The following is a 57671-nucleotide window of genomic DNA, read 5'->3' as shown; positions in this document are numbered from 1 at the left end:
CTGCGATAATGAGAGGAGTTTTCGCTTCGTCAATTAATACGCTATCAACTTCATCAATAATCGCATAATGAAACGGGCGTTGGACACGATCGGCGACACTGTATGCCATATGATCGCGCAAATAGTCGAAGCCAAACTCATTGCCGACACCGTATGTAATGTCGGCTTGATATGCGGCTTGTTTTTCTTCAGGTGACATGTGTGGCAAGTTTAGGCCGACAGTGAGCCCTAAAAACTCATGAATTTTTCCGATTAAATCACGGTCGCGTTTTGCTAAATAGTCGTTTACGGTAATGACGTGCACTCCTTTTCCTTCAAGTGCGCGCAAATAACTTGGGGCGGAAGCGACGAGCGTTTTTCCTTCCCCTGTTGCCATCTCCGCAATATTTCCTTCCGCAAGCACAAGCCCACCAATGAGCTGAACGTCAAAATGGCGCATGCCAAGCACGCGTTTTGACGCTTCACGAACAGTCGCAAACGCTTCAACTTGTATATCAAATACGGTTTCTCCATTTTGTAGACGACGTTTGAACTCCTCTGTTTTTGCTTTTAATTGTTCATCCGTCATTTTTTCAAACTCTGGTTCAAGCGCATTCATGCGTGCCACCGTTTTATAATAGTTTTTTAGTTTCCGTTCATCGCTGTTTACGAACTTTTTTATGTAAGATAACATCGGAACCTTCTCCTTCGTTGTAAATCAAATCGTTTCAACGTACAGTATACCATTGTTCCCAAAATGTTTCACGACCCGGAAAATATTTCTTTACTTTTTTGTGCTTGGGTGATATTGTAAGATTGTTAGAAAAAATTATCAAAATATGAAACTTTTTTGTCTTTTTTTCGTTTTAGTAGGTGTATTTGCTTTTGAGGGCGAACATGTATGTTACATTCTTTTGAAGGAGGACTTTTATGAAAAAATGGAAGAAGACCGCATTATCTGTTAGCTTGGCTTCCGCACTGATCGTGCCAACAGTCGCTCAAGCGTCGACGGAACCGCCAATAGCGCAATGGAAAAAACAAGTGACAAAAGGGCAAACGTCTCTTGCTTACAAACGGTTTGACGAGGCGCAAGACCAAGTGAGCACCGACACGCTGATTGTCAAGTACAGCGAGAAAATTCCGGCTGCTGTTCATCGCAGTTTAGGAGCGACATTAAAGCAGTCGTTTCCGCAATTAGGCTATGATGTCGTCACCGTGCAAAAAGGAAAAGAGATGCAGCAAGTGATAAAAAATTACGCAAAATTAAAAGCTGTCAAACGTGTGACACCAAGTTTTACATACAAACGGCTCGGTTCAGCTGATCCGAAAGCAGATCATATGTATTTATTATCGCTTTTAAACATCGATAAGGCGTTAAAACTTGCTGGGAAGTCTAGTGTGACGGTTGCTGTCATCGACACAGGAATGGACACGAAACATCCTGAGTTCAAAGGGCGTCTCCTTCCAGCTTACAACGCGATCAATCCCGCAGGGGCGCCGATCAAAGATGTGCACGGAACGCATGTTGCTGGCATTATCGGTGCGAACGCCAACAACGGTGTTGGAGCGCACGGCGTCAACCCAAACGTCAACATTTTGCCAATTGACGTATTTGGTGGGGGATGGGGGGCAAGCGATTATACGATTGCCCAAGGCATTTTATATGCGATTGAAAAAGGGGCAAAAGTCATTAACATGAGCCTTGGCGGCTATTTTAGCTCCCCAATTTTAGAAGAAGCCGTTCAAAAAGCGATTGACGCAGGGATTACGGTCGTTGCAGCAGCAGGAAACGAAGCGACAGATATGTACTCCATCCCAGCTTCATACGAAGGCGTCATTAGCGTCGGGGCGACCGACAGCAAAAATAAACTTGCTGAGTTTTCAAACTACGGTCCGTCTGTAGACATTGTGGCACCGGGTGTGGACGTGTACAGCCCAATTTATGACTACACGAAAGGATCTTCGTTTGCCGAGTTAAGTGGAACGTCAATGGCTTCGCCAGTTGTGGCAGGCGTTGCGTCACTTCTTTTATCGAAATATCCGAATTTAAAGCCGTATCAAGTCGAATGGATATTAGAACGTACGGCGACAGATTTAGGGGAAAAAGGATACGATTTAACGTACGGCAACGGTTTAGTCAATCCAGTGGCAGCATTGCAATATAACATCAAAAACGTGCCGCAAAAAGAAAAGTGGAACGATGAAACGATTTTAGCGAAAGCGCCAGTCATTGATGCGAAAGAACCGTACGTGAAAACAGGTTCGTTCACAAAGCCAGAGGAAATGCATTGGGTGAAGGTGAACGTTCAACAAGGTGAAAGCGTGCAAGCGTTGCTCGAAGGAGCCCAATCATACGACTATAAGCTCGTATTCCGTTTTTACCCAGAAGGAAAAACAGCGTCTGACAAGCCGATTCAAGTGAATGATGGTCGTGCAGGCGAAATGGAAGCGAAACTATTTACGGCAAAACAATCAGGCGTGCTTGCGATCGGCGTCACAGATGCGAACGGCAACTACAGCTTGCAAGGAAAGTCAACATATACGTTAGCCGTACAGTCGTTTACAGAACTTGCGGACGATGGGATCACAAAAGAAAATCCAGCTATTATTGAACAGTTGCCGTTTGTTGCAGAAAACTTAACGTTTGTTCCTGAAAAAGATGCAACGGAAAGCGACCGTGACTATTTCCTTTTTACCGTAACAGAGCCAACGACGGTGAAGTTTACATTGTCGCCTGTTCCAGGGATCGATTCATCATTAAACATTTATTTCGCTGATGAGCTATATCGCCCTGTTAATCCAGACGCGAAATATAAAGAAATCACATTCCCGACTGCATATGGAAACAATAATGGCATAAGTAAAGGAGAAACGCTCACGTTTGAGGCGCAGCCGGGCGTGCCATATGTCGTTGAAGCTTCCAGCGAACCAATGGGCGGATTTTATCCAATGATGTTTGATATGGCGATGTCAAGCAATCAAGTAAAACAGTTAACGGGTTCAGCAATTCCATATGAGCTTCGTGCAGAAGTCGTGACGCTTCCAGCTGATGAAGACAACTTCCCAGCACGTGAGCCGATGCAATCGGAGAATGGGGCTGTGGAACAAGCTGAAAAAATAAAAGAACAAATGCGCAAACCGAACGACATCGCTGTCATTATCGATGATGGAAGTTGGAGTTATTTCGATAAAGAACAAGTACGACAAATTAAAGAAAATGCCCGTCCTTACAATATTGGGGACAAAACAGAAGCGTTCATTCAATTTAGTGGGGATCAAGACTTTTACCGATTTACTGTCCCGACAACGGCAGTGTACGAGTTTTCGTTTGCGACACCTGAAGATATGATGCCTTCAGCTACATTATTTGAATACGATGAGAAAAAAGACGACCTCGTACATGTAGACAGTTTTTTGCCGTTTGATTGGATGACAGGCAAAAAACAAACAGATTGGACGCTCATTTTGGAAGAAGGAAAAACGTATTACATGTCGGTGCAAAACGACTATTATCAACCGGTCGCTGAACCGTACAGCATTGCGTCGAAAAAATTAATCGATGTACCGAAAGATAAAAATGAGAAAAATAACGAGCCAATTCAGGCAACGGTTGTGAACGTCAATGAAACGAAAACAGGAAACTTCGTACTTCCGAACGATGTCGATTACTACTACTATAAACATCGCCAAGCGACCGAACTGTTGACGCTTTTTGCACAGCCAAGTAAGCCAAATGCGTCGCTGCCGAAACGATTGCGCGGCACATTAGTTCCGATTATCTCCGTCGTTGAAGATACGAACGGCAATATGACGATTGACGAAGACGAATACGGCAAAGCTGTCACGTTTTTCCCGAGTGGATGGAGCCCGTTATATGACGTACACGGATCGTTCCGCGCGAAGAAAAATGTCGGATATTTCTTTGTTGCTAACTCATTTATGTTTGATGGACTATCGCTTCAGTCTTACAACTTTGGTATTCAATCGTTCAACAAAAAAGATGAAGACGCATCGTCTGTCTTGAAAAACAACGTACCATCGAAGCCACTTTCTCTTTATAAAAAAGGAAATACGTATGAAGCAACGGGATACATGAACATCGTTGACTATGGAGATAAAGACGCGTACAAATTTGTCGTTGAAAAAGACGGTGCATTTACATTAAAGCTCGAAGTACCGGGCACGATGGATGGCGTCATGTCCATTTTCGATGCAAAAGGACGCCTCATCCAAACGTACGACTATTACGGTGACGGCGATGCAGAAATCGGTACGCTTTCGTTGAAAAAAGGAACGTACTATATCGTCATCGAAGAATCGCTCGCTCGTCCAAATGCTAAGCCATACACGCTCTCTATTACAAAGAAATAGATGAAAGGAAGGTTGCCTGCAGGCAACCTTTCTCTTTTTCTATACGCATCGTGCAACCGATCGTGTTAAAATAAATATAGATTCATAGACAACGAGGTGAATCACATGCGATTCATATGGCTTACGTTCTTTTTTTTATTGTTTTTTCAACATCCAGTTCATGCTAATGTCGTTGATTTAACAAATAAAGCAAAAGCGCAAGCGTACGAAGATTATTATCCGCTTATTGCGCGCTATAAAGGAACGAGTGGAGTGACGTTTGAAAGTTACAGCACATATTGGAACGAAACGAAGCTTGCCGAACTTGAGAAAGAGCTTCTAAAAAACAAACATGGTGTCGAGCTTTCCTTGTTAGGAAGTGTAAAAATTTTTCCTGATTACCCCGCAGGACGAAACGTGCTTGGACAATATTTTGCGCAATATCAACTTAGCCCAAAGCTTGCTTTATTGCCAAATCGGTACATTCACTTATACGGTGGAAACGAATGGACGACGGTTGAGGAGATGGCGACGACGTTAGCGCACGAGTATGGGCATCATTTCACTTATTATTATTTGTTAAATAAAGAACAGCGCCGACCGAACGAATGGCTACAGTCGCAGTATGCCGCTGCGCGCCAGTTGTTTCGCTATCCGTCCGTTCATGCTGACGGGAGTGGAAAATATGAATGGTATATGCCTGAAATATTAGCTGAAGATTATGTGCAGCTATTTGGGTCACCGAATGCGCTAAAAGGGCATATGCAAATGAACGCCCAACTTCCGACGCCATTTGAGCTTCAAGCGCTTCAAACGTATTGGAAAAATTATATTGGTGCTCCGTACGAGCCGCTACCTCCGCTTTCATTACTGCTGACAAACTATACGGTAAAAAATAACGTGTATTCGCTAAAGCTTTACACATATGCCGATACAACAGCATACTTGAACGCACAAGATGGACAAGGGCGCTATGCTTCTGTTTATATCGGGAGTGTGCCAAAAGGGATAAACGAAACGACATATGATGGAGCAAAGCTGAATAATCAAGTTTCTTGGCTATTTCGCTCAACGATTGTCGATACGGCATTATTTCGTGTCGTTCAGCCGACAACAAAAGGATTTAATCGCGGTTCAGCGACGTTGCGTGTATCGTATGGAGCGATCGATTCGCTTCTTTCTACCCCTCCACTTTTTCCAGACGTCGTCGGGGAGGAGTTGCAAGAAGCTGCACGGCTGTTATATGAGCGCGGGATTATCTCAGGATTCCCGGACGGAACGTATCGCCCGAACGAACGAATATCTCGCCGTCATGCTGCCCTTATGCTTATTCGCGATTTAAAGTTGACGCTGCCTGAAGGGTATGTCATCAAGGCGAAAGATGTCAAACCGACGGATCCGTGGTATAAAGAGATGGCGATTGCTGAGGCATATGGATTGCTGACCGGATATAACGGAAAGCTATATCCGAACGATTATATGACCCGCGCCCAAATGGCAACGATTTTAACGAGAGTGTATGCTGATGTGTACGAACAACCGACAACGAATCAATCGTTTTTCGATGTGCCTCCTTCTCATTGGGCATATCGGGCGATCGATACGCTTTTTTACAACGGCATTACGATCAACAATCCGTATCGTCCGAACGACGTCGTGACGCGCGGACAGTTTGCCCTTTTTTTAAAACGGACGCTTGATAAAAAATAGCGAGGAAGGCTTGTCCTTCCTCGCTATTTTGCGTTCATCGCACGGTAGAAAAACACCGCAAATTGTGCGCGTGTGACCGTTTCTTTCGGACGGAACGTTCCGTCTTCGTACCCGTTCGCGATGCCCGATGCAACGAGCTTTTCAATCGCATCATATGCCGCGTCCGTTTCTTTGACGTCAGTAAATGGGACATCTGCTCCGCGCTTTAACTTCCATGCCTCCGCAAACCACATGGCAAGCTGTTCCCGCGTCAACGGTTCATCCGGTTGAAATGACTTGTCGTTTTTACTCACGATATTTTCTTTCACAAGCGCGTTGATTGCGCCAACCGCCCAATGATCGCTCGGTACGTCTGTAAACGTTTCTTTGCGATTGTTCATATCGAAATTGAAATATGTAGCAATCACTCCTGCCGCTTCTGCACGCGTCATCGTTTCATCTGGCTTAAAGTAGCTTTTTGCATATCCGAGCACAATTTCTTTTTTGCCTAACGTTTCAATTTCTTTATTTGCCCAAAAATCGTTTCCGACATCTTGAAATTTCCCTGCGTCCTGTGCGTATGCAAGTACGCGTCTTGCTCCTATGTATCGTTTCTTATAATAGGAATCATCTAACGACGTGACGATAATTCCTTTGGATGAACTGGCATGAATAAATTGGTTGTCGCCAATATAAATCCCGGCATGCGACGGACCTTTTTTATACGTCTCAAAAAAGACGAGATCCCCTATGCGCAAGTCTTCTTTTTTCACCGCACTTCCTTGCTTATACTGCTCCGCTGTCGTGCGCGCTAACGTGACGCCTAGTCCACTCATTACATGTCTCGTAAATCCGGAACAGTCAAATCCTTTTTCTGAACTCCCCCCGAATTGATACGGCACCCCGACATATTTTTTCGCAAGTGGAACGAGCCGATCATAGCTATCGCTTGCATAGGCGAAGGAAGGGAAGAGGAAAAATAAAAGCAATGCTGAAACGAACCGTCTCACAACATACACCTCACTTCGCTATTGTTCTTGCAATTTCGACATTTTCACACTATTCCAAGTGTATCATAAATAGGAGAATGGTAATTTTACAGTTATGTAACAAAAGTTTTTGTCAAAAGTTACGCTTATAGGTATTGAAAAAAGTCGAACATTCGGTAAAATGGTGAATAGGTGGAAGACTACATGTGAAAAAGTTTTGTTATTCCAACAAAGAAAAACTGTTCAAAAAATGGTTGACACGATGTATGGAAAAAATTATAATGTAGTTTGTAGTCGTTCACTCGCTAAGTTTAAGAGTTTGATAGAGAAAACATACATATCTCTTAAATTTAGCTGAACTTAAATAGAAATAGAAACAAAAGGAGGAAATATGTCGATGGCTTACCAACCAAAGTCTTATCGCAAATTTTTAGCTGGTACAGTTTCTGCGGCAGTTGTTGCTTCAGCGATCGCACCAGTAGCAAGCGCGGCTTCTTTCACAGACGTAGCAGGAAGCGTGCATGCAGATGACATCGCTACATTAGTAGCAAAAGGGTACATTAAAGGATATGCAGACGGTACATTCAAACCAAACAAATCATTAACACGTGGTGAAGCTGCAATCATCTTCTCACGCATTTTAAAAGATGCAGGCGTAAAAGCTCCTGAGCAAGGTGCAGGCTTCCCAGACGTTCCAGCAGGAAACGCTGAATTAGCAGAAGCAGTTGCGATCGTGAAAGCTGCAGGTGTCATGGGTGGAGACGAGAAGGGTAACTTCAACCCGAACGCAACAATCACTCGCGAGCAAATGGCGAAAGTTGTTGTTGAAGCGTTCAAATTAACAAAACCTGCAAACCACACAACAAAAGTAACTGACCTTGACAAAGCAGGCGCATGGGCGCGTGAATACATCCAAACATTAGAAGCAAACGGCGTAACGAAAAACACAGAATTCATGCCAAAACAAAGCGTCACACGCGGTCAATTCGCTTCATTCGTCGTTCGTGCGATGGAAGTGAAAAAAGAAGTTTCAGCAGCAGACATCGCAGCTGTAAAACTTGTTGACGAAAAAACATTAGAAGTAACATTCAACGGCGAATTGAAAGAAGTGAAAAAAGAAGACTTCGCCATCCAAGGCGTTGAAATCGAATCTGTATCAATTAAAGCTGCTGCAGCAGCTGAAGCGAAAACAACAGTTGTTGTGATCAAAACAAAAACAGCATTACAAGAAGGCAAATCTTACAGCGTATCTTACAAAGGTCAAACAACTGACAAAGCGAAAGTTGATGTTCCAGTTGTAACGCCGAAAGTTGAAAGTGTAAGTGCGATTAACGCTAAACAAATTGAAGTTAAGTTTAACAAGGCTGTTGATAAGTCTACAATTTTCTCTAACGTAACGGCCGGAACTCTTAATACTGGTGTAATTACGGTAAAACGTACAGTAAACGATACAGATACTAACAAAAACGTAGATACGACTTCTGATACAGTTACTGCTTCTTTAAGTGAAGACGGAAAAACATTAACATTAACGCTTGATGTTACTAGTTCTAAATATTTTGAAGGAACTTATGCTGTAACAGTTTCTGATGCTGTTAAGACTACTGAAGGTAAAGCAATTACAGCTTATGCTGGCACATTTACTGTAAAAGACCAAACTGCACCAACAGTTAAAGAAGTAGTTTATAATACAATTACTAATGAGGTAGAAGTAACATTTGCTGAGCCAGTTACACGAGTGCCAGACGTTGTACGTTTAAATGGAGAACCTGTATCTGGTGTGGTATTTGTATCAAATACTAACCAAACAAAAGTTAAATTTACTAAGCCATCTTCTGTGGCTGCAGGCTCTACAGCTTCTATCTATGTAGCTGGAACAACTGATGCTGCATCAAATATTCTAAGCCCATATAATGGTAATGTAACATTTACTAACGATGCATCTGCATTGCAAGTAACATCTGTTACACAAATTAGCTCTAACAAAGTGAAAGTAGTATTCAACAAATCTCTTGCTAGTAACGATGCTACTATTGATGGTGCCCTAACTGCAATTATTGATGGCACAGTAGTGGCTGCAGGCGATGTAACAGCTGCTCTTGATACAACTGATACTTCTAATAAAACTGTTATTGTAACATTTAGCGGGTCATATACTGCACCTAACTATTTCTATGGTAGCTCAGCAACTTCAAAAGCTGTAACATTAACATTTGCTAATGATGTAATTACAGATGTATTCGGTAAGAAACTTGCTGCTACAACTCAAAGCATTACTATGACTAAAGATGCTACTGGTCCGCAAGTAGTTTCAGCGAAAATTGCTTCTAACGGTGTAGACATCGAAGTAACATTTGATGAAGAAATTGCTAATACTGGTGACACAGCTAAAATTGTATTACGTAAAGATGGAGTTGCGATGAATACAGCTGCTTCTGCAGTTCGCAAAGGAGCTACTGGAGATGACGCTAAAGTCCTTGTAATTACTCCAAATACTGCAGACCTTGTTTCAGGTAAATTACCAGCTGGAACATATACAGTTCGTTTAGAAGCTGGTGCAATTGCAGATGCTCATACTAATAATAATGCTGTAGCTACTACAACAGTTTCTAAGGCTGCTACTACAACTGATTTAACTGCTACAATCGCTACTCAAGCAGGTCAACGCAACATCTTTGAAGTTACATTCAGTGAAGATGTTACTACAAGCTCAGCACTAAATCTTGCTAACTATAAGTTAGATGGAGCTGCTTTACCAAGTGGAACCGATATCTACTTCAAAAATGGTGCAGCCAACAGAACAGTAGTTATCGAATTACCACAAGGTTCAATTAACTTTGGCGCAGTTGGCACAGGAGCAAATGCGGTTTTAGCAGTTAGTGGTGTTCAAACATCTTCTGGTAAGACGGTAATTCCAACATCTGGAACTGTATTGGTGGAAGATAACACACCAGCTACGTTACAAAGTGCAACATTAGTAGGAAGCAACGTCCTTAAACTTACATTTAATGAGAATATTAGCGCTTCATTTGCTGATGTCGCTGATATCTTAGATGATATCCAAATCTCTAATGGCACTACTACATTTACGGCTGGCAATGCTACACATACTGCATCTGTATCTGGAAAAGATTTAGTTATTACTATAAATCCAGGAACATCTAACTGGTCTACAGTAACATCTTCTCCTACAGTAACAGTGAAAACTCTTACTGGTGGTGACGGAGATATCAAAGACGTTAACGGTGTAACTGTTAAGGGCGATGTTTCTGTAACATTAACAAAATAATATTGCACCTTTTGAAGAGTGACCATTAAATATGGTCACTCTTTTTAGCTATAGGTATCTATCATAGCGAAAGGTCCTTTGGAGAGAAATCTCTGCGGGGCTTTTCTTTTTGTCCATATCTGTATCGAGCTTGATTTCAAATATATATTATGATTTTGAACCTAAAGTCATAAAGCCTCAATTCCTTTCGGGGAATTGAGGCTATTTCTATTTTAGGAGGGAAACAAGATGAGCAAGTATCAAACCATCAACCGCCAGCAGCTAGAGTTGCTGGAAAGAGAGGTGTCTGCCAAGCAGCGAGCGAAGCGCGTCAACATTGTCAGCCTGAAGCTCGTTCGTGAATCTAGCGTGCTGTACAAGGAGCGGCAAATCAAATCGCCAGAGGATGCATACAAGCTACTGAAGCCGTTTCTTGTGGAAGCCGACCGGGGTAGGGTGCCTGTGCATTGCGATCCCAAAAGTAGACAATATAAAATCGGTTAACCCGAAGGAATCAGAGCGAAACAGTTCTGATTCCTTTCCTTTTCTCGTCTTTTTTCAGTGTCTCAGAACTCCCTGAAACTGTCAAGGAGAGCACTTGACAGCCCCATGGAGTTCTGAGGAGAGGTAGGTAAGACGAGAAGGAGGAAATATAGGGGATGCGTGCCTGTCACGCCCCGAAGTTTGTCGAAGATTGGTAGAGACAGAGAGTCATTGAGTGGCTCTCTGTTTCTTTTTTCGCATCAAACATGATTTGAAACATATATTATACTTTTGAACGCCTTCATTCCGCTTTGGAATGGGGGCGATTTTTATTTTAGGAGGGAGTCGGATGCAACCAGCAAAGCGCATCAACATTGTCAGTGTAAAGCTCGTTCGGGAGGGGAGTGTGTTGTACAAAGAGCGACGTGTTCAGTCGCCGGCGGATGTGGATAAGTTGCTGATATCGAAATGTTCGCTATACTTGCGAAATTTGTCGAAAGATATCTTTGAATATATGGAAGGATTTTCTCATTTTCTGTCGAATCGCTTGTTCGAAGTGAGGTTTGTGGAAGAAAGGAATGGTTTCATTGGCTAAAAATACAGGAGAAAATTACAGAATTGGCGCTGTGAAGAATCGTTCTCAAGTGTACAATCCAAAGACTGATTCATGGGTGAAACGTGGCGAAGATGGTCGTTTTATGGACGTGAAAACGTCAAGTAACACTCCGTTCAAGGGTGTAAGAAAAGAGAAATAAAAAATTTTTCATTTCCGAACCTCGCTCTTATTAGTTAAGTAAGTGAAATCATTTGGTTACGGAAGGAGGGAGAGAAGTGATTTTTGGTTCAATAAACGTAAAAAGAAACGCAAAATTTAAAATAAAGTTAAGTGGAGATGGGCAATATTATTTTGTTTTGGTAGCTCCTAACAATGAGATTATTGCCACTAGTGAAACATATGTAACTAAGCAGAAATGCAAAGAAGGAATTGAAGCTGTGAAAAAATATGCCGCAGATGCGGATGTGGAAGACGAGACTGCATAGAAGATGGTGGGTTATTGAAAAGAGAGAATGTATAGCACTCATTAATATGTTACAAAAAATAGATATTGGAATGGGGGGATGTAATTTGTTCGCTAGAATTGATAAAGCGATATTTTATACGATAGTTGGCGCGTATATTATTTCTTTTTTCATTTTATTTTTTCATTATCAGGCTACTCCCAATTTAAAAGAGGAGACTATTCGAAATTTTATTCATACAATAGTTAATGCCAGTGTAACAGCATCAGTTGGATTTGCAAGTATAATAGTAGCTATAGTAGTAGCACTGAAGGAAAAAAGTCAGTTTGGGAGTGAACAGAAAAAGCAATTAGTTACATTAATTAGAGGGTTTTTTTATTATGTAATTTTTAATTTGATGCTATTAGTACTTTCTTATTTTGAAAAGATGATTCATGAAGGTCTAATCATTATTTTTTTTGTTCTTATTTTAAGTATAATTGCGTTAATATGTTTCTTGAAGGAATCAATGTTTTTGATTACTAAAGTATTAAATATTCAAAGATGAGAAGTAACTATTCACCTAGGTGCTGGAGATCGTATGCCTGTCACGCCCCGAAGATTGATAGAAACAGAGAGCCGTTCATGGCCCGCTGTTTCTTTTCCGCATAAAAACGTAGATGAAGAAATACCTTTTCAAATCTATAGAAATAAAAGATTCCAAGCAGTTGAAAAATTTGACTACGTTATTTTTTGTCAATCACCGAGTTATATGCCTAAAAATGCTGAGCATATGTTAGACGTTACAAAAGAGTATATTTTGAAAATATAATTTTAAATTATTTGGAGGAGATTATATGGAATATACATTTTTTATAGATGAGAGTGGTAATACAGGTACAGATTGGTTAAATAAAGACCAGCCTTTTTTTGTATATGGTGGCTGGTTAATTCCAAACGAAAAGATAGATAATGTAAATGCTTATATTAGTGAGTTTATTAAAAAAGAACAAAGCGGAGAATTAAAATCCAATAAAATTTTAAAAAGAAATGATGGTTATAAAATTATTAATGAAATTTTTAATTCAATGGTATGTAAATTTTCTGCTTTACCGATATTTGTGGTTGTTGATAAAGAGTTTATGGTTGCAGCAAAAATAGTAGAAACATTTTTCGATTGTGCCTATAACCCAAATGTAAATGAATATTTAACACATCCATTTGAATTAAAAAAAGCTTTAGCTAATTGTATTTTTGAATCTAAAGATACTTTGTTTCAATTCTCTGAATTAATAAAGAATGGAACAATCAATATTAAAGAACTTAGAAATATTTCGCATCAATTGATTAAATCCTTTGAGCGTAGTAATCATATGGAAGTTGCTAATTCTTTGAAAGATTTAAGTGACGAAAATTTATTAAGTATGATTGATGAGTTTGAAACTGTAACTGATACAGGAAGGATGAAGAATAGAATTGCTTTAACTCAAACAATGTTACTAGAAATGCTTAGAAATATAGAGATACTATTAAATAATAGAGGTGCAACTGTAAAGATAATTCACGACAAACTTCGTGGGTATTCTACAATTTTTAATGAGATTCAAGCTATTTTTTTCAGAAAAGAACAACCTTTTGTTTATAAAAATGAATACAAAATATGGTTGAGCAATTTTCCACATATTGATTCAATTGAGGAGATAAATTCTAAATCTTCTCCGTGTATTCAAGCCTCTGATATGTTGTGTGGATTCATTGCAAAAGCTTTTCAAGCCATGAATTCAATGAAAAGTTTAAATAAAGTTGAAAAAGAAATTATAAAAAAATTAGTTTGTATACATGATGAATTTGTAAAAGAAAAAGTGAAAGTATGGAACTGGTATGCACCATATAACTTTGATAGAAAGTTTATAATGTCGATTAATCCTAACTCTAAAGTATATGTAACTGACTATCATAAAATAATAGAAGATGATTTTCCTAATGCTATAAAATAACAAGACGATCAATTGAGGCGTAGACACAAATAGAATATATAGATGTTATAGAGAAATCATAACTATTCAGTTTACTCTATGAGGTGGCTGAATAGTTACGTATAGGTACCACCCACTGTCCAAATATTCCAGTTCCCAGCCCGCTGCATTGAATCATAATCATGGTATTATGTCAAGAAAATAGACACATAGAATGGAGAAACATTTTAACTCCTACTACCGCACTTCGTTTGGTGGCCTGTTGATAAGGGGAATGGTTGGTAAACCCTTCCCCTTATCAACAGGATTAAGGTTGGGTAGGGTGCCTGTCACCCGTCGAAGATTGTCGAAGGTTGATAGAAACAGAGAGTCATTGAGTGGCTCTCTGTTTCTTTTTTCGCATCAACAAGTATTTGGTTACGTGCCTGTGTACTGTGGGATGCGTGCTTGTCACGCCCCGAGCATCGTGTATACTGGGTAAGGTTGGGGATTTTAGTAAATGCGGCGTTGGTTTTCGTGGTGGACAATCATCCGCTGACCGACCCGACAATGTCACAACAGGACATTGAGGTGATGAGGAGGATTGTGGAGGAAGGGAGAACAGACGTTGTAAACTCGTTATTTAATATCCTTGACAATCCTTACATGAAATGTTATAGTAAGATTAATCAAGGAGGTGAGAAAATGAAAAATGATTTGTTTGCTTCTGCCACTATTACTGGAAAGCGACAGATTACAATACCAAAAGAAGTAAGCGATTATTTGGATCTTAAAATTGGTGATAAGGTCATTTTTAGAGAGAAAAATGGTTCTATTTTATTTGAAAAAGATGTTTATTCAGTTAATCCTGAGTTAAGTATCGATAGTTTTTTCAAAATGAACTTTATTATCCCTTTTACAAAACTTAGTGACTTATTGGTATTGAATAGAAGAGATCTGATAATGGAAATTTTCAATATGGCAAATGAAATATTAACAAGAGGTGGTAAAGTCATATTACAAAGGCAATATGTTAATGCGCCACCAGCGGTAATGAAAGTATACGATGAAGTAGAAGAATTTAATGAGTTTGCCGATAAGTTTCTTTCGTCTTGACTTGAGTAGCGTGCCAGTCATGTCCCGAAGATTGTCGAAGATTGATAGAGACAGAGAGTCGTTGAGTGGCTCTCTGTTTCTTTTTTTTCGCATTAAACATGATTTGAAACATATATTATACTTTTGAATGCCTTCATTCCCTTCAAGGAATGGGGCGATTTTTGTTTTAGGAGGGAGTCGAATGCAACCAGCAAAGCGTGTGAACATTGTAAGCTTGAAGCTCATTCGGGAAGGGAGTGTGTTGTACAGGGAGCGGCGTGTTCAGTCGCCATAAGATGCGTATAAGTTGCTAGTGTGGAAATTTTCGCTATGATGCCTGCGAAATTTGTCGAAAAATACTGTTGAATATATGGAAGGATTTTCTCGTTTTCTGTCGAATCGCTTGTTCGAAGTGAGGTTTGGGGAAGAAAGGAATGGTTTCGTTGGCTAAGAATACAGGAGAAAATTACAGAATTGGCGCTGTGAAGAATCGTTCTCAAGTGTACAATCCAAAGACTGATTCATGGGTGAAACGTGGCGAAGATGGTCGTTTTATGGACGTGAAAACGTCAAGTAACACTCCGTTCAAGGGTGTAAGAAAAGAGAAATAAAAAATTTTTCATTTCCGAACCTCGCTCTTATTAGTTAAGTAAGTGAAATCATTTGGTTACGGAAGGAGGGAGAGAAGTGATTTTTGGTTCAATAAACGTAAAAAGAAACGCAAAATTTAAAATAAAGTTAAGTGGAGATGGGCAATATTATTTTGTTTTGGTAGCTCCTAACAATGAGATTATTGCCACTAGTGAAACATATGTAACTAAGCAGAAATGCAAAGAAGGAATTGAAGCTGTGAAAAAATATGCCGCAGATGCGGATGTGGAAGACGAGACTGCATAGAAGATCGCAGATGACTAAAAAAGAAACGATGCTTAGTGCTATGAAAAGAGGGGATGAAAAGTGTCCAATAATAATCATCTTTATAAAATGACAGTAGTAAGGGACGTTATTCAAGGAATAAATACTCCAACAGTTTATCAAATTGTAGAGCAAATAATGTCGAAGAATAGCAATAGACTAATGAAAAAGGAAGATATAGATAGAGAAGTTGCTTTAAAAATGGGATATCATGTAGATGCTTCTATAAGTAATGCAGTCAGTGGTGTATTGAAAAGTATGGAGAAACAAGGGAAAGTGAGTCATCCGAAACACGGCTACTGGCAATCATGCCTGCTGTGTTCTGATTCAGATTGATACCTAAAGTAGCGAATCACAGTGATGGATCTTTGGGCTATGTGCCTGTCACGCCCCGAAGATTGTCGAAGATTGACAGACACAGAGAGTTGTTGAGTGGCTCTCTGTTTTTCATTCCCAAAGCAGGAACACCACCATTTTTATCGAAAATACACAACAAAACTGAAAGCGAGGTGCATATATGGCCATTGATCATGATCGGTTGTTTAAAGAGTTGATTATGACGTTTTTTGAAGAGTTTCTTCTTCTCTTTTTCCCGGATGTGCATGAGTATATCGACTTTCAGCATGTGGCGTTTTTATCGGAGGAACTGTTTACCGATGTGACGGCAGGGGAAAAGTATCGCGTGGATTTGCTTGTTGAGACGAAGTTGAAAGGGGAGGATAGCCTCATTATCGTCCATATCGAAAATCAAAGCTATGTGCAGCCATCGTTTCCTGATCGGATGTTTATTTACTTTAGCCGCTTGTTTGAGAAATACCGAAAGCGAATGTTGCCAATTGCCGTATTTAGCTATGATTCTCTCCGACATGAACCTTCATCGTTTACGCTCCAATTTCCTTTTTTCGATGTGCTTCATTTTCGATTTTTAACGGTGGAGTTGCGCAACCAAAACTGGCGTGATTACATTCGCCATGACAACCCAATCGCCGCTGCGTTGTTAAGCAAAATGGGGTATACTGAAAATGAACGGGTAGAGTTAAAAAAGCAGTTTTTACGAATGATTGTGCGCATGGAATTAGACGAAGCAAAGCAGCGATTATTAATCGGCTTTTTTGAAACATATGTGAAGCTGTCGGATGCGGAAGAACAACAGTTGCGAAACGAGGTGAATGAAATGGAAACAAAAGAAAAAGAACAAGTGTTGGAATTAATGATTTCGTATGAGAAGAAAGAGAAACGAAATATTGCGAAAAGAATGTTAGACAAAGGATATGATGTGCACACCATTCACGAATTAACGGAACTTCCTGTAGAGGAGATTGAGGAGTTAAAGGAACGGTGCTAGTGCACTGCGATATAAATTCAGTTAATGTGAAGGAATCAGAGTGATAGAACTCTGGTTCCTTTCCTTTTCTCGTCTTTTTTCAGTGTCTCAGAACCCTGTGAAACTGTCAAGGAAAGCACTTGACAGCTCCACGGAGTTCTGAGGAGAGGTAGGTAAGACGAGAAGGAGGAAATGCAGCCCACCTGCGCTCATTTTTAACTAGCCTTTGCATATTGAGTCGGTATTTGATAATGAAGAACACCTTGTATACGTTGGTGGTTATAATAGCGAATGGTATTATGTCAAGAAAATAGACACATAGAATAGAGAAACATTTTAACTCCTACTACCGCACTTCGTTTGGTGCCTCTTGATAAGGAGAACGGTTGATAAACCCTCCCCTTATCAAGAGGATTAAGAAACCGCCATATCGCGACTTCATTCAGAGAAGGATTGTTTTTTGCCGTGTTGATGCAGCTTCTCATATGCTATCGGAGACATGTACTTGTTAGCGGAATGAATTCGCTAAGAGTTATAAAAACACTCAATATATTCAAAAATCCGATGTTTGGCCTCTTCCCTTGTTGTCTTGTTGTAAAGGTCTCGTGGAAAATCAGTTCCTTTTTGATGATGCTGTGAAACGATTCCGCACATGCGTTATCATAACCGTTTCCTTTTCGACTCATGCTGGTTTGCATTCCATGCTGTCGTAAAATGGCTTGATACTCGTTCGATGCATATTGGCTCCTTTGATCTGAATGGTGAATCAGACCTGGTTGAGGCTTTCTCTGGTTGATGGCTCGGTTTAATGCTTTGATCACTAACTCTTTTGTCATTCGTTCGGAAAGATACTAGCCAACGATTTTACGAGAAAACAAATCCATGACCGAAGCGAAATACAGCCAGCCTTCTTTCGTCCAAATATAGGTGATATCCGCCACCCATACTTTGTTCGGCTTATCCACTTCAAACTGCTGATGTAATAAGTTGGGATACACAGGCAAATGATGCTTCGAATTCGTGGTGGCCTTATATTTTTTCTCCGTTTTGGAACGAATGTCATCGTCTTTCATGATTCTTGCGACGGTTTTCTGAGAGACCTTCACTCCTTGTTTCTGAAGGATTTTTGTGATTTTTGGACTGCCATACGTTTCTCTTGACTCGATATGAATCTTTTTGATTTGTTTTTTCAACGTTTCGCGTCTTTCGACCGACCCGACGCTGTCAAGGGAAGACATTGACGTGACGAGAAGGCTTGTTGAGGCAGGGAGAATTGTGGGAATTGGATTGTTGGATCATGTCATTGTTTGTCGGGGAGAGATTCGTGTCGTTGAAGGAAAAAGAGTATGTGTAAGAGGAGAAGACGATGCTCGACTGGTTTATTGTGAAAATGAAACGCTAATTTGGTGTGGAAGTCAGGCAGGAGGATGTTGGGTATGAAGCGTCATTTGACTACAAGAAGGTCGATGCGTTGCTTATTTCTCCGAGCACATCAAGAAGCTGAAGAATCCGCTGTTGTTGGAACCGTTCCTATATGTAGCGAGAAGTGAACTCGGCAATCAAACATTGATGAAACATATAATATGTCAAAAGGAATTTTCGTGCTATCGTGTACAGTTAAATGGTATAATATGTTTAAGAAGTTCCATTTTCGTTGAAAGGAGCGAAAGTCATGGATTTCGTGAGAGTCATAAAAAACAGCAATGATTTAGAAAAAATTATAGATATACCTGAGAAATTAAGAAACAGGAAAGTAGAAGTCATTGTCCTTCCCTATACAGATAAAGAAGAGGTAGAACAAGTGGGAAAAAAAAGCTTGAGGGGGGCGTTGTCAAAATATAAAAATGAGTTTTTGCGAGCTCGAGAAAGCGATGCTTGGTCTAAAGCCGTGGTGGATAAATATGAAAATCGTTGATACAAACATTATCCTAAGATATTTGCTTAATGATCATGATGATTTGTCAGCGAAAGCTGCAACGATTATCGAAAATAACAAGGTATTATTGCTGAATGAGGTAGTAGTTGAAGTCGTTTATGTTCTGGAAAAAGTGTACAAAGTAAAAAACGACGAGATATGTGATACTCTTTTAGAACTGTTTAAATACGATAATATTGATGTCGATGATATCGACATACTAGAAGAAGCGCTCATTTTGTTTGTAAAAAGACGGATGGACTTTGTTGATGCTCTTTTATACGCCTATAATAAAGTGAAGGGGTACCAAGTATATACTTTTGATAAGAAGCTAAACAGCATAATTGAGGAATAGGATATAAGCGCAAGGCTGGATAGAAGCAACGCATTCAATGTGAGTGTGTTGCTTTTTGATTTGGTGAAATTTATACTCTACAAACCGGGATAAAACATCAGTTTTTTGGATTTTCTATTTTATTAGTTCATCACCACAATATGTAATTTTCCTGTACAAAGATGTGCAAAAATCATTGATTTACTGATTTTTCCTCACAAACGTAAATACGGTATGTTCAGAAAAAAAATCAAGTACAACTTTTGGTGATGAACCCTTTTAATGGTTGGTCTTTCTTAGATTCTTTTTTCTTCTTACTCTTTGTTTTCAAGTATTTATAGTAACCCGATTTTGAAATCTGTAGTTTTTTACATATTTTAACGACTGGATATTTTGTTTTGAGCTCGTCTACTACTTTGAACTTCGCTGTCTTCCCTCCCTTTTCAAGATTTGCAGATACTTTTTTAAAATTTCATTCTCCATCTCTAGTTCTCGTATGATGAAATCCTTGTCCATTTCAGGATGATTTCTAACTTTTCGTTTTAGTCCTACTTCCCCATACATTTCAGATTCTTATTTTGCGCAATTCAGCTTAGTGTTCATCGGAATGCTAACATTGACTGTTACCGTCGGCGTCTATATAAACAAAAAGAAATAACCGTCCCCCCTCGACCAAAGGTGTGAAACGGTTATTTCTCTTTAGCTATTACACATCTAAAGGTCAGCCGCTCTTCTTGCGGCATGTAGTTGCCTGCTGAGTGTTCACCGCACTCAGCTTTTTTTATTTTATGAAGTATCTGCTTATATTATACAAATGATATAGCTAGTTTGACAAGTTGTGCCTGTCGCCCGTATGAGCAAAATGTTTGTGGGAGGAAGTGAAGTCCTCGTTTATATGGTTCAAGGGGATAAAAGAAGGGGGATGAGCAAAAAAGATGAAAAAAGGACTCTCTTCCTGTATTGTGATAGTGCAACCAAATCACCAAGGAGGTCAGAGAGTCCTGTGCAACAGTTTATCACAAGTGGACAAACATGAAAAGAGTTAGGAGCAGAATTGTTTTCGATGTTACAAAAAAATATGGAGACATGCTTCAACAGGTATTGGAATGGCTAGATGAAGAGCTAGCCAAGCAACGAGATGAAAAGCGTTATTACTTAAAAGATAAACGAACGGTACAGATGCAGACGTTATTTGGGGAGGTGGAGGTTCGACGCAATTCCTATTTGGATCGAGAAGAAGGCGTGTATACGTGCTTATTAGATGCGTTCCTCGGGTTCGATGGGGCAAAAGGAGTAAGTCCGTCCATTATTGGAGGAAACCGCCATCGAATTAGCTGTGACGGATCCTTCGTATTTCCAAGCGGCCGAAGCGCTAAAAAAGATAGTAGGCTATGCGGTGATGAGCCATGAAATGATTCGCCAACTTGTTTTACAAGCAACGGTGGAGACCCATCGCCCGATGGGAAGTGCAGAGGGAACGATGCACGTGTTTGCGAAGCGCGTAAAAGCTGGACGGAGTTGGTATGAAGAAGGGATTCGAACGTTTTTACATGTGATGGTAGCTGTGAAAGACGGGTTAACGATTCAGACGTGGAGAGGAGAGGTGGTCGTCGAGGAAGAGAGAGACAGAGCGATCTACACTCGTGAAAAAGGTAGTCAAGAATGCAGGAACAGTGGAGTTGGCATTAGGTAATATTTTTCATCTCCAGCAATCATGTGGAACGCCTATATATGAAGCGTTGAAAGGGATTTAAAAAAGCAAAAAAGCAGGAGGAGAGGGTTAGGGAATTATTACAAAAATCAGGTTGATAAAATCATATATATCCATTCATTTGAGATAGAAAAAATCTCCCACAAACTCTTGACTCAATCCTACAGTAATATCACAGTTGAAAAATAAAAGGAGTTTATGTATAATAAAAGCAAGTAAATTTGTGTATAATTAAATTCAGTCAAAGCTTTCAGAGGATGGAACAGGCAGCCATCGCCCTTGTTGGAGATGCGGGAGTGCCACCCCGCCTAAAGCTTTGCCGATATGGTGGAGCCATAGCTTGTCACGTGCTATGGCTTCTTATCCTTTTTTGTATTCGATTAATGCCCCTTTTTTTACGTACTTTTTTACCTTTTCATCGGACATGATAAAAAGAGATCGAACATAGAAAACGCCATTCTTGCTAGCTCTGACCGCTACTAAAACATAGTCCTTTTTATTTTCAAAATCGAATACTTTGATATATTGAATTGATCTGTTTTGAGGATGTTTGGCTATATAGTCAGGATCAGATAAAATATTTGATAAATATTTAAAATACTTTTCAAAGTGGTTCGGATGTTTATTTTTCATGTGTTCGATGTTCGTTTTACTAAGCACGATGGGCATGTTTTCTGGCATGCTTAAACATAGCTTTCGGATGACTTGTTCATTTATTACGCCAACTTTTTGCGGCTTCATGACAATTCCCTCCTATTCTAGAAAGAAAAAAAGTTATGTATGGGGGATGAATCACTTATTTGCTTTGGAGGTTTCTATGCAATCGCCAAACTCGCTGTTCGCGATGGTAGAAAGATATTTTCCGTAAAGCATATTTATTTCTCTTCTCATGTGTGAATGGTGTCAAATAAGTGAATCATGTTTTCGTTCCCCCATCCAGAAAACTTTTTTAATGGAATTTTGACTGTTTTTTAAAACCACTTTATTATTTCTCAAATGATTGAATATGTCGCTGTAAACTTGAGATGACCTCTTTAATTTGTGCGATTAGGCGTAAATCTTCTTGGCTAACATCCAAGATGTCAATCTCATTGGCTGTTTGACGCAGTTCTTTAATGGTATTATTCAAGATTGCAACGCATTTGTCGTGCAGAGTTCCTTTTTGTGTATCATAATCTTTATGATGAGCATCTTGATCTCTTATATCGTTTATACGGTAAACCCCTCTTCTAACGGATTCAATTTTTTTTCTTTGAGTCAAGTCATATAAACTTCCGGCAAATGTTCCTTCTGTGAAATCCCCATGACTAGCTCGTTTCATCACATATTCTTTAATCTCCTCTCTTGAATGTTCTTGACCATCAGCTAGAAACTCAAGCACATAAAATTTAATTTCTTCAGATTTGGAAGCGAACTTCATGAAGAAACCCCTCCTTTATTTATTTTGAAGAAACCCCTCCTTTATTTATTTTATTATAATCAAAACAAGAAGTCAATATGAACAAAAGAACGAAAAAAATATTTATATATTACACAAAGAATAATAATAATGATTAAAATAAGGGGAATTTAAATATGATAATTAGTGACCGTGCATACACTTTAAAACAGTAATGTACGAGCATTTCGGGACTATGCTTCTCCTAAATTACCATGTACGAAAGGAAATGAAGAAATAATCAACGAATAAACGTATTTTTCGTTATGGGGATGGAGATATGAGGAATGTTTTCTATATACGTAATTAGTAAAGTGATGTTGAAAAGTGACCAAAATACATAGAAAATACCCTAAGCTTTTAAAGTTTGTCGAATAGGTTTCATCGAGAGGGAATCTGCTCAAAACTAAGAGCATTTTTAGGCCAATTTGTTATAGAGTAAAATAAGGTTGGAGGAATAAAAAATAAGATTTGTGAGGAAACGATTTCTTTTGTTCGCTTGACGAGCGATTTTGTGATAGCGCGCAATCGAATAAGGACACGACCGAGCCTCCAACCGTTGTTGTTCGTCTTTTCTTTTGAACACACAACGAGCATGTTGGAGCGATTAGTAGACAACCTTAAGAACCTTAAGTCATTGCTTTCACATTCCCTTACGATTTGACGCTTGTCTCCCGTCAATTTCTCTCGGTATTGGCGCAATAAACGATAGACGTGGTAGTGATCCATCAAATCAGCTGTGTGGTGGAAAGGGAAAAGTAATGTTTTGTTATACACAAACCAGTCGTGCATTTGGTCATGGTGTGATGCTATTTGTTTGTTTACACAGATGATCTAAAGAAATCCCATTTCCCTCGCTTTACATACAGCATGCTTGCCGTTCTTCGCACTTAGCTTTTTTAAAATCCGACTTACGTGGTTTTTCACTGTTTGCACAGATATCACTAAATGATTAGCGATTTCTTGTTGGGTATATCCTTGGTCGATCAGTTTTAAAATAGCAATTTCTGTTTTTGTCAGGGGACATGTTATTTGTTCCCTTTTTTTTAACTTGCAAAATTCTTTTCTTATTTTATGTGCAATCGTTGGACGTATAGGAGAGCGATTTTTATACGCAGCACGAATAGCGTCTATGATTTCGTAAAATTCTGATTTGATGACATAGTCGATTGCTCCTGCCATGTAAGCCTGGAAAATGATCGCATCTTCATCTGAAGAAGTGAGCATAATGACTTTTATCTCTTTTTTCATTTCTAATAGTTGAGCAGTTAATTGGATGCCGTCACAGTCATCTTCTAAAAAAATATCCATCAACACAACGTCAACATTTTTTTTATGAATGACTGTCAATGCCTCTTCACTACAAGTCGCTACACCGATAATCTCAATGCCTTGATAACGATTCAATTCTTCTGAAATAATTTGAATCCAATCTTGATCATCTTCGACAAGCAATACGTGAATGTTACTCATCTTTGTTCCTCCATTTACTTCAAAAAAGAGCACTTTGGGAATTTAAGTGAAAATGTTGTACCACATTTTGTACTCTCTACGTCAATAAACCCACCATGCTGCTGAACGACATAGCAACAATACGCTAGTCCAATTCCATAGTTTTGACTTTTGTTTCGTTTCGTCGTGAAAAACGGTTCAAAAATATGTGGCAACGTTTGTTTGTCTATGCCTGTTCCTGTATCAGAAATTTGTATGATATGATAGCGAAAGCTTTCTTGAAAATGGATTCTAATGGCTCCCCCATTTGGCATCGCTTCGATTGCATTTAATATCATATTCACAAATACTTCTTTGAATTGTTGCTTATCACAATAAAGGATAATAGTCGAGTCATAATTCGTTTCGATTTGAATTTGATTAAGCATGTGACGAATTGATGAAATGCTCTCCTCCATAACTTCTTCCATGTTTTCACGTTTCTTCTCGGACGAACGAAAGGTGATTTTTGATTGGAATTTGGACAGTGTAGCTTGTAAATGTTGAACAACCTCCTGTATATTTTGAATGTTTGAAAGCAATTCATTATCATGTTGCTCGTTGGCGTATTGTTCCATCCGACGGCAAAACAATTGAAGTTTACTTATGTCATTTTTTAATTTATGGTTAAGCATTGCTGTTCCAATAAATATAGATTGCATCGATTGCTTCCAATATAGACGATGAATGTTCAAACGAATATGCAATATCCCATATTTGAATAAGGAAACAATAAAAAAGCTAAAAGAAATAATAATCATATCCTTGTTATAGCGCCAACTATCGTGATCGCCGAAAGCACGTAAAATATAATTTGTTATTAATGCAAATAAGATTGGAGGAATAAAAATAAGATTTGTAAAGAAACGATTTCTTTTTAATATGGGGTGTGTTTCCTTTATATAAGACAACAAAAGAAGACATATTCCAAATACAATATAAGGTGCTACCCACCATAATGCGATGTGGTAAGGGACAGAAATTGGATATATCGGGTATTTTATTGCCATAAATAAAATTGGTGTTAAAAGAATGTATGTTAATCGCTTTTGATAAATCAACGAAAAAAGTCCAGAATATGTAATCGAAAACATAAGAAACGCATAAGGTGTTACATAATGGCAAATGAATGATAATAAATCTACGATGAGCTTTACAACGGTAGAGGAAGCGGAGTACGGCATCATATTTTCTTCGATGACAACAGATAATCCACCGAAACCACCGACGAAAGCGACAGCGCTTGCCCATTTTGAGGCTGAATTTTTATAGTCTATAAGTAAAACAATCGCTCCACCAAGCCATAATAGTACGAATAATACAAGCAAAATTATACACTCCTCGATAATAATGAGTGGATAAAGGTTAACACATCCTTAGCAATTTTTTTGCGGTGAAAAATAATGCCAGCATGTCCGCAATGATAAGGAAGGAAATTTGGGATGTCCCATGCTTGTTGTAATGCTAAGGCATCTTCAAAATGGACGTATTGGTCATATCGTCCGGCAATGAATAAAATACGATTTCGATCGATCTTCGGTTTTTGGGAAATTGGTTCGAGAATTTCCCAATATTCTTTCAGCATATCATAAGTAATTCCATTGTTTTGCAAGACCTGCTTAATGTATTTCCCAATCGGTGTATGCCACACGGCATAAGATAAGCTATTGGCATACATAATAGAAATAACCGCATCAGCATATTCATCCGCGGTAGCGACTAGATTTGCCATTAGCCCTCCTAAACTTACCCCGACCAAGATGACGTTTCCACCTTTGTTCAGTTTAATCCAGCGAATAAGTGCGCGAATTTCCGTGACAGCTTGCCTAACCGAAAAAACAGAGCGCTCTATATTTGCGCTAATCATATATTCCCCGCTATATGTGGAATGAGCTCTGTCAAAATGGAAAGGAAGCATTATTTGCCACATATGAAATCCCGATTTGTTGAAAGGTTTTAGAAACAATCGGTTGATTTTCTCCCATTGATCCATTCTCCAACCATGGACAACAATAACGTGAATAGGAGATTGAGAAGAGTGGAAATAAACATTTCCTTGAACTCGGTCATTTATTTCATTTCCAGATTTCATCGGACTTTGAAATGAAAAGCGGCAAATTTCATAATTCATTTGTTTATGCATATGCTCAAAGTGAACTTCTGGTATATCAGGTGTCGGATACACGATATCCTGCCTGTTCAAGAAGTGATCGATCATAACGCGTAAATTGCGACTGCTGGCTTTTTTGGCGATGCAATAAATACAAACCCATTCGATCTAATGAATGTGCCATCCACTTACGAATACTCTCACTTCCCTTTGACAGAAAGGTAAAAAATGACGATTTCATGGTAGCATGACTTACAAGAAAGTTCAATATATTTTTTAAAAATTTACCTTTAATAACTTTTATTTTCCTTTAAGGGGAAAGGTACTAAAAAAATTAGTACTTTACAGTTTGGGGTGATGGGGATAAAATGGTGTCGTATACATAAATCTAGAAATTATGGAGGGGTGAGTCATGAAAGAGTTGAAAGCTGATGAGCTAGTATCAATTGATGGAGGAATTAGTGCTTGCGGAAAAGTTTCTGTTGCTGCATTTGCTCATACAGCGGCGTTTACAGGGCTTATGACCTTTGCTGGTGTAAGTGGACCAGTAGGTTGGGTGCTTGGTACTTTCGTAGGGGGAGCATGGTTGGGCGCTTCGGCTGCGGCGGGTTGTTTGAAATGATTAAAAAAGAAGGAATAAGCCTTTTTTCAAGGGGAAGTTTTCAGCAACTGACGTTTCTTATACTTCTCTCCCCTCTTTTTGTAAATTCACTATATAACGGGAATAAAATACTCTTTATGTGGCTCGTTATACTAATCACGTTTAGTAACCTAGGATTAGAGTTTTTTTTGACTAAAAAAAGGGGGAGAAATCCCAAAGAGTATATCGGGATCTCTACAATTGCAAGTATACCAATTAATATGGTGATTTTACTGTTATTCGCTACTTAAAATTGAGAATATAAAAAAATTAGAGAAGAGTGACAGAGGTGAGTAAAAAAACTTATTTATTGCTTGTAATCGTATTTTTTATACAGATGATAGTTCATGGAATACCTTTATTCTCTAACAAAGAAGGTTTTTCAGATAAAAAAATAGTGCTATTGATAGTTTCTTTTTTGGCATTTTCTATTTCTTTTTTTATGTATATGAAGAAAAAAACAAATTAGAAGGATGGATGAGAATGTTCCAAGAATTGAATCATGTTGAGTTGCAAGGTATTGATGGTGGGTCATGGAAATCACATGTTGTTAATTTGGTAGGAGTAGTATCTGGATTTGGAACCACTGGAGCTGTAATTGGTGGATCGTTTGGAGGTCCGCTTGGCGCAGCCGCAGGAGGATTTGTAGGTGCACATTATGGGGCAGTCGCATATGCAATCGGTGTTCTTCTTGACTCTTCTAATAGGAGAAAATGATCAGGGAATAGCACAACAATGCTTTTGAAAATTAAGATCAAAAAAATATGGAAGGGGTTGTTTTTACTATGGAGTTAATGTTAGAAAAAAACGGTTCTATTTCCTTTCTTTCTGAAGAGGAACTGTAGTTGAGCAATTTTCATTACAATAATTACCATGTAAAAAGAGACAAACGGAGTACCCCTTATGCCACATGAAGCTGTTTTTTAACGACATCAATGGGAATATCTTGTTTCGCTGCATCGTAAATAAACTCCACGAGGCTATGTCCTTTCTTCTTTCGAAGGAAGTCAAGCCCGGTAGAGAAATCGCTGTTGGATTCGACCATACTGTACACATAAGCGAGTTGCACCAAGATCCAATACCGTTTCACCGCCCGACGCCCGCGAACGCGGTACCCATCGAGCTTCAGCTGGTCTTTCGCTTGTCGAAAAAAGCATTCGATCGACCAACGCTGGGCATAGTAGCGCAAGATCTCTTCATCGCTTAGCTCCCGGTCGGTGCTCAAGACGCAGTGAAGATGTTCAGGTGTCATCGGCTGATCGGCTTTCCAAGCCAACAACACAACGGCATCATCGAGACCTTTCAGCGCTCCCTCGTAGCGATACACGCGATAACGCTCTTCTCCCACCGTGACGAGATGGGTGTCTTCCGGTTCGATGTAGCGTGCAAACTGCTTGGCTTGGATCGCAATGCCTTTTGGATAGAGAACCCGATTCGTCTTGAGCATCGCAATGACGTGGAATCCTTTTTTCAGGCAGGCTTCCACGAGTGTTTTCGATGGGTACCAAGAATCCATCAGCACATAAACAGAACCGTGCACATCCAAAGAAGAAAGCATCTCGATGGCCCATTGACCCTTGCTTTTCCCATCCGCCTTGTCGTAGAGGCGAAACGCAAAGGGAAAGGCTTGCGTCATCGTATGAACCATGAGCCAGACGAGAGAGTGTCCCCAAATCGACTTTTTGTCCGCGTGAGAATAATGCCAATTACACCCTTCAATAGCGTGTTTCGCCTGTGACGAAGGCTTCGTTTTTCGGCAGATCGTATCATCGATCGAAACAAAAATGGGGTGATTCTCTCGCTTGGCCGTTCGTTCCACATGACGAAGCATCCACTGCTGGAGTTTGCGAAGCAAGATTTCTTCATCCCAAGGGCTTTTCGTGAAAAAATGGCTCAGTGTCGTTCGATGGTTGGGATGAAAGCTCTCGTGATGCAGATCGGTCAAGGTTCCCGCAAATCCTTTCGTTGTCAGCGCGTCGATAATATGAATGAGATGCTTCATGACCGGTTTAGAGAAATAAAGGGCCAGCCCCAACATTGCGAAAAACTTGTCGATTCCTTGGTGATGTGGTAGTCTATTCATGAGACATGAACCTCCTTGAGAATGGTTTGGTGACACATCTATTCTAATCAAGGAATCGGGTTCATGTCTCCTTTTTTGTATGGATGTAAATTTATGTTAGTGAATTTGCTCATCTACAGAAGAGGAATTAAAAGAAATAGATGGTGGACGCGGTTCATGGACTAATGCAGTTATTGGCGCCGGAACGCTATCTCCAATAGTAGCATCAGCAGTCAGAGGAGCGCAACAAGGGGTCCGATTTGGAAGACTGGGTGGTCCATGGGGAGTTGTGGCAGGTGCAGTTGTCGGTGCAGTTGTTGGTGGATATCTTGGATATGATGGATAAACAGCCTCAATAAATTCTTAGTTTCCTCTATTCATGGTGTTAGTTAAGCACCATGAGTAGAGGAAGAAAGGGAGTTATCGTTGAAAGGGAATACGCACATTTTTGTTATGATCATCATTTTTATTAATATCCTGTTAGGTGCTTTCGTTATTGTTCTAAGGATCTGGGATCCATTGGCGTTTGCGAATTATTTTATGTTTTGTTTAATCGCTTATTTTTATTACGTGAGTAAAAAAAAGATTTATATCCCTTTTTTTATTTTTGAGTTGTTTCTGTTCTCGTTGCTGTGTATTGATGGACTGCTTCCAGAAGGAATCGTTGATGAATCGAATGAAGTGCAAAATACATTTATGATCGTAATAGGATTGATAGTTTTTGGATTTTTAGCATTTGAAACAGTAAAGATAATAAAGAGGGATGGTATGTGATTTTATAAATGTTCTTCTTTCATTTTTTAACTTTTTGAGGTGTAGTTACTATGCTTTCTTTTTTCAGCAAATACTACTGCATCAAACAACACGATATAAAAGACTGCGGTCCGGCTTGTTTGGCTACGGTATGCAAACAGTACGGTTTAAAAGTGCCGATATCGAAAATAAGGGAAGTTGCTGGCACAGATAAACAAGGAACGAATTTATACGGTTTAATTAAAGCTGCAGAGCAGCTTGGGTTTACAGCCAAAGGGGTTCGCGGGAATCAAGAAAGCCTTTTTCAACCTTTTCCATTGCCAGCGATTGCTCATGTTATTGTGAATCAAAGTCTACTGCATTACGTTGTCATTCATAAAATTACAAACAAAGAAATTGTTATTGCCGATCCGGCCGAAGGGTTAAAGAAAATGTCGCCTGAGGAGTTTTTTCAAATATGGACGGGGATTCTTGTATTGCTCGTGCCAGCTTCGACATTTGAAAAAAGAGACGAAACGAAAGGATTATTTGAGCGTTTCATTGGGATGTTAAAGCCGCAAAAAGGCATTCTTCTGCAAATTTTTTTAGCGAGTGTTTTATTTACGATACTCGGGGTTGTTGGTTCATTTTATTTTCAGTTTTTGATTGATGATATTTTATCGGAAAACCTGGAAAAGACGCTACATATTTTATCAATAGGCATGATCGTTTTATATACATTTAAAGTATTGTTGAACGCATTTCGTACATATCTTTTAATTTACTTAAGCCAAAAGTTAGATCTTGGACTCGTTTTAGGATACTACCATCACGTTTTATCATTGCCGATGAGTTTTTTCAATACGAGAAAAGTAGGGGAAATCATTTCGAGGTTAATGGACGCTTCAAAGGTTCGAGATGCGATTTCCGGAGCAACGTTGACGATTATGATTGATACGTTCATGGTCATCATCGGCGGAGCGATTTTGTATGCACAAAATTCGTTTCTGTTCGGTGTGACGGCCTTGTTAGTTCCGTTATATGCGTTGATTGTATGGGCGTTCCGTAAACCGTTTGAAACGATTAATAGAAAAGAAATGGAGAAAAATGCGGAGTTAACATCTTATATTGTAGAGTCAATGAATGGAATTGAAACGGTAAAGGCGTATAATGCGGAAGAAGAAGCGAAGTTTAAAACAGAGCAAAAGTTTATTTCGTTTCTAAAGACTGTATTTTCGCATGGGATGATGAACAATTTCCAATCATCATTAAAAACATATTTGCAACTTGTCGGAGGAATCATCATTCTTTGGGTCGGGGCAAATGAAGTGCTAAAAGGAAACATGACGGTCGGGCAACTGATTGCCTATAACGCTTTATTAGCTTATTTTCTTGAACCGATTCAAAATTTAATTAACTTACAGCCGATGATTCAATCAGCTGTTGTTGCGGCAGATCGATTAGGGGAAATTTTAGATTTAGAAATCGAAAAATCAAACAATGAAGAGAAAAAAATAAAAGTGGAAAGTTTAAAAGGCGACATTGTTATGAGAGATTTACAATTTCGCTATGGGACAAGAGATGTCGTATTGAAAAATATTAACCTTCATATCCGTCAAGGTGAAAAAATAGCACTCGTCGGCGAGAGCGGTTCGGGAAAGACGACGCTTGTGAAGCTGCTTATGCGGTTTTATGACTATGAAAAAGGAGATATTTTAATTAATGATATCAATATTAAGGATATGGACTTAGAAAGATTAAGACGAAAAATTGCGTACATTCCACAAGAAAACTTTTTCTTTAGCGGGACGATTCAAGAAAATTTATGTTTAGGCGTGGAGCAAGAAGTTTCGTTAGAGGAAATTATTGCTGCAGCGAAAGCGTGTCATGCCCATGAATTTATTAATCAACTGCCGTTACGTTATCAAACGATGCTTGAGGAAAACGCGTCTAATTTATCTGGCGGACAAAAACAGCGTCTAGCGATCGCAAGAGCGATTTTAAGAAAGCCTGATATTTTAATAATGGACGAAGCGACGAGCAATCTTGATTCGACAACAGAAAAAGCGATATCTGAAACGATTTATGAATATTGCAGTGAGATAACGACTATTATTATCGCCCATCGCTTAAGTACAATTATGAGATGCGACAAAATTTATGTGATGGAGCATGGGGTAATTATTGAAACAGGGACACATGATGAACTAATGAACATGAAAGGGAAGTACTATGAACTATGGAAAAATCAAATCCCGAGTGAACCAAGTCCAATTGCAACAATGTAAAGGGTGTTAAACATGAACGCTTATATACGAGAAATGAATGAGTTAACGGATAGCAGAGAATTGCTAGAAGCAAAACCACATCCGTTTGTTCCTGTTTTTATTTCTTTGTTATGTTTGTTTGTTGTCTCGTTTATTATCTGGGCTTATTTCGGTGAAATGGACATTGTAGCAAAAGGGAAAGCAGTTGTTCGACCAAACGAAAACGTTAGTACGATCCAAACACCTGTATCTGCAAAAGTGGAACGTGTGAACTACGTTCAAGGGGAAAAAGTACACAAGGGGGAGGTATTGCTTGAGCTAGATGCAAGCGAACTTGACGTTCAAAAACAAACCATTGAGCAACAGCTCCAAGAAGCTCAAGAAGAGTTAGAGCAACTGCGCACGTTTAAAAAAAGTGTTGAGCAACATAAAAACTTGTTTGCGAAAAACGATAATGACTATTATGAAGCATACATGAAGTACGCAGTAGACTATGAAAAGTTAAGTGGTGAATTGAAACAAATTCGTCTTAGATTAATGAAAGAAAAACAAGATGTGAATCGTTCGCAAAACGAAACGAAAGAAAAAGAACAAGTGCTGTTTGCCACACAAAAAGAGCAAGAGCTTACGATCCAATCGTTATATAAAGAAATCGCACGCTTAAGTGATACTGTCCGTGATCTGCAATTACTTGAAAAGTGTTATTTAGAAAATAAAAATTACTTTACGAATGCAACGTCTGTTTATGCAAATCAATATATGGACTTTCAAAATACTGTTCTTAAACTGCAAAAAACAGTACAGCAAAAGAAAGATGAGTATGACAGATTGATCTTTTTAGGAGAGCAATATGTTCCAAAGAGTAAGATTGAGCAAAGCAAAATAGAGTATGAAATGGCTAAATTAGAGTTGGAAAATTATATGAATGGGAAATTACAATCGGTTCGGTTAGAGATAGAGAGGAATAAGCAGAAGTTGAATGAACTCACTATTCAATTACAAAAATTGCAAAAGGCGAGTACAATCGAGCCACAGTTACAAGGTATTCAATCATTAAAAAAAGACTTGCAGCAGAAAACGAAATCGCTATATCAAGAAATTTCTTTGCAGCAGGAGCTGGAGGAAATCTCATTAGCAAAATTTAAGACAGATAAATTAGTAGAGATTAATGAAGCGATAAAGCAACAGGAAAAGCTAGTGAAAGATCTTGAAGGAAAGAAAAAAGACATTGAAGTTCAACTTCGAAACTATCGCATTATTGCACCGATTAATGGAGTCGTTAATATTATAAAGGACGTAAATGAGGGAGATATTATTCACCCAAATGATCCGATTTTAACAGTCATTCCAGATCGACAGTCTCAATACAAGATGATTATTTATGTATCGAATAAAGATATAAGCAAAACTAAAATAGGTGCTAAAGTAAGCTATCATTTTGCTGCTCTCCCATATCGAGAATATGGAGAGGTCGAGGGAAGAATTGTGCGAATAAGCACAGATTCAACGGTTAATCCAGAGGATGGGATAAGCTACTATATCGTGGAAGCAACAGTTCCAAATGAAAGCTTACAAAGTTATAAAGGGAAAAAGGCGAAGATTAAAGTTGGAATGCAAGCAGAAGCATTTGTTGTTACAGATTCGAAAAAAATTCTACATTATCTTTTAGAAAAGATAAATTTGAAAGAATAGGAGTGGAAACATGAGTGAATTACTGCAAAAAGAGCAAGAACAAACAACAGTCATAGAAGGAAGAGAAGATGTGTTGTCTTGGAAAACGATGATTTTATTTTTTCTTTCGTTTTTTGGAATGTCTTTTGCAGTCGGCTTTATTTTAGGCATTATCGGTGGTGTAACAAACAATGAAGGAATTATGAATATATTTGAAGGGTATATGGGACTTCTTTTTGATGCGCTTATGTTTGTTGTTGCCCTCTTTTTATTTAAAAAAGTTCGTGCTTTTCTTAAAGGAGGTTTTGACAAAAAAGCAATTTATGAAGGAAAAACGTATTTGTATATCATACTGGCGATTTTTGTAACATTTACGGTGCAATTTCTTTCATTCCGTATAATTGGATTTGAAAATCCGGAAGCACAAGAGAAAGTAATGGGACTACAAGGAGCACAAAGTACTCTCGATTTCGTTCTGATGGGGTTAGCTGTTATCCTTTTATCGCCAATTAAAGAAGAACTTTTGTTCCGTGGTGTTCTTCATCGTTTTCTAGAGAAAAAGTATCATTTTTATGTGGGGCTTATTATATCGTCTATTTTATTTGGTCTAGCACACTTTGGTTATCCTGTAAATGGAGCGATTATGGGGGTAATTACTGTCATACTTTATCGATTAACGCAGTCATTATACACTTCAATTATTTATCATGTCATTTGGAACGCTTTTGTTTTTAGTACGATATTGCTTAGTTAGGGGAGAAGTTAGTTGAGGATGAAGCTAAGTTTTATTTTACTCATATTTGTTCTTTACCCTATGCATGTAAGGGCAAGTGAAGTAAGTCCAAGACAATTGACATTGGATGATGTTTTATACGAAGGTGTGAATCAATCAAACGATATTCTCGTTTATACGTATAAATGGGCAATGCTAAATGCGCAAAAAGAAGCCGTTCGTGAAAGTCTAAATGAGCTAAAGGAACCGACATTAGAGCCGTTAAAATTGTTACCAACGACGAGAGAGTATTTTTTGACACTATATCCAAACTATGAGCAAGCAACTGAAGAAGAAAAACAAGTGATTGATCAACAAATTGCTATTCAAATAGCTATTAACCAATCGCTTAATATAATCATTCAGCAAAACTACCAAGCCTCTCAAGAGCAGTTAAAGGCTTTGCAAAAAGATATACAGGAAAAGAAGAAGCAGTTAGCATCGCTAATAAAAGAATTAGAAAGTAGCCAAAATATAACAAAAATTGATGAACAAGAAGCAAAGGAGTTTATTCGCTATCAACTTGCGAAAAATTATATTTCCGTTTTGTCATACGATGAACAAATCGCTTATTTACAAAAAGAGATTCAATTTTTAGCTGAAGATATGAAGCGAGTAGAAGCAATGGTCGAAATAGGAGAGGTGAGTAAAGACGAGTTGAGGAAAAAGCAACGAGAATGGAAAAATAAGAAGAAGGAGCTAGAACATGTTCAAAAAGAAAGAGTAATGTTAGAGTTTCAACTAAAGATAGATTTAAATGTTCCGCAGGCACAGCCAGTGACGTTTCAATCTATCCCTAGTTCTTTTTTGCGTAAAATAGAAACTCCAAAAGATGTGAAAAGTCTCGTTTACCGTTCTTTCCTTTACTTAAAAAAGCAAGAAAACTTAAAATTAGCAAATGACAAAAAAGGGCAGGCAGCCAACCAAATCGAAAAGCAGCAGATGGAACAGTATGTGAAAATGTCAGAGGCACAATTGAATGCGGTAGCGAAAAATGTAGAAAGGTTTTTAGCAAAACGATATGATGAATTTGATCGTTCATATGCGAAATACGAAGATGCATACGATGTGTATCAACAAATGTTGTCAGAGCAAGACTATTACGAAAAACAATGGAAAATCGGTTTGATCTCTGAACATGACTACAAAGCACGCATGTTGAATATTGACAAAGCGAAGAGAGATTACATGTTAGAATTCATGTCGTATTGTTTACTACAGATAGAGGAGAAACAGTTTCACAATGGATATATTCCTTTGTTGTGAGAGGGGAACCCAAAAAGTAACGAGGTTCTCCTTTTTATAACCATATATACATGTATGAAAGAACCTTTACATAACAAAGAATGACTCGAAGCATGGGGGAGGTGAAACGTCCCCAATTACAACTCCTAGTTCATCCTCATTGACATGTCCATCAGCACGTTTCTTGCTTCCTTGCCTGTCATTTTCTTCGGTGCAAGGTTTACAATTATAAAGTCAATTCCTGTGTTAAGAACGTTATCAATGAAGGTCCAGCAAACCCTCCCCCATATATCTACTCATTTGTGTTCATTTAGTTCTACATGGTTGTTCATAATTGATCTCCCTTCTTTGGAATAAAATATGGATAAGTTGGAAAACGACCTCACCGTTTCATCACATTTTTTTATAGAAAAGAGTGGCGGAAAAATGGGGGGATGATCAACTGGATATATATGATTCCTTTAATGGTAAATGAAGAGTCCAGTGAAAGGAAATTTTGATATAGGCAAAGGAAGGTTTCCGTATAGGAGACCTTCCCTATATTTATACATATTTACTTCACCGTCGAAACTTCAACCCCAAGTGGCAGTGCAGCTCCGCCTGCATGCATAAATTCAAGCGAGATCATGTCTTGATTTGAAAAGACGATATAGTCGACAGATGCGGATTGTGTAAATGGCTGAAGCGGCGGGATGACATAGACGACACCGTTTACTTTTACAGCCCCACAATATGACCCGCCGCGGGCGCTAAAACGGAGGCGAACCGTTTGTATTTCCCCCGTTTCATTTTGAATCGGAAGCGATAGACGGTACGTTAAGCCGTAATGACCGGGATTGTGCACCGTTTCGGTCGGGTCGCTTAATGCATTGGCAACGGAAAGAAGATGATCTGTTTTTCCGTTTGATATGCTGTAGGCGACTGGTTCGTTATCGATCGTATATGTCGGCAACGTGGCTTCTAACGTTGTTCCTTTCCATACGCCGCGCGGATGAGTCGCATAAGAATCAAGCGGTGCGAGCGTAGGAGAAATCGTTGAGAAATTCGCTGACGAGCTTGTGACGACTGTGCGAATGCGATAGTTTCCTGTACCGTTGTTTTCTTGCTGAATGGTGAAGTCATATAAAAATCCGAGCAGTTGGTTGTTTGACACATCAAACGCTTGAATGACTGCGCCCGTTCCTGCTTTCACTTTCACCGTTGGTGCGGTTGTGAGCGCTTGTCGTAGCACCGTTTCAGCCAGTGGTAAACCGACATCGTAATGTCCCCAACTGTTTGGACTTGTTCGGGATGTTCCTTTTATATTCGTGACAATGATGTCGTTAGAAGAACGATTGTCAACAATAATGGCGACAGTGGCGCGAGTGCCTAAGTTGTTGACGTGCCAGCCAAATACGCGATGGTCCATCGTTCCTTGTTGTCCTTGCACGTGATCAAGTGCTAACGTCGCTTGCTGATTTGGCACAGAAACAGGTGTTAACACTTCTGGGTTGTCGCTTATTAATAGACGACGGTCATCAGCCATTTTTGGTGTTGTCACGTGCTGTGGGACAGCAATTGAAGTTTCGGCGATTGGCAGTAACGGACTGCGAAACGTCGTTCGAGGAATCGAGAAAAATAAATCGTTATTTCCGTTTCGAGTCATTTGTGCGCCAAAAACAGTCATGACCCATGAAGCGGATACGTACCATTCATCGTTTAGTCGAATTGGTGCAAGCGGTGCGACAATTTCATGATCGTCAACGATTAATTGTTTTTTTCCTGCCGTAATTGACATTTGGCCACGGGATAAGCGAACGATCATCGTTTCCTCTGTTTCAATCCAATCAACATTGACATCGATCGCTGTTAACAATTTTTTTAATGGAACATATGTATATACCCCATCCGTCATGGTGTTGTTTGTAACTTTCGTTTGATTCACGTACACTGCTCCAGCACTTGTCTGGAGGGTTGACCAAGAGATGCGCACCTCTTTTCCAGTCCATTGCACGTTCGCGTCAAGCGCTTCAGCGACAAAGCGAACAGGAACGAATGTGCGTCCTCGATAAATGATTGGAGGGGAATCAAGCGTGACCGTTTGATCGTTGATTGTCGCCGTTGTTGATTGGACGGTAAGAAAAATCACTTTTTTATTTTTTTGAACGGTCACTTGTTTTGTATTGGCGTTCCAAAAAATATTGGCCCCCATCGATTGAGAAATCGCCCGAAATGGCACAAGAACGCGATTGTTCACCATAATCGGCGAAGTATCTGTTTGTATTGTCTTTCCGTTTGCTGTAATTGGGATATGCATAGGCCGAATGCTTGTTGCCTCGGTAGCTGTTGGCATAGATGAAAAGATCATGAGGGCAACGAGTGCATATCCAACGATTTTTTTTAACAACGTAATCACTCCTTCCCATGGTATTATACCATAGGACTTCCTTTTGTCACGTATTTTGGAATTTGAAGTAAAAAAAGACGCCCGTGTGGACGTCTTTTATTTCTACTTGATTATGAATCTATGAAATGATAACAAAATTCATAAAATGTTAAAAAACTTTTATTTTTTAGTTAACTCACTACTTTTATACAAGTGCCGTTTTTGTCTATTCATGTCGAAGTGGACGCGATACAATGGAAGTGCATAGGAGGTGGCAAGTGTGAGCAGGTGGTTATGGCTATGTGTTGTTTTCTTTTTATTTCCTTCTGTCATTCAAGCAGATGAAAAAGAGGAATGGATCGTACAAGTGCGGCATCCGTCCAATTTCTCCACTATTCAATCATACGTCGTAGATACGGTTGGATCGTTTGCGAAAGTGGTGGTCACAGAAGAAGAACGAGAACACATTTCTCGTTTACCGTTTGTTTTAAAAATGGAGAAAAATGATATGAAGCGAGCAGCTGTCAATGACCCGTTATTTTCAGAGCAATGGTCTTTGCCGCTTATTGATTGGCACATGCCTTCGCTTACATCGGTCAACCGGATAATTGGAAAAACGATGATTGTTGATGGACAAGAAGAAGTGTATGACGGAGAGGCGTTTTTCGGTGAACATATCGTCATCGCGCTTGGAGAAGAAACATTATCTCGCCTTTCTGTCACAGTGGATCATATCGAAGGACCATGGCGTATACAGGTGAAAGATGAAAAAGGGACGACGTTAGGGGAAAACGAAGGTGAACTTCCTCGTCTTGATGTTCTCATCCCCCGTCCTTCTTCAACGATTCATCTATATGTTACGGCGCCAAATTGGACGAATCGTCCGCGCATCGTCGAATTAAAAGGTGTGAATCATGTCCTTGTTGCGGTCATCGATTCAGGTGTCGTACAACATGAAGATTTGAACGATCATGTGCTATATAGTGTTAGCGTTGATTATGCGGAAAACAAGCGATATGCGGATGATACGTTTGGGCATGGGACGCATGTGACAGGCATTTTAGCCGCTAGCGTCAATAACGGCAAAGGAATAGCAGGACTGATTGGGGATGCGCCCGTAGATATTTTGCCGATTAAAGTGTTAGACCGTTACGGAGTCGGCGGTGACTTTGAAATTGCAAAAGGGGTCAAATACGCGCTTGAGCACGGTGCTTCGATTATTAATTTAAGCTTAGCCGGCCAAGGAGAAACGGAAGTGTTAAAATCGATCATCGAAGAAGCTGTCAAACGTGGTGTGCATGTGGTGGCGGCGGCTGGCAATAGCCATATGCCCACCACAAATATTTATCCTGCCAGCTACCCCGGAGTCATTACGGTAGCAGCGGTTGATCGACAACAAATGCCCCTTTCTATTTCGAATTATGGTTGGGACGTAGAAGTAAGCGCCCCTGGAGATTTTCTAATAAGCACATATCCATCAGGTTATCGGGCGATGCGTGGTACGTCGATGGCTGCTCCGCACGTCTCCGCACTATTGGCTGTATTGCGCGCGATGTACCGAGAAGAAGATGCATTTCAACTTCGCAACCGTATATGGAAGACGGCGAAAGATGTATATTGGCGCGGATATGATATGTACACAGGATATGGAATCATTCAATGGCAACAAGCGATCGCGTTATCGAATCCATCAAGCATTGACTGGATGAACTTACAGCCGGGACAGCCCATTGAAAAAAATCGTACGTATATTTTAGGCTTGTCTTCGCGTTTTGTAGGGAAAAATGGTCACCTTTTTATCAATGGAAAACTTGTTCATTCGTTCGTTATTCATCAGGAGATGATGCCGTTTCGTTTGTTTGATCTAGCGAAACAACAAGGAGATGTGGCGGTTGTCATCACAGATGAACAACAACGAGTGATCGCTTCCGATATTCGTGCTGTTCCCATTCGACCAACGCCGTTTTCCGATGTAAAGAAAACATATTGGGCGTATAGCGATATTTTACAGGCACAAAAACTTGGAATGATACGCGGGTATGGAGATGGAACGTTTCGTCCAAATACTCCTTTAACGCGCCGAGAAAGTATTGTGATGCTTGCTCGTCTGTTCGGTTGGGGGGCGCCTTCTATATTGCAGTCTCCTTTTGTCGATGTGCCATTGACAGCGACGAATGCGCTGTTAGTAGCAACGGCAGCGGAAAAGGGAATTGTGAAAGGAACGGAAGGAAAAGCGTTGTTACATGAGCAACTGACGCGCGGACAGTTTGCTTTACTTCTCATGCGTGCGCTTCAACTAGAAAACGAGCCGATTCGTTCTGTTTATCCATTTCAAGATGTAACACAACAAGATATGTGGAAAGCGGTGCAGTTGTTAGCGGAACGAGGGATCGTTGCGAAAACGTCATATTTTCATCCGAATGAACCTGTGACGAGAGCGCAAATGTGCGCGATGCTTGTGCGCGTTTCGACACTCATTCGACAATATTCGACAAGAGTAGCATAAAAAAAGCCCCACCGTTTCCAAATCGGTGGGGAGGCTGACTTAGCAACCAAAACCTTATCGCATAAGTAAGTATAGCCGTTTTTTTTTAAAAAAATCACTACAAAAATAATAACTTTGTTGTATAAATTTGTCGTTTAGTGTCGTTTTTTGTCGAAAAAAGACAGAGACGTGTCGAAAAGAAAAATATGCGTTGTTGGGTATGGAAAAGGTTAGGATTGTTTGTTATGCTTGATGATAGAAAAATGTCGAAAGGGAGAGAAATATGCTGGGGAAACGTCACGTATATTGTCTTTTGATCGTTTTTCTTGCTTTTTTTTCTGTTCCCATGCATAGTTGGGCAAATACAGAATTAAAGCAAGAAGGACGATTTGTCGATGTTGGAGACGGTCATTGGGCGAAAAATGAAATTGACTTTTTAGCACATGCGCAAATTATTAACGGTTATCAAGTTGGGCAAACATCGGAGTTTCGTCCAGCGCAATCGGTGACGCGGGCAGAAGCGGCGAAAATGATCGTCAGCGCTCTCGGACAGACAGAGTGGAAAGATGGAACGTTGTCATTTCAAGATATTCCGAACAATCATTGGGCGCGTGGCTGGATTGCGCGTGCGGTACAGCTTGGTATTATGGGAGGGGACGGTACGACGAATTTTCGTCCAAATGACAGTCTTTCCCGCGCTGAAATGAGCATCGTTCTTGTGAACGCCTTTTCTCTTCCAAGCAAAGGTGCTGCGGTTGAGGCTGCCCCCGTATTTAAAGATACGACAGGTCACTGGGCCCTTGCGCACATCAATCGTCTATATTATCACGGCATAGCGAACGGACGGGATGGACAATTTTTCCCGAAAGATGCCATTTCTCGTGCTGAATTTGCGACGTTGTTAGCTCGGACGATTAACGATCAGTTCCGTTTGCCGTTGCCGGACTTAATCGAACAAGGAAAAACGAACATTCAAGGAACGGTGACGATTTCGACGCTCAATGTTCGACAAACGCCAGCAGCGACAGGGGGGCTTGTTGGAACATTGCGAAAAGGACAAGTTGTGGATGTGTACGATATAAACGGCTATTGGGCAAAAATTGCTTATAACGGTCAGTTTGCTTACGTGCATAAAACATATTTAAAATTGCGGAATATTGCAGGTTCTCCTGTGAAAGGACGCATTATTGTCGTTGATGCGGGGCACGGTGGAAAAGATCCTGGTGCAATAAGCGGAGGAGCGAACGAAAAAACGATTGTGCTTGAAGTGGCGAAATTCGTAAAAGAAAAACTTGAAAAAGCAGGCGCAACCGTTATTATGACGCGAGAGACGGACGTTTATCCGACGTTGCAAGATCGCGTGAATATCGCGAAAAACAGCTACGCGGAAATGTTTGTTAGCATTCATACAAATTCGGCGACAAATACAAGTGCGAAAGGAGCAGAAGTGTTTTACGATTCATCGACGAATCCGAACGGAGAGGAAAGTAAAAAATTAGCACAATACATTCAAGAGGAGATTGTCCGCATGGCGAATATGGTTGATCGCGGTGTGAAAAATAGCGGCCTGTATGTGTTGCGCAACAATAGTGTGACAAGCGTGCTCGTCGAACTTGGATTTATTTCTAACGCAGAAGATCGTGCGAAATTAACGTCACCGGAATATCAAAATATATATGCTGAAGCGATTTATCAAGGGATTGTGAAATACTATACATCACAATAGAGGAGGTGGCATGGTGCGAAAATGGATTCTTCCTATCGTTTTCGTGTTGTTCTTAACAGCGTGCGAGCAGGAACACGCAGGGGCAAGTGAAGAGCAAGAAATTGCAACAGCGCCGTGGACAGAGCAACAAATAGCGGATACGAATAGACGTTTAAATCAAATCGATGAAAAGATGAAACAATTGGAACAACAGCTTACGAAAATGAAAACAGCTGCGGAATCGCCGCAAGTGTTTAAAGACGTTCCACTCGGTCATTGGGCGTATGTTCCGGTCGCTCGTTTATATCGTCAAAACATTGTCGGTGGCGTGGGGAATGGTTTATTCGCCCCGAATCAAGCGATTACGCGTGCGCAAGCAGCGGCGATGCTTGTAAGGGCATTTCAACTTCCGCTATCAAATAAGCCATCGATTTTTGCGGATGTCCCAAATTCTCATCCGTTTGCCCGCGAAATTATGACGGCGTATGAGGCTGGCTTTGTCGGAGGGTACCCAAACAATCGCTTTGCCCCTCAAGAGTCCATGAAGCGAAAACATATGGCGATGATTATTCAACGTGCTTTTCGCCTGCAAGCAACGTCAGCGCCATATGCAGGATATAAAGATGTGACAAACGGAACAGAAGGGGCGCTAGAAATTCGCATCATCTCTCAACATGGGATTGCGGAAGGAAGTAATGGTTATTTTTATCCAGAACAACCGACGACGCGCGCTCACTTTGCTACATTTATGGATCGGGCGTTGCAAAATAAATAGGCTGTGCATGTGCACAGCCTATTTGATTTTTTTTACTTCAATTCCTTTATAGTAGTACTTTAAAATTTGATCGTACGTAAAGCCTTTTTCCGCCATTGAGCGCGCACCCCATTGGCTCATGCCAAGTCGATGCCCCCATCCATCGCCTGTGAATGTAAATTCCGTTGGCGCAGTTGGGTAGTAAATCGTTTCATTTTCTGTACGAATGGAAGCATTTCCGTTTGAAATGATCGTTTGTCCGCTATTTGCTTGAAGTGTGTAGCCGACAATATGATCGACCGTTTGTTCTGAACCGTCCGCAAGTTTTACTTTTACGTTAGCATTTCCTTTGACATCGAAGGCAATACTTTTTAATGAAACGCCAAAAAATGAACGGAACGCATCAGGTGATGATACAAACGAAGGTCGCACTTGCAAGGTCCGTTTTTGCCCTGTGGCAGGATTGTACACAGTCGCTTCCATTTGTTGTACGCTTCCTGCACTTGTTTTTTGCGTGACACGAAGCGACACGACTTGTTCGTTTGTTAGTTTAAATTTTGATGATACGACAGTTGTTGCGACTTTTCCGTTCCATCCGTAATGTGGATTGCTCGCATGACGATCGTACGGATCGGAAACAGAGCGAATGTACGGAACAGCGCCGCCCCACACATTTTCGCTATTTTCTGTATTCCCACCAGAACTTGAATGGAAATAGGCGGAAATCGGTTCATTTTGATATGTTGCATACACACCTGCTGTTTCGTTAACTGCTGCGGTGGATGTCGCTTGTTCTTTTGATTTTCCACCGTATACTTGGCTGGCCACCGTCATTTGTAAAAACGACGATTTTTTCAATTGAGCGTATGCGTAGCTGCGTGCAGCGACAGCTTGTGCTTTTAACGCTTCTTTATGCCAAGATGATGGCATTTCCCCAGGGACAACACCTTTTAAATAGTCTTCCATGTCTAACGTATTAAATAAGTTTGGTGCCGTTTGCCCTGGTGTAATTTCAAACGACCCGCGGTATTTCACAGGTGCTGATTTTCCATTTGCTTGTTGAATGCTGCCGATCGTGACGTCATGTTGGTCGTTTCTTGTCACTTCATCTAATAAAAAACCGCTTGTCGATGTGTACGAAACGCCATTGATCGTTGCGACGACTGCTCCGTTCGTTTGCGAAAAGGCAACCGGATTTGTAAATGGGATCGCTTGTTTCGTTTTCAAATCAATGAGTTGATAGTTTCCATTTACTGTCGCAAGGAACGTTGCGGTCGGCAATAGTTTTACCTTGACCGGTGTCGGATACGATGCGGCATGAACGGATGTTGGGATAAAAAGAAACATGCTAAAAGCGACTACGATCCATCGAATGCTTTTCATCATTATTTCGCCGCCTCTAGTTGTTGTTTCAATTTCGCGACTTCTTGCTCAAGCTGTTGAACGCGCTGTTCAAGCTTTGTGACGCGCTCATTTAGCGGATTTATTTTTGCTAGCACCCATTCTACGCTTGCCAAAACAGGTTCGCTATTTGCCAATGCTTTTGATGCAGAAACGGTTAACATCGCTGCAAGCAACATCATGACAATCGTTCTTTTTTTCACCGTTTTCTCCTCCCTCATTTCTATTTATCTCACATTATAACAAATCATTTCAACAAAAAGGACGAAAATGTAACAAAATTCTAGTTTTCTATTTTCCATTTGTCGATTTTAAAATTTATGGTATAATGTCTGATAGGTTTGTAAAAAGAGATGGTAGAAAGTGTTACTTTTTAAACAATAATTGATTGAAAAATCGGGAATGCTAACGAATAGGGAGGTTTCCTATGGTTTATTTCACCTTGTTTCTTTGTTTTATTTTAGCTGTGCTCATTACGCCTGTCGTGAAATGGTTGGCGTTTCGAGTTGGTGCAACGGACAAGCCAAACAAGCGGAAAGTGCACCAAAAAATTATGCCACGTTTAGGTGGATTAGCGATTTTTATTAGTTTTATCGTCGGTTACTTTGTATTGAAGCCAGCTAGCCCATATGCGACAGCGATTGTCATTGGTGCGACAATCATCGTGTTAACGGGTGTGCTTGATGATATATATGAGTTGCCGCCAAAGTGGAAGCTGCTCGGTCAAATTATTGCCGCCATTGTCGTCGTGTACGGCGGCATTCGCGTTGATTTTATTAACTTGCCATTTGGTGGTCATTTAGAGTTTGGATTATTAAGTATCCCGATTACGATGCTTTGGATTATCGGTATTACAAATGCGATTAACTTAATTGACGGCTTAGATGGTTTAGCTGCTGGCGTCTCGTCCATTGCCCTTGTCACGATTGCTGGAATGGCAGCGACGATGGGCAATACGTATGTGTTTGTTTTTGCGATGAGTTTATTATTGCTCGGAAGTACGCTCGGTTTTCTTTTATATAATTTCCATCCAGCGAAAATTTTTATGGGCGATACAGGGGCATTATTTTTAGGCTATATGATTTCGGTGTTATCGCTTCTTGGTTTTAAAAACGTTACAGTGTTTTCGTTAATTATCCCGATTTTAATTTTAGGGGTGCCTATTTCAGATACGCTGTTTGCGATCGTTAGACGCATCGTCAATAAACAGCCGTTATCAGCGCCAGATAAGTCGCATTTGCATCATTGTCTACTACGTCTTGGATACAGTCATCGTCAAACGGTGTTAATTATTTATGGCATGGCAGCGATGTTTGGTGTTGCGGCAGTTGTGTTATCGAAAGCAACGATGTTTGGCGCGTTAGTCGTCATTGCGTTTGTGTTGCTTGTCGTTGAGCTTGTTGTCGAGAAAATTGGTCTTGTCGGAAAAGATTATCGTCCGCTACTGAAGATGGTTCGTGGCATGAGAAAAATTTCATAACAATAAAAGAGGGTGTCTCGAGAGACACCCTCTTCATTGTTCTTGCGCGAATTGTTCTGTTCGTGCTTGATAAGACGATACGTCAAGATGTGTTTTTAACGTTTGTTTAATTTCGTCTACTGTTGCTTCGTCAAGTCGGTAATAATATACGCCGCTAATGCGTGCGTCTTCTCCTTTGAGATGAAGCGTTTCAATGTTTGCGCCTGTTCCTTTTGTTGCATAAGCGAAGAAACCTTTCATTTCCTCAAACGTTAAGTTTGTCGTCATATTTTTCCCGACCGCTTCCATCACATCGTCAAATTTTGTGAGCGATTTTACGTTCATCGCTTTTTTGAAGATCGCTTTCATCAGTTCTTGTTGGCGTTTGCCGCGCTCAATGTCGTTGTCATATTTCCGTGTTCTCGCAAGCGCCAGCGCTTCTTCACCGTTTAACGTTTGTAAGCCTGGTTTCAAATGAATCGCATTTTTCCGATCGTGTGAATCCATTTCGCGAAGTTCGTAAGGGACATCAAACTCAATGCCACCGAGTTCGTCAACGACATCAACAAACGCTTCAAAGTTCATTTTGACGTAATAATCGACTGGAATATCGAGCAATTCTTCAACTGTTTCGACCGTTGCTTTTACTCCGCCGTATGCATGGGCGTGTGTAATTTTATCGTATTTTTTCTCGATTGGAATGTATACGTAAGAGTCGCGTGGGATGCTAAGCAATTTGACCGTTTTATCTTTCACGTTAAATGTCGCAAGGATAAGCGCATCGGAACGTACCGCTCCCATTCCTTTCTTTTGGCGAATGTTGCTGTCGTCTACGCCGATAAATAAAACAGAAATGTTATCGGAATTCGGATCCACTTCTTTTATTCGCTTTTCTGATTTTTCGCGCCCATCAATTTGTTCGAATGACTGTTGGATGACGGACTGTGCTTTGTTGAAAAGAAACGTGGCGTATGCCCCTCCCCCGATGATAAGAAGAAGCAATGGGAGTAGGACAAATGTCCATATTTTTTTTCGTTTTTTCTTTTTTTTCATATATGCTCGTCTATTTTGCATCGTCGTTCCCCTTTTTTCAAAAGTTCAACAAATATCGACATGTAAACAATCATCATTTTACAAAATTTTTATGCAGTCGTAAACGAAAATTTTTTTACTGCGCGACATCAAACTCGACGTATACATGCTCGCCATCTGTAATGGTGCTTTTCCCATTAGTCAGTTCTGTCATCCATGCGCGGAAATCTTCTTTTTGTTTTTCTTCGACGTATGTGTCGATCGTGACGTGTTCTGCATAATGAATGTTTTTTATCGTATAAGTAGAGGCGCGCAGTTCATTTTCGACTTTCCCAAGCCATGTATAGTCAAACGTTGTATGCATGATCCGCATCAGTTTACGTTCGACAATGCCTGCGGCTTTTAGTCCTTCTGTCACTGCTTTTCCGTAAGCGCGCACAAGCCCACCAGCGCCGAGTTTAATGCCCCCAAAATATCGTGTGACAACGACGACGGTGTTTTTTAACTTTTTCTTTTTCAACACTTCGAGCATTGGAACGCCTGCCGTGCCGCTCGGTTCGCCATCATCGTTTGCTTTTTGAATGTGATCGTGTTCGCCGATCATATATGCGGAACAGTTATGTGTTGCATCCCAATGTTTTTTCTTGATTTGTTGGATAAAGCGAATCGCTTCTTCTTCTGTTGTTGCTCGTTCGACGTAACAAATGAAGCGCGATTTTTCAATGACGATTTCTGCCTCTCCATATCCTTTTACCGTATAGTATGTCTCTAACAACGTGTAATCACCTCGAATGATTATTGGAATGTTGTGCGTTTGTTGTCGAAAAATGCTGATAGAAATAGGTGAAACATGCTATAATAAAAATTATAAAACGATATGCCCAATGTTCAAAGCAAGAAGAATATTCAAATAAAAGTCAGAAAAGTCATTTCGCTTGACTTTTGGTCATTTTTCCTTTAGGTGGTGTGTATGTCCAATAAAAAAATAAATGCAAAAGAGCTCGACCGAATTGTAAAAAAAATGATTGAAACGGTCGACCAAAGTAAAGCGGAAATTTTTCATATTAGCGAACAGTCACGCAAGGAACACGAACGACTGCTTGAAGAACTCCGACAAACAAAAGAAGAAGTGAAACGCGTCATTGATCAAACAGATCACTTAGAAATGAAAGCGCGGTTGGCTCGGCAACGATTATCCGATGTAAGTAAAAACTTCTCTCGCTATACGGAAGATGAAATTCGCCAAGCGTATGAGAAAGCGCATTCTTTACAAATGGAATTAGCGATGGCGCAAGAGAAAGAAAAACAGCTGCGTCAACGTCGCGATGAGTTAGAAAGACGGCTTGCTTCTGTGAAAGAAACGATTGAGCGAGCCGATCATTTAATTGGTCAAGTGACGGTTGTGCTAAACTATTTGAACGGAGATTTCCGCGAGCTGAGCGAGTTTATTACTGGCGCAAATGAAAAACAAGAATTTGGACTTCGTATTATTGAGGCACAAGAGGAAGAGCGGAAGCGATTGTCGCGGGAAATTCATGATGGACCTGCGCAAATGCTCGCGAACGTCATTATGCGTTCCGATTTAATTGAACGCATTTACCGTGAACGCGGTGCGGAGGAAGCGATTCGTGAAATGCGTGATTTAAAAAAAATGGTGCGTTCCGCTTTATACGAAGTGCGCCGCATTATTTACGATTTACGCCCAATGGCGCTTGACGACCTCGGTTTAATTCCGACGTTAAAAAAATATTTACAAACGATCGAGGAATATCATAAAAAAACGATTACGTTTACATACATAGGAGAAGTACGCCGCTTATCCGATCGTTTTGAAGTCGCTATTTTCCGCCTCGTGCAAGAAGCGGTGCAAAATGCGTTAAAGCATGCGGAGGCAAAGGAGATTCAAGTGAAAATGGAGCTAAAAAAAGATAGTTTGCTGATCGTCGTGAAAGATGATGGCAAAGGATTTAATCCGAATGAAAAAAAAGATAAAGCATTCGGATTAATCGGCATGCGTGAGCGCATCGAATGGTTAGAAGGAAAACTACATCTTTACTCACAACTTGGACGCGGAACGATTGTGACGATGACCATTCCGCTCCGTAAGACGGAAGAGAAAGGGGAACGACAGCTATGAAAACGCGCATCGTTTTAATTGACGACCATAAACTATTTCGAGAAGGAATTAAACGCATTTTAGATTTTGAACAAGATTTTGAAGTCGTCGCGGAAGGAAGCGATGGAGACGAAGTATTGGCGCTTGTCGAGCAATATAAGCCAGATGTCGTCATCATGGACATTAATATGCCACATGTCAATGGGGTAGAGGCAACGCGTCAACTCGTTGAGGCGTATCCGGATACAAAAGTGATCATTTTATCGATTCATGATGATGAAAGTTACGTCATGCATGCGTTGCAAACGGGGGCGATGGGATATTTGTTAAAAGAAATGGATGCAGACGCCTTAATTGAAGCGGTTCGTGTTGTGGCAGAAGGCGGTTCGTACTTGCATCCGAAAGTGACGCATAATCTTGTGAAAGAATATCGTCGCCTCGTTGCAGGGGAATCGATGGGACAAGAGAAGCAAAAGCAAGACGTACGCCGACCGTACCATTTATTGACGCGCCGCGAATGCGAAGTGTTGCAGTTGTTGGCGGACGGAAAAAGCAATAAAGGCATTGCCGATGCGCTATTTATTAGCGAAAAAACGGTGAAAAACCATGTAAGTAATATTTTGCAAAAATTAAATGTTAACGACCGAACGCAAGCCGTTGTCGTTGCGATTAAAAATGGCTGGGTAGAAGTGAAATAAGGTTGTCGAATCGATTCGACAACCTTTTTCAATGCAAGGATAGTTATAATATAGTACAATGCAAGTAGGAAAAATTTTGGACAAGGAAGGTATAGGCGATGAAAACGGCGATTTTAACAGATAGTACTGCATATATCCCGAAGCATATTCGTGAACAGTTGAATATACATATCATTCCTTTAAGTGTTGTCTTTGGAACCGAGACGTATCGAGAAGAAATCGATATAAGCGCAGAAGATTTTTTTGACAAAGTAAAAACGAGCGAACAACTGCCGACAACATCACAGCCGCCGATTGGACTATTTGTTGAAACGTTCGAACAGCTTGCGAAACAATACGATGCGGTCATTTCCATTCATTTATCAAGCGGCATTAGCGGAACGTATCAAGGAGCCGTTTCCGCGGGTCAAATGGTTGAAGGTATTCGCGTGTATGCATATGATTCGGAAATTAGCTGCATGATGCAAGGATTTTATGCGATGGAAGCGGCAGAAATGGCGCAAGCAGGTATGCATCCAGAGGCGATTATTGCGCAGCTAGATGAAATGAAACGATCGGTGCGCGCTTATTTTATGGTCGATGATTTATCGCATTTGCAGCGCGGTGGTCGATTAAGTGGCGCACAAGCGTTTATCGGCAGCCTTCTGCAGGTAAAACCGATTTTACATTTCGTTGATAAAGTGATCGTGCCGTTTGAAAAAATTCGTACACGTAAAAAAGCGTTAAGCCGAATAGAAGAGCTATTTGCGGAAGATGCGATGCTCGGCGTTCCGATGCGTGCGGTCATCATTCATGCGAATCGTGAAGAAGAAGCGCGTGCATGGAAAGAAAAGCTTGAACAACAATACCCGCACGTTGAATTTTTCCTTAGTTATTTCGGTCCGGTCATCGGCACACATTTAGGTGAAGGGGCAATGGGATTCGGTTGGTATAAAAAATAAACAGGAATTTTTTTGATTAGCGCGAATAGAAGAAGTGGACGACTCGTCCACTTCTTTTTTAGTGGGGTGATTCGTTTGTATATGGCAGGCAAACAGCTGCTAAAGTCTGGACTTTCTTTTCCTTATGATGAGAAGTATGTTCAAGTTGTAGAAAGTATCGTCAAAACGAAAAAAGGGTATCGCTGTGTGCGATGCGACAACGAAGATCAACAACTTTTTGCGTCTTTTCCGTGCGCTCGTTGTGGACGTATATGTACGTATTGTCGAAAATGTGTCACGATGGGACGATGTAGCGAATGCAATCCGCTCGTCATATGGACTGGTCCAATTCCCTCCACCTCTTTTTCTTCACCGCTAAAATGGAGCGGTAAACTATCCCCGGCTCAACAACTTGCTTCCGACGAAGTTTGTCATGCGATTGATCGAAACGACTCATTGCTCGTTTGGGCCGTATGTGGTGCAGGAAAAACGGAAGTGTTATTTGAGGGAATCGATCTGGCGCTGTCGCACGGAAAGCGCGTTTGCATCGCCGCTCCGCGCACAGATGTCGTGTTAGAGCTAGCTCCGCGCTTGGCGAGCGTATTTCCATCGGTCGATATGGCGGCATTATATGGCGGTAGTCAAGACCGTGGCAAACTTGCTTCATTGACGGTGGCAACGACGCATCAATTGCTTCGGTATTATCGGGCGTTCGATGTCATGATTGTTGATGAAGTCGATGCGTTTCCGTATAGCGTTGATCCGATGCTTTCGTACGCCGTTGAACGTGCCCGAAAACCGACGTCTTCACTCATTTATTTAACTGCAACCCCAAACGAGCAATGGCAACATGAAGTAAAAAGTGGAAAACGGAAAGCGGTCATGATCCCAGCCCGTTATCATCGTCATCCGCTCCCTGTCCCTACATTCGAATGGTGCGGCAATTGGCAAAAAAAGTGGCGCCACCACCGTTTACCGCTATGTGTCATTCAATGGCTCCATGCACGTTTATCACAAAAGAAGCAAGCCTTTTTATTCGTCCCTCACATCGAATTTTTACAACAAGTGGTCCCGTACTTACAACAATTTCATCCTCTCATTGAAGGGGTGCATGCTGAAGATCCGAAACGAAAAGAAAAAGTGCTCGCTTTTCGTCGCGGACACATTCCTATTCTCGTCACAACGACGATTTTAGAGCGTGGGGTGACTGTGCCAAACATTGACGTCGCTGTGTTCGGTGCAGAACAACCGATTTTTACAGAAAGTGCGCTCGTACAAATTGCTGGACGAGTCGGGCGAAGTGCGCAATATCCGACAGGTGATATTCGCTTTTTTCATTTTGGAAAAACGAAAGCAATGGTTAAAGCAAAGCGCCATATTGTACGTATGAACGATGAAGCACGAAAGCGAGGGTTGCTTGACGAATGAAATGTGTCATTTGTCATGATGATTGGATGCCGAAAATGTCTTTTTCGATCTTTTTGACGCTTCGGCAAGAGGATGTTTGTTGCCCGCGTTGCCGCGCTCGTTTTATTCGTTTAGAAGGGAATCGTTGTGAGCGATGTAGCCGTTTAATTGATCAGGCGGTATGTGAAGATTGCATCGCGTGGGAAAAACGAAAAAGTGTTTTAAAACAAAATGTCTCGGTGTATATGTACAATGATTGGATGAAAGAAGTGATGAATCGTTTTAAATTTCGCGGCGATTATGCACTTATTGAAGCGTTTCGTCACGATGTTCGCGCCGTTTTTTCTAAACATTTTTCTTCCGATGTATGCCTCGTGCCCATTCCTCTTAGCCCTTCTCGACTAGCTGAACGCGGATTTAATCAAGCGGAGGCGATCGCTTCCCTTTTGCCATTGCCGATGATTTTTGCTTTGCGACGTATCGATGATGAAAAACAATCGAAAAAAACGAGACGTGAACGTTTCACTGGACGGAAGTTTTGTCTCACCGGAGAAAATGTGGCAGAAAAGCGCATTGTGATTGTGGATGATATTTACACGACAGGCGCAACGGTGCACGAAGCAGCAAAACTTCTGTATGACGCAGGTGCGCGCGATATTTGTTCGTTTACTCTTATCCGTTCATAGTTGGGAACAAAATCCCATTGAAAAGTGCGCAACGATGGTCGATATAAAAAGTAGGAAACTTGGAGAACGGAGATGGGTCGTTATGGAAATTCGCGGATACGGACATTATCGCTCGGCATCCTCATCGTCAACGACTGTGACGTTAAAAGCCGGAGATGTGTATGAAGCGGTCGTGAAAGAGCAAGTAAGTGAAAAAGAAGCGATCGTGCAATTGCGAGGGGTGGATATTCGGTTTCGTTTTGAAGGAGACGTGCCGCCTTCTGGGAGAGTGAAAGTGCAAGTGACAGGTGGGAATGGAGAAGTGGTCGAAGGGAAGGTTGTGACACCTCCTTCCACATCATCATTTGAAACGTTTGAAACGCCTGAACTTCGCCAAGCGGCAACGATCGTTGCTCAAAAGCAACTGCCGCTCACTCGCGAAACGGTAGAGGCATTGCGCACATTTTTAGCAGAAGGGAAAGGAACGGTTGAACAAAAGTTAGAAACGATTCAAATTGCCGCAAGTAAAAAGCTTGATATGACAGTAAAGCAGTTACAAGCGGTTCATGAGGCGCTCCACGGCAAGCCGTTAAGTGCATCGCTACATGATATCGTGCGCGCCATTGACGCACATTTTTCATTTACTCCAATCGCCAAACAACCGTCGCAAACGATTAGCGAATTACGTACACAGTTACAACAAGAAAAAAATATAGACCGCGTCATCGAATGGACGAAACAGTTTGCCGAAGAAAACGGGCATGAGGAGATTGCGAAAGCTGTTCGTGAAGCGACTGTAATGAAAGAGAGAGGTCATGAATCGTTTGCCCGCAGCCGCATTATGCAAGCGGTCGCTATGGCAGAAGTGAACGAAAAGAAAACGAATGACGTACAAACAGAACGGGCAACGACGCAAGAGAAACAGTTGCAAATCATTCGTCAACAAATTGAACGCGAGCCGATTGTCGCCAAAGCGATCGCTATAGCAAAAGGAAGCGACGTCGTTCGTCAAACGCTCGGGCCAGCATTACAAGAGGCAGAACAGTTGTATCGCTCAGGTCAACCACTTCGTGCTAAACAAAGATTGCTTGAAGCGTTTGCTTCTGTAGAGAAAAACGAAGATGTTCCGGTACAATCGGCCTCACCTTCACAAAAGCAAGTCATCGATGAAGCGAAACGCATCGTTCGCAACGCTCGCCATGTCGAAGATGCGGTTCGTCAGCTGAAAGAAACGGTTTTACCACGCATCGAATCGAAGGAACTATATGAAGCCGTTGAACGTGTACAACAATTAGGAGAAAAAGCAAAAAACGACCTTATTCAAGCATTGCGTACGGTAGGAGACCAACCGAGTAAGTCAACATTGCCGTTAGAAAGAAAAGAAGCACAGCTAAAACAAGTGGTTGATTTACGAAAACAAGCAGAAAGCGATCCGAATGTGAAAGCCGTGGAGGCGCAAGTGAGAGAAATCGTTCGAGCATTGCCAGTGGAACAGGGAGAGAAGCTCGCTCGCGCTTTTGACCAAGCGAAACAGCTGGAGACGGTTGGACGAAGTGTCGAAGCTCGTCAGCAGTTGGTGCAAGCATTACGTACGGTGGAAGAAGAAGCGATTGCGGACGTCGTGCGGACAGCGAAAGAAGTGGTTCGAGCGAATGCGCCAACGTCCACACCGTTGGAAGCCAAAGAAACACAGCTGAAACAAGTGGTCGAGGTGCGGAAGCAAGCAGAAAGTGCCCCAAATGTGAGAGTGGTGGAAGCCCAAGTACGCGAAGTTGTTCGTACGTTGCCAACAGAACAGGCAGAGAAAGTCGCTCGCGCGCTTGAACAGGCGAAACAGTTGGAGACGGTTGGACGAAGTGTGGAAGCTCGTCAGCAGTTCGTGCAGGCGTTACGTACGGTGGAAGAAGAAGCGGTTGCGGATGTCGTGCGGACAGCGAAAGAAGTGGTTCGAGCGAATGCGCCGACAACGGCAGTAGAAGCGAAAGAATCGCAGTTAAAGCAGGTCACTGACGTGCGTAAGCAAGCAGAAAGTGCGCCGACGATGAAAGCAGTGGAGCCCCAAGTGAGAGAACTCACTCGTACGTTACCAGCGGATGAAGGAGAGAAAGTCGCTCGTGCGCTCGAGCAGGCGAAACAGCTGGAGACGGTTGGACGAAGTGTGGAAGCCCGTCAGCAGTTCGTGCAAGCGTTACGTACGGTGGAAGAAGAAGCGGTTGCGGATGTCGTGCGGACAGCAAAAGAAGTGGTTCGAGCGAATGCGCCTTCAACGGTAGTAGAAGCGAAAGAATCGCAGTTAAAGCAAGTTACTGAAGTGCGGAAACAAGCGGAAAGCGCGCCGACGATGAAAGCAGTGGAGCCGCAAGTGAGAGAAGTCGTTCGAGCGTTACCAGCGAACGAAGCAGAGAAAGTCGCTCGTGCGCTCGAGCAGGCGAAACAGCTGGAGACGGTTGGACGAAGTGTGGAAGCCCGACAACAGTTGGTGCAGGGGTTACGTACGGTGGAAGAAGAAGCGGTTGCGGACGTCGTGCGTACAGCAAAAGAAGTGGTTCGAGCGAATGCGCCGGCAACGGCAGTAGAAGCGAAAGAATCGCAGTTAAAGCAGGTCACTGACGTGCGTAAGCAAGCGGAAAGTGCCCCAAATGTGAGAGCAATCGAGCCGCAAGTGAGAGAAGTCGTTCGAGCGTTACCAGCGAACGAAGCAGAGAAAGTCGCTCGTGCGCTCGAACAGGCGAAACAGCTGGAGACGGCTGGACGAAGTGTGGAAGCCCGTCAGCAGTTCGTGCAGGCGTTACGTACGGTGGAAGAAGAAGCGGTTGCGGATGTCGTGCGGACAGCGAAAGAAGTGATCCGAACGAATGCGCCAACCACGGCGTTGGAGGCAAAAGAAACACAGTTAAAGCAGGTCGCTGAAGTACGGAAACAAGCAGAAAGTGCCCCAAATGTGAGAGCAATCGAGCCGCAAGTGAGAGAAGTCGCTCGTACGTTACCAGCGAACGAAGCAGAGAAAGTCATTCAAGCATTAAATCAAGCAAAATTATTTGAAGCAGTTGGTCGTGGTGCAGAGGCACAGCAAAAGCTCGTGCAAACGTTACGTGCCATCGAACAACAGCTCGTGCCTGAATATGTCCATCGTGCAAATATGATTGCCGATCGCCTTGAACAACAAACAATGACGTTGGCAGAAGCGGTTCGTGAGCTTCAAGGTGATGCGACACTTGCTAAACAACCAAATATGGCGCAAACGCTTCAGCAAGTTACACAAATGCTCGACAAACAACGCCAACAGCTATTCACAGCCCTTGTAATAACAGAAAGTGGAAAACGTGTAACGAATGATGTACGTGTTGCTATCGCTCAAGCGATGAAAACGATACAAAAGGAGCCAAATGTGAAAGAAGCGCTAAACGTGGCGCGTGCGCAACTCGCTCAACATATGGAACCGTCACTTCATGAAGCGTTTGCTCGTGCTGATGAGCTTGCAGAAAACGGGCGAGAAATGGCCGCAAGACAAACGGTCGTTCAAGCGCTTCAACAAGTTGAACAGACGTTGTTGCCAAACAATACCTCAACAGCTGATGATGCGGCGTACGAATCGTTAGCTGCGCTCGGCTTGCAATCAAAAGATATTATCGTGCAAACCGTCACGAAACGGATGGCAGAAGCGACGAAACAGTTCCAACAAACGAAGCGTGATATGATGCGCAATTTAGAGGCGATTGATCATCTCATTACTCAATACAAGCAAGCGGCGCGACCGCAAGCAAAACAATTGCTAGAAACGACGATTAAACAGCTCGACCAAACGATTTTAAAAAGCGATGCGATGTTGTTTGCCGATATGACGATGGAGAAAAAATTACTGCAAGCAAGTTCGCAATTAGCAGAAGCGAAAAAGCTGTTAGAGAAAGGGCAAATGACAGAAGCGCAAAAAATCGTAAAACAAGTAAAAAGTACGCTTGAACAAATGCAATTTAAGCCGTCCGATGTGAAAGTGAAGCATTTTGTCGACGCTCAGTCTCTTAAACAACAAGCGCCAGAACAAGCATTACTCGCGCAATGGAACGATGTTGTCCAACCGGAGCCGTCCGCGCGTCATATGCTGCAAACGATTCGTCGCCTCGGCTTGATGCATGAAACCGATATGGCGAATGCACTCGTGTTTAACGGTGAAAGCGAACAAACGGAAGATACGATGAAAGGACTCTTAATGAAATTAGCACAGACAGGTGGAGAAGCAGCGAAACAAGCAGAACAAGCGTTGACGAATATGACCGGGCAACAGCTGCTGAATAAAAACGATCAAGGAAGTGCGATGCAAACGCTCTTTTTTACGATCCCGTTGTTGCTACAAAAGGAAGTAAAAGATGTGAAAGTATATGTCAATGCCCGAAACGACGGAAAACGAGTCGATTGGGAAAACTGCAGCTTATACTTTTTACTTGAAACGAAAAAGCTCGGCGATGTCGGCGTGCTGTTAAGTGCGAACGAACGAACAATTTCTGTGACGTTTCGTAACGATCGCGAAGATTTTGCAGAGCGCATGCGTCCGCTCATCGAAACGGCGACAAAAAGGTTGGAAGACATCGGCTACCGCGTCGGTCACGTACAATTTACGACGTTTGAGAAAAAAGAAGAAAAAACGAATGAGCCGAAACGGGCAACATGGACGGAGAAAGGATATGATTTTACAATATGATGTACTTTAACCAAAAACGAAAACGGGAAATAAACGGTCCGTCGGCGGCGGTCATTCGCTATGAAGAAGGAGATAAAGCGCCGACCGTCGTCGCCCACGGGCGCGGCTATGTGGCAGAAAAAATTATCGAACTCGCCAAACAAAATGGAGTGCCCGTCGAACAAGATGCCGCGCTCGTACAACATTTACTTGATCTTGACCTTGGCGATACGATTCCCCCACAACTGTACGCAGTCATCGCAGAAATTTTAATTTTAATTGAAAAAATGGAACGAAACTATTAAACATTGAAAAATCGTGACGATAAATAAAGTAGGTGAACGATAAAAGGAGAGTGAGCGCGTGGAATTTTTAACAGAAGAAGCGGTGTATAAAAAAACGCCGCAACAATTAACAGCGCTACTTTATGAAGGGTTAATTGAAAGTGTAGAAGAAGCGATCGCAAGCACAAAAAAAGGCGACTACTCTTATGCCAACAAACTATTGCAAAAAGCAAACGATATTTTACAACGACTAGGTGTTGGGTTAAATTAT

50 protein-coding genes and 4 pseudogenes (2 of these 54 running past the window's edge) are annotated in these 57671 nt (G+C 41.1%); 39 read left to right on the top strand and 15 right to left on the bottom strand.

The features are described from left to right. Positions 1-673, bottom strand: the 5' end (the start) of a protein-coding gene (gene secA2, locus ES017_RS07515) for an accessory Sec system translocase SecA2 (protein WP_075039196.1). It extends 1661 nt beyond the left edge of the window; only the first 673 of its 2334 coding nucleotides appear in the window; it begins with the start codon at positions 671-673; its stop codon lies off the left edge, out of view. 236 nt (positions 674-909) lie between these two features. Between secA2 and ES017_RS07510 the strand changes: the two genes are divergently transcribed. Both ES017_RS07510 and ES017_RS07505 read left to right on the top strand, forming a co-directional pair. After that, entirely contained in the window at positions 910-4350 is a 3441-nt protein-coding gene (locus ES017_RS07510; RefSeq protein WP_075039197.1) for a S8 family peptidase, read from the top strand. A gap of 105 nt (positions 4351-4455) precedes the next feature. Next, positions 4456-6039 carry an S-layer homology domain-containing protein gene (locus ES017_RS07505; RefSeq protein ID WP_216367472.1) on the top strand — a complete coding sequence of 528 codons (1584 nt, stop codon included), beginning with the start codon at positions 4456-4458 and terminating at the stop codon, positions 6037-6039. 23 nt (positions 6040-6062) lie between these two features. On the opposite strand, the gene ES017_RS07500 is transcribed toward ES017_RS07505, so the two are convergent. Then, the gene (locus ES017_RS07500) at positions 6063-7028 is read right to left on the bottom strand and encodes a C40 family peptidase (RefSeq protein ID WP_171334944.1); all 966 of its coding nucleotides are present in this window, start codon (positions 7026-7028) and stop codon (positions 6063-6065) included. 376 nt (positions 7029-7404) lie between these two features. On the opposite strand from ES017_RS07500, the gene ES017_RS07495 reads away from it, so the two are divergent. The 13 genes and pseudogenes from ES017_RS07495 to ES017_RS07435 all read left to right on the top strand — a co-directional run bounded on the left by ES017_RS07495 (position 7405) and on the right by ES017_RS07435 (position 17067). Then, on the top strand, positions 7405-10296 hold the full coding sequence (locus tag ES017_RS07495) for an S-layer homology domain-containing protein (protein ID WP_171334943.1): 2892 nt from the start codon (positions 7405-7407) through the stop codon (positions 10294-10296). 228 nt (positions 10297-10524) lie between these two features. Further along, complete coding sequence (locus ES017_RS07490) at positions 10525-10779, top strand: hypothetical protein (protein ID WP_483296342.1); 255 nt, start codon at positions 10525-10527, stop codon at positions 10777-10779. A gap of 328 nt (positions 10780-11107) precedes the next feature. Continuing rightward, positions 11108-11353 (top strand): hypothetical protein, encoded by a 246-nt coding sequence (locus ES017_RS16260; RefSeq protein ID WP_483296341.1) that lies wholly within the window; start codon positions 11108-11110, stop codon positions 11351-11353. Next, a complete protein-coding gene (locus ES017_RS07480) occupies positions 11346-11513 on the top strand; it encodes a hypothetical protein (protein WP_020424582.1) in 168 nt (55 codons plus the stop codon). The genes ES017_RS16260 and ES017_RS07480 overlap by 8 nt, the downstream gene beginning before the upstream one ends. A gap of 76 nt (positions 11514-11589) precedes the next feature. After that, positions 11590-11799 (top strand): YegP family protein, encoded by a 210-nt coding sequence (locus ES017_RS16115; RefSeq protein ID WP_019418136.1) that lies wholly within the window; start codon positions 11590-11592, stop codon positions 11797-11799. A gap of 85 nt (positions 11800-11884) precedes the next feature. Further along, the gene (locus ES017_RS07470) at positions 11885-12325 is read left to right on the top strand and encodes a hypothetical protein (RefSeq protein ID WP_171334942.1); all 441 of its coding nucleotides are present in this window, start codon (positions 11885-11887) and stop codon (positions 12323-12325) included. Positions 12326-12614: 289 nt separating this feature from the next. After that, positions 12615-13754 carry a DUF3800 domain-containing protein gene (locus ES017_RS07465; RefSeq protein WP_171334941.1) on the top strand — a complete coding sequence of 380 codons (1140 nt, stop codon included), beginning with the start codon at positions 12615-12617 and terminating at the stop codon, positions 13752-13754. A 426-nt stretch (positions 13755-14180) separates the two neighbouring features. Continuing rightward, positions 14181-14321 (top strand): annotated as a pseudogene (locus ES017_RS16110) (JAB domain-containing protein); the annotation flags it as partial. Between the two features lie 96 nt (positions 14322-14417). Next, positions 14418-14828 (top strand): AbrB/MazE/SpoVT family DNA-binding domain-containing protein, encoded by a 411-nt coding sequence (locus tag ES017_RS07455; protein ID WP_216367471.1) that lies wholly within the window; start codon positions 14418-14420, stop codon positions 14826-14828. Between the two features lie 181 nt (positions 14829-15009). Next, positions 15010-15099 (top strand): annotated as a pseudogene (locus ES017_RS07450) (DNA repair protein RadC); the annotation flags it as partial. Positions 15100-15494: 395 nt separating this feature from the next. Then, entirely contained in the window at positions 15495-15704 is a 210-nt protein-coding gene (locus ES017_RS16105; protein WP_019418136.1) for a YegP family protein, read from the top strand. A gap of 60 nt (positions 15705-15764) precedes the next feature. Further along, complete coding sequence (locus tag ES017_RS07440; RefSeq protein ID WP_012576117.1) at positions 15765-16058, top strand: hypothetical protein; 294 nt, start codon at positions 15765-15767, stop codon at positions 16056-16058. Positions 16059-16239: 181 nt separating this feature from the next. Continuing rightward, positions 16240-17067, top strand: a complete 828-nt coding sequence (locus tag ES017_RS07435; RefSeq protein WP_012576116.1) for an RpnC/YadD family protein — start codon at positions 16240-16242, stop codon at positions 17065-17067. A gap of 417 nt (positions 17068-17484) precedes the next feature. Here ES017_RS07435 and ES017_RS16225 read toward each other — a convergent pair. After that, positions 17485-18254 (bottom strand): annotated as a pseudogene (locus ES017_RS16225) (IS3 family transposase); the annotation flags it as partial. On the opposite strand from ES017_RS16225, the pseudogene ES017_RS07420 reads away from it, so the two are divergent. The 5 genes and pseudogenes from ES017_RS07420 to ES017_RS15940 form a co-directional block, all read left to right on the top strand. Then, positions 18223-18400 (top strand): annotated as a pseudogene (locus ES017_RS07420) (JAB domain-containing protein); the annotation flags it as partial. The pseudogenes ES017_RS16225 and ES017_RS07420 overlap by 32 nt on opposite strands. 318 nt (positions 18401-18718) lie before the next feature. After that, positions 18719-18961 carry a hypothetical protein gene (locus tag ES017_RS07415; protein WP_035067544.1) on the top strand — a complete coding sequence of 81 codons (243 nt, stop codon included), beginning with the start codon at positions 18719-18721 and terminating at the stop codon, positions 18959-18961. Further along, on the top strand, positions 18948-19316 hold the full coding sequence (locus ES017_RS07410) for a PIN domain-containing protein (protein ID WP_012576114.1): 369 nt from the start codon (positions 18948-18950) through the stop codon (positions 19314-19316). Before ES017_RS07415 ends, ES017_RS07410 begins: the two co-directional genes overlap by 14 nt. Before the next feature lie 1011 nt (positions 19317-20327). Next, a complete protein-coding gene (locus ES017_RS15945) occupies positions 20328-20705 on the top strand; it encodes a UPF0236 family transposase-like protein (protein WP_244374829.1) in 378 nt (125 codons plus the stop codon). Then, positions 20632-20988 carry a UPF0236 family transposase-like protein gene (locus tag ES017_RS15940; RefSeq protein WP_244374885.1) on the top strand — a complete coding sequence of 119 codons (357 nt, stop codon included), beginning with the start codon at positions 20632-20634 and terminating at the stop codon, positions 20986-20988. The genes ES017_RS15945 and ES017_RS15940 overlap by 74 nt, the downstream gene beginning before the upstream one ends. A 378-nt stretch (positions 20989-21366) precedes the next feature. Here ES017_RS15940 and ES017_RS07400 read toward each other — a convergent pair whose 3' ends face one another. From ES017_RS07400 to ES017_RS16100, 6 genes are all read right to left on the bottom strand, one after another. Further along, complete coding sequence (locus ES017_RS07400; protein WP_012576113.1) at positions 21367-21747, bottom strand: PBECR3 domain-containing polyvalent protein; 381 nt, start codon at positions 21745-21747, stop codon at positions 21367-21369. 244 nt (positions 21748-21991) lie between these two features. Next, positions 21992-22426, bottom strand: a complete 435-nt coding sequence (locus ES017_RS07395; protein ID WP_012576112.1) for a hypothetical protein — start codon at positions 22424-22426, stop codon at positions 21992-21994. Positions 22427-23278: 852 nt separating this feature from the next. After that, positions 23279-23917 carry a response regulator transcription factor gene (locus ES017_RS07390; protein WP_171334939.1) on the bottom strand — a complete coding sequence of 213 codons (639 nt, stop codon included), beginning with the start codon at positions 23915-23917 and terminating at the stop codon, positions 23279-23281. A gap of 14 nt (positions 23918-23931) precedes the next feature. Beyond that, the gene (locus ES017_RS07385) at positions 23932-25263 is read right to left on the bottom strand and encodes a sensor histidine kinase (RefSeq protein WP_216367470.1); all 1332 of its coding nucleotides are present in this window, start codon (positions 25261-25263) and stop codon (positions 23932-23934) included. A 2-nt stretch (positions 25264-25265) separates the two neighbouring features. Continuing rightward, the gene (locus ES017_RS16220) at positions 25266-26120 is read right to left on the bottom strand and encodes an alpha/beta fold hydrolase (protein WP_368737189.1); all 855 of its coding nucleotides are present in this window, start codon (positions 26118-26120) and stop codon (positions 25266-25268) included. Next, positions 26104-26229, bottom strand: coding sequence for a hypothetical protein (locus ES017_RS16100; protein WP_256368957.1), 126 nt, complete (start codon positions 26227-26229; stop codon positions 26104-26106). Before ES017_RS16100 ends, ES017_RS16220 begins: the two co-directional genes overlap by 17 nt. A gap of 228 nt (positions 26230-26457) precedes the next feature. Here ES017_RS16100 and ES017_RS07375 point away from each other — a divergent pair, with 228 nt between their 5' ends. Both ES017_RS07375 and ES017_RS07370 read left to right on the top strand, forming a co-directional pair. Then, positions 26458-26667 (top strand): Blp family class II bacteriocin, encoded by a 210-nt coding sequence (locus tag ES017_RS07375; protein WP_012576108.1) that lies wholly within the window; start codon positions 26458-26460, stop codon positions 26665-26667. A gap of 501 nt (positions 26668-27168) precedes the next feature. Further along, complete coding sequence (locus tag ES017_RS07370) at positions 27169-27402, top strand: Blp family class II bacteriocin (protein WP_128713019.1); 234 nt, start codon at positions 27169-27171, stop codon at positions 27400-27402. A gap of 184 nt (positions 27403-27586) precedes the next feature. Here ES017_RS07370 and ES017_RS07365 read toward each other — a convergent pair whose 3' ends face one another. Further along, positions 27587-28768 carry an IS701 family transposase gene (locus ES017_RS07365; RefSeq protein ID WP_171334938.1) on the bottom strand — a complete coding sequence of 394 codons (1182 nt, stop codon included), beginning with the start codon at positions 28766-28768 and terminating at the stop codon, positions 27587-27589. Positions 28769-28871: 103 nt separating this feature from the next. Here ES017_RS07365 and ES017_RS07360 point away from each other — a divergent pair, with 103 nt between their 5' ends. The 5 genes from ES017_RS07360 (at position 28872) to ES017_RS07340 (ending at position 35455) form a co-directional block, all read left to right on the top strand. Beyond that, entirely contained in the window at positions 28872-29093 is a 222-nt protein-coding gene (locus ES017_RS07360) for a class IIb bacteriocin, lactobin A/cerein 7B family (RefSeq protein ID WP_171334968.1), read from the top strand. 478 nt (positions 29094-29571) lie between these two features. Beyond that, a complete protein-coding gene (locus ES017_RS07355; RefSeq protein WP_171334937.1) occupies positions 29572-31767 on the top strand; it encodes a peptidase domain-containing ABC transporter in 2196 nt (731 codons plus the stop codon). A 12-nt stretch (positions 31768-31779) separates the two neighbouring features. Then, a complete protein-coding gene (locus ES017_RS07350) occupies positions 31780-33438 on the top strand; it encodes a beta-barrel domain-containing protein (protein WP_171334936.1) in 1659 nt (552 codons plus the stop codon). A 10-nt stretch (positions 33439-33448) separates the two neighbouring features. Continuing rightward, positions 33449-34171 carry a CPBP family intramembrane glutamic endopeptidase gene (locus tag ES017_RS07345; protein ID WP_021095697.1) on the top strand — a complete coding sequence of 241 codons (723 nt, stop codon included), beginning with the start codon at positions 33449-33451 and terminating at the stop codon, positions 34169-34171. An 18-nt stretch (positions 34172-34189) separates the two neighbouring features. After that, a complete protein-coding gene (locus ES017_RS07340; protein WP_035063511.1) occupies positions 34190-35455 on the top strand; it encodes a TolC family protein in 1266 nt (421 codons plus the stop codon). A gap of 532 nt (positions 35456-35987) precedes the next feature. Here the strand turns inward: ES017_RS07340 and ES017_RS07335 are convergent. Continuing rightward, positions 35988-37829: a stalk domain-containing protein gene (locus ES017_RS07335; protein WP_035063513.1), complete on the bottom strand. Its 1842-nt coding sequence runs from the start codon at positions 37827-37829 to the stop codon at positions 35988-35990. A 250-nt stretch (positions 37830-38079) separates the two neighbouring features. On the opposite strand from ES017_RS07335, the gene ES017_RS07330 reads away from it, so the two are divergent. The 3 genes from ES017_RS07330 (at position 38080) to ES017_RS07320 (ending at position 42764) form a co-directional block, all read left to right on the top strand. Continuing rightward, on the top strand, positions 38080-40305 hold the full coding sequence (locus ES017_RS07330) for a S8 family peptidase (RefSeq protein ID WP_075039281.1): 2226 nt from the start codon (positions 38080-38082) through the stop codon (positions 40303-40305). A 262-nt stretch (positions 40306-40567) separates the two neighbouring features. Beyond that, positions 40568-42010: an N-acetylmuramoyl-L-alanine amidase gene (locus ES017_RS07325; RefSeq protein ID WP_171334935.1), complete on the top strand. Its 1443-nt coding sequence runs from the start codon at positions 40568-40570 to the stop codon at positions 42008-42010. 10 nt (positions 42011-42020) lie between these two features. Continuing rightward, the gene (locus ES017_RS07320) at positions 42021-42764 is read left to right on the top strand and encodes an S-layer homology domain-containing protein (protein WP_021095702.1); all 744 of its coding nucleotides are present in this window, start codon (positions 42021-42023) and stop codon (positions 42762-42764) included. A gap of 18 nt (positions 42765-42782) precedes the next feature. Here ES017_RS07320 and ES017_RS07315 read toward each other — a convergent pair whose 3' ends face one another. Together ES017_RS07315 and ES017_RS07310 are read right to left on the bottom strand one after the other, a co-directional pair. Continuing rightward, on the bottom strand, positions 42783-44129 hold the full coding sequence (locus ES017_RS07315; RefSeq protein WP_171334934.1) for a SpoIID/LytB domain-containing protein: 1347 nt from the start codon (positions 44127-44129) through the stop codon (positions 42783-42785). Further along, positions 44129-44347: a hypothetical protein gene (locus ES017_RS07310; RefSeq protein WP_021095704.1), complete on the bottom strand. Its 219-nt coding sequence runs from the start codon at positions 44345-44347 to the stop codon at positions 44129-44131. Before ES017_RS07310 ends, ES017_RS07315 begins: the two co-directional genes overlap by 1 nt. A gap of 224 nt (positions 44348-44571) precedes the next feature. Between ES017_RS07310 and ES017_RS07305 the strand changes: the two genes are divergently transcribed. Then, entirely contained in the window at positions 44572-45624 is a 1053-nt protein-coding gene (locus ES017_RS07305; protein WP_171334933.1) for a glycosyltransferase family 4 protein, read from the top strand. 33 nt (positions 45625-45657) lie between these two features. On the opposite strand, the gene ES017_RS07300 is transcribed toward ES017_RS07305, so the two are convergent. Further along, positions 45658-46677, bottom strand: coding sequence for an LCP family protein (locus ES017_RS07300; protein WP_021095706.1), 1020 nt, complete (start codon positions 46675-46677; stop codon positions 45658-45660). Positions 46678-46771: 94 nt separating this feature from the next. Continuing rightward, positions 46772-47410, bottom strand: coding sequence for a YigZ family protein (locus ES017_RS07295; protein ID WP_171334932.1), 639 nt, complete (start codon positions 47408-47410; stop codon positions 46772-46774). 195 nt (positions 47411-47605) lie between these two features. On the opposite strand from ES017_RS07295, the gene ES017_RS07290 reads away from it, so the two are divergent. From ES017_RS07290 to fliS, 8 genes are all read left to right on the top strand, one after another. Beyond that, positions 47606-48772 carry a sensor histidine kinase gene (locus ES017_RS07290; RefSeq protein ID WP_042535013.1) on the top strand — a complete coding sequence of 389 codons (1167 nt, stop codon included), beginning with the start codon at positions 47606-47608 and terminating at the stop codon, positions 48770-48772. Continuing rightward, the gene (locus ES017_RS07285; RefSeq protein ID WP_021095709.1) at positions 48769-49449 is read left to right on the top strand and encodes a response regulator; all 681 of its coding nucleotides are present in this window, start codon (positions 48769-48771) and stop codon (positions 49447-49449) included. Before ES017_RS07290 ends, ES017_RS07285 begins: the two co-directional genes overlap by 4 nt. 98 nt (positions 49450-49547) lie before the next feature. Continuing rightward, on the top strand, positions 49548-50390 hold the full coding sequence (locus ES017_RS07280) for a DegV family protein (protein WP_021095710.1): 843 nt from the start codon (positions 49548-49550) through the stop codon (positions 50388-50390). Positions 50391-50456: 66 nt separating this feature from the next. Further along, the gene (locus ES017_RS07275) at positions 50457-51797 is read left to right on the top strand and encodes an ATP-dependent helicase ComFA (protein WP_171334967.1); all 1341 of its coding nucleotides are present in this window, start codon (positions 50457-50459) and stop codon (positions 51795-51797) included. Further along, positions 51794-52462 (top strand): ComF family protein, encoded by a 669-nt coding sequence (locus ES017_RS07270; protein ID WP_021095712.1) that lies wholly within the window; start codon positions 51794-51796, stop codon positions 52460-52462. The genes ES017_RS07275 and ES017_RS07270 overlap by 4 nt, the downstream gene beginning before the upstream one ends. Positions 52463-52544: 82 nt before the next feature. After that, positions 52545-57137: a metal-dependent peptidase gene (locus ES017_RS07265; protein ID WP_021095713.1), complete on the top strand. Its 4593-nt coding sequence runs from the start codon at positions 52545-52547 to the stop codon at positions 57135-57137. Beyond that, the gene (locus ES017_RS07260) at positions 57134-57421 is read left to right on the top strand and encodes an EscU/YscU/HrcU family type III secretion system export apparatus switch protein (RefSeq protein WP_009362432.1); all 288 of its coding nucleotides are present in this window, start codon (positions 57134-57136) and stop codon (positions 57419-57421) included. The genes ES017_RS07265 and ES017_RS07260 overlap by 4 nt, the downstream gene beginning before the upstream one ends. A gap of 58 nt (positions 57422-57479) precedes the next feature. Continuing rightward, positions 57480-57671, top strand: the 5' end (the start) of a protein-coding gene (fliS, locus tag ES017_RS07255; protein ID WP_021095714.1) for a flagellar export chaperone FliS. The gene runs 222 nt beyond the window's last position; 192 of the gene's 414 nt are visible here — the first part of the coding sequence; its start codon is at positions 57480-57482; its stop codon lies off the right edge, out of view.

This window comes from Anoxybacillus sp. EFIL, from assembly GCF_013096955.1.
Classification (GTDB): Bacteria; Bacillota; Bacilli; order Bacillales; family Anoxybacillaceae; genus Anoxybacillus; species Anoxybacillus ayderensis.
Note: the sequence above shows the minus strand (reverse complement) of the source record. Positions and strands in the feature narration are given on the sequence as shown.

Coding starts and splice junctions, on each gene's coding strand:
- ES017_RS07265 (WP_021095713.1), top strand. CDS start 52,545: ATGGAAATTCGCGGATACGGACATTATCGCTCGGCATCCTCATCGTCA.
- ES017_RS07395 (WP_012576112.1), bottom strand. CDS start 22,426: ATGAAGTTCGCTTCCAAATCTGAAGAAATTAAATTTTATGTGCTTGAG.
- ES017_RS07350 (WP_171334936.1), top strand. CDS start 31,780: ATGAACGCTTATATACGAGAAATGAATGAGTTAACGGATAGCAGAGAA.
- ES017_RS07390 (WP_171334939.1), bottom strand. CDS start 23,917: ATGAGTAACATTCACGTATTGCTTGTCGAAGATGATCAAGATTGGATT.
- ES017_RS15945 (WP_244374829.1), top strand. CDS start 20,328: ATGAAAAGAGTTAGGAGCAGAATTGTTTTCGATGTTACAAAAAAATAT.
- ES017_RS07320 (WP_021095702.1), top strand. CDS start 42,021: ATGGTGCGAAAATGGATTCTTCCTATCGTTTTCGTGTTGTTCTTAACA.
- ES017_RS07510 (WP_075039197.1), top strand. CDS start 910: ATGAAAAAATGGAAGAAGACCGCATTATCTGTTAGCTTGGCTTCCGCA.
- ES017_RS07355 (WP_171334937.1), top strand. CDS start 29,572: ATGCTTTCTTTTTTCAGCAAATACTACTGCATCAAACAACACGATATA.
- ES017_RS07490 (WP_483296342.1), top strand. CDS start 10,525: ATGAGCAAGTATCAAACCATCAACCGCCAGCAGCTAGAGTTGCTGGAA.
- ES017_RS07345 (WP_021095697.1), top strand. CDS start 33,449: ATGAGTGAATTACTGCAAAAAGAGCAAGAACAAACAACAGTCATAGAA.
- ES017_RS16100 (WP_256368957.1), bottom strand. CDS start 26,229: ATGGCACATTCATTAGATCGAATGGGTTTGTATTTATTGCATCGCCAA.
- ES017_RS07270 (WP_021095712.1), top strand. CDS start 51,794: ATGAAATGTGTCATTTGTCATGATGATTGGATGCCGAAAATGTCTTTT.
- ES017_RS07315 (WP_171334934.1), bottom strand. CDS start 44,129: ATGATGAAAAGCATTCGATGGATCGTAGTCGCTTTTAGCATGTTTCTT.
- ES017_RS07375 (WP_012576108.1), top strand. CDS start 26,458: ATGAAAGAGTTGAAAGCTGATGAGCTAGTATCAATTGATGGAGGAATT.
- ES017_RS07260 (WP_009362432.1), top strand. CDS start 57,134: ATGATGTACTTTAACCAAAAACGAAAACGGGAAATAAACGGTCCGTCG.
- ES017_RS07300 (WP_021095706.1), bottom strand. CDS start 46,677: ATGCAAAATAGACGAGCATATATGAAAAAAAAGAAAAAACGAAAAAAA.
- ES017_RS07290 (WP_042535013.1), top strand. CDS start 47,606: ATGTCCAATAAAAAAATAAATGCAAAAGAGCTCGACCGAATTGTAAAA.
- ES017_RS07455 (WP_216367471.1), top strand. CDS start 14,418: ATGAAAAATGATTTGTTTGCTTCTGCCACTATTACTGGAAAGCGACAG.
- ES017_RS07370 (WP_128713019.1), top strand. CDS start 27,169: ATGTTCCAAGAATTGAATCATGTTGAGTTGCAAGGTATTGATGGTGGG.
- ES017_RS07280 (WP_021095710.1), top strand. CDS start 49,548: ATGAAAACGGCGATTTTAACAGATAGTACTGCATATATCCCGAAGCAT.
- ES017_RS07285 (WP_021095709.1), top strand. CDS start 48,769: ATGAAAACGCGCATCGTTTTAATTGACGACCATAAACTATTTCGAGAA.
- ES017_RS07410 (WP_012576114.1), top strand. CDS start 18,948: ATGAAAATCGTTGATACAAACATTATCCTAAGATATTTGCTTAATGAT.
- ES017_RS16260 (WP_483296341.1), top strand. CDS start 11,108: ATGCAACCAGCAAAGCGCATCAACATTGTCAGTGTAAAGCTCGTTCGG.
- ES017_RS07505 (WP_216367472.1), top strand. CDS start 4,456: ATGCGATTCATATGGCTTACGTTCTTTTTTTTATTGTTTTTTCAACAT.
- ES017_RS07305 (WP_171334933.1), top strand. CDS start 44,572: ATGGTTTATTTCACCTTGTTTCTTTGTTTTATTTTAGCTGTGCTCATT.
- ES017_RS07435 (WP_012576116.1), top strand. CDS start 16,240: ATGGCCATTGATCATGATCGGTTGTTTAAAGAGTTGATTATGACGTTT.
- ES017_RS07465 (WP_171334941.1), top strand. CDS start 12,615: ATGGAATATACATTTTTTATAGATGAGAGTGGTAATACAGGTACAGAT.
- ES017_RS07495 (WP_171334943.1), top strand. CDS start 7,405: ATGGCTTACCAACCAAAGTCTTATCGCAAATTTTTAGCTGGTACAGTT.
- ES017_RS07400 (WP_012576113.1), bottom strand. CDS start 21,747: ATGAAGCCGCAAAAAGTTGGCGTAATAAATGAACAAGTCATCCGAAAG.
- ES017_RS07415 (WP_035067544.1), top strand. CDS start 18,719: ATGGATTTCGTGAGAGTCATAAAAAACAGCAATGATTTAGAAAAAATT.
- ES017_RS07325 (WP_171334935.1), top strand. CDS start 40,568: ATGCTGGGGAAACGTCACGTATATTGTCTTTTGATCGTTTTTCTTGCT.
- ES017_RS07365 (WP_171334938.1), bottom strand. CDS start 28,768: ATGAATAGACTACCACATCACCAAGGAATCGACAAGTTTTTCGCAATG.
- ES017_RS07340 (WP_035063511.1), top strand. CDS start 34,190: ATGAAGCTAAGTTTTATTTTACTCATATTTGTTCTTTACCCTATGCAT.